The organism is Brucella lupini (assembly GCF_002252535.1).
In the GTDB taxonomy this organism is placed as follows: domain Bacteria; phylum Pseudomonadota; class Alphaproteobacteria; order Rhizobiales; family Rhizobiaceae; genus Brucella; species Brucella anthropi.
On record NZ_NNRN01000049.1, the window covers coordinates 112,756 to 168,345 of the forward strand.

Below are 55,590 nucleotides of genomic sequence, written 5' to 3' on the forward strand. Positions count from 1 at the left end.
CGATAACATTATTCACCTCACGCATGAATAATATCATCATACCCTGAAAAACCTAACAAAACGCAATTTTTCATGCGCAATCATGATCGTCTTCCCGTGATTGTGCCCGGATAGAGTCCGAGCTTGCTTGTACATCGCTTGTACATCACTTGCACAGGAGCCTGTGCTTGTGTAGGCAGAACGGGCTTAGAGCGCATTTCGATCTGATAGAGTCAGATCGGCGCTCTAACTGTCTGTTTTGACGCGCATCTTATCCGAAAACCGTTTCACACTTTTCGGGATGCGCTCCAACTTGGGACGCTCGAGAGGCGGAAAACCAGTGTCCGATATAGTCAAATTCGATGATGAGGCAGTCCAGCGCGCGGTAGAAGTGCTGCGGCGCGGCGGTCTCGTCGCCATTCCGACCGAAACCGTTTATGGCCTTGCCGCCGACGCTGCGAACGGCGAGGGTGTGGCGGGTATTTTCGCGGCCAAGGGGCGGCCTCAGTTCAATCCGCTGATCGCGCATGTGAGCGGCATTGCGATGGCCGAGCGCTATGTCACTTTCGACGCTCTTTCGCGCAAGCTTGCCGAGATGTTCTGGCCCGGCCCGCTGACCATCGTGCTGCCGCTGAAGGACAGGCAGGATACGGATCGCCCGATCCATCCGCTTGTAACCGCCGGGCTTTCGACCCTTGCCATCCGCATGCCGCTTGGCCGTGTGCGCGATATCATCGAGGAGCTTGATAGTCCGGTTGCAGCGCCAAGCGCCAACACGTCAGGCCGCATCAGCCCAACAAGCGCTCGTGCTGTTGCCGACGATCTCGGCAACAAGCTTGATCTGATCCTCGATGCCGGTCCCTGCGGCGTTGGGGTTGAATCCACTATCGTCAAGGTTGACGGTAATAAAGTGCATCTGCTCCGGCCGGGCGGACTGGCTGCGGAAGAAATCGAAGCCGTGATTGGTGAGAAGCTCGTGCGCGCCGACCACACATCGGCAATTCAGGCGCCGGGCATGATGGCCTCGCATTATGCGCCTGATGCTGCGATGCGGCTCGGTGTCGGCTCGGTGCAGCCGGGCGAAGCCCTGCTTGCCTTTGGCCCGCAGCGCGTAGCCGGGGCCGATACGGCAAAGGCAATCATGAACTTGAGCGCTGATGGCAATTTGCGCGAAGCCGCGGCCAATCTGTTCGATTTCATGCGCAGGCTGGATGCGACAGGTGCCACCACCATCGCCGTCGAGCCTATCCCCTTTGAAGGTCTCGGCGAGGCCATCAACGACCGTTTGAAACGCGCGGCGGCCCCGCGTTAACATCCTCCTATGTAAGAGACAGACTATGCTGGACACCGCTCTGATCGAACGTTTTTCCGCCATCGTGGGCGAAAAGAATGCGCTCACCGCGCCGGAAGATCTCGCCGCTTATCTCGTCGAGCAACGCGATCTCTATCACGGTCGCACGCCGCTGGTCCTGCGTCCGGGTTCGACGGAAGAAGTCGCGGCCATCATGAAGCTTGCCAGCGAGACGAAAACACCGGTGGTGCCGCAGGGTGGCAATACGGGCCTCGTCGGCGGCCAGCAGCCCGATGAAAGCGGCGCAGCCATCATTCTGTCGCTCGGCCGTATGAACCGTATCCGTAACCTCGATACGGTCGGCAATCTGGTAACGCTTGAAGCCGGTGTCATCCTGAAGAACCTTCAGGAAGCTGCTGAAAAAGCCGGTCGTCTGTTTCCGCTGTCGCTGGGTGCCGAAGGTTCATGCCAGATCGGTGGCAATCTTGGCTCCAACGCTGGCGGCACGGCAGTGCTTGCCTATGGCAACATGCGCGAGCTTTGCCTCGGCCTTGAGGTTGTGCTGCCGACCGGCGAGATTCTCAACGATCTTCGCTATGTGAAAAAGGACAATACCGGTTACGACCTGAAAGACCTTTTCATCGGTTCGGAAGGCACGCTTGGTGTCATCACGGCTGCGGTGCTGAAAATCTTCCCGCAGCCGAAGGGCAAGGGCGTGGCTTATGCAGGCCTGCGCAATCCGGAAGACGTGCTGCGCCTGTTCCAGCTTGCAACGGAACATGCAGGTCCGTCGCTGACCGGCTTCGAATTGATGCCGCGCGTGGGGGTTGAGTTTACGGTGCGCCATGTCGATGGCGTGCGCGATCCGCTCGAAAGCCCGCATGACTGGTATGTGCTGATCGATATTTCTTCTACTCGCTCAGAAGAAGATGCGCGCACGACGCTGGAAACGATCCTGACCGAAGCCTTCGAGAGCGACATTATTCAGGATGCGGCCATCGGCGAAAGCGTTGCGCAGGCGCAGTCCTTCTGGAAAATGCGCGAGGAAATGTCCTGGGCACAGAAGCCGGAAGGTGGCTCGATCAAGCACGATATATCCGTGCCCGTCGCATCCATCCCCGCCTTCATCCACGAAGCCAATGCTGCGACGCTGGAAATGATTCCCGGTGCGCGCATCGTTTGCTTCGGCCATATCGGCGACGGCAACCTGCATTACAACGTTTCGCAGCCGGTAGGCGCTGACAAGGAAGCCTTTCTTGCGCGTTGGCACGAGCTGAACCACCGTATTCACATGATCGTTGCGAGCTATACGGGTTCGATTTCGGCAGAACACGGCATTGGTCAGCTCAAGCGTGAAGAACTGGCTTTCTTCAAGCAGGATGTCGCGCTTGACCTGATGCGCCGCATCAAGTCGGCTTTCGATCCGGCGGGCATCATGAACCCCGGCAAGGTTCTATAAAGTATCACTATTTAATCGAGTAAGGCGGGCGGTATTAACCGCCCGTTTGTTTTAGTAAACACTTCTTCAGAAGAATTTCCGAATTCTTACACCTGGTTGCAATCTGCTAACCAAAGGAAAAGGCAGGAAAAAGTTAACTTAACTCATTAAGCCCGTCGGTAATAAACCGCGCCTATTCTCCATCTCAACGAAGAGCAAACAGCTCGACAAAGGGAAGTCGGAATAACCGGCTCTCAAAAATAAAAAGCAGAGAGACAGAGGCGTCGAAAATGATGAGCAAGGGACTGAAGCCCGACTGGGCAGGACGGGAATTGCGGCTTGATCCGTTTCACTTTCCGCAGGTTGTGAGCTATGCGACCCATGACGGGAGCAGCGACGTTACCTTCACCATCAACGAGCGCGGCGCAGTGATCCGGCAGGTTCTGCCTTCTAGCGGTCTGCCGATGTCGATCGCTCTCCCGGCCAACGCATTTGTCGGCGTTGCCGCCCGTGCGGTGGAAGACGAGTTCGGCGAAATCACGGTGACGCTGGAGCTGATGCATGAAGACCCGCAGCTCTCCGTTCCCTTGCTTGTCGCACATGATCTGACTGACGTTGCCGCCGACTGGCGCGCCTGGGCGGCAAGCTTCAATCTGCCGATGATGCTGGTCGAGGAGGACGGCGTTGCCCGCCCGCTTTACGAAAGCACCGGTGCGGTCCGCACCAGCCAGCCGCAGGCTCGCCGTCAGGGACAAGAGCCGCGCCGTCGCCGTCCGCGTTTTCTCGCTCGCCGCAAGACCGGTACGCTTGGCGTCCGTCTGGTGATCTCTGGCAAGGAAATCATTGCTCGAAATTGAATTGGAGCGCATCCCGAAAAGTGTGAAACGGTTTTCGGACGAGATGCGCTCTAGAAAGGGCAAAGGGTCGCCTGAGATAAGGCGACCCCTTCAAAAAATCTTGGCTGACCTCCAAAAAGCCCCCGAACGTTCACAACGTTCGGGTTTATTTTTTTCGGCTGAGAAATGCCATGACGGCCTCGCGGGCTTCATCCGAGGTAAGCCGTTCAGCAAAATGTTTGGCCTCACGTGCAATACGTTCGGAAACTTTTTCAGCTGGCATGCGCATCAGCGCACGGGCGATCTGCATGGCCTGCGGAGGCTTGACAGCGATTTCTTCTGCGGCCTTCATCACTTCCGTTTCCAGCGCATCTTCGGCAACGATCTGATAGACGATCCCGGCTTCCTGTGCGGCTTCCGCGGTAAATCCATGACCGAGCGCCAGCAGGGCAAATGCCTTTTGGTGTCCCATCAGCGGTGGTGCCAGCAGACTGGAAGCTGCTTCCGGCACAAGGCCAAGATCGACGAAAGGCGTGCGGAACAAGGCCCGCGACGTTGCAAATGTCAGGTCGCAATGCAGGTGGATGGTCGTGCCGATGCCGATGGCAAGGCCATCGACACCGGAAACGATCGGCTTTTTTGCGCTGGAAAGAGCACCCAGAAAATCCAGAATGTCGTTGCCGAGATCGCCGCCCATCGCAGCCGCCATGAAATCCTGCATGTCGTTGCCGGATGAGAATGCACCTGGAACCCCGAGAAACACATGCACACGCACCGCGTCATCGGCATCGCCGTCCTTGAGCGCCTTTGCCATGGTGGCATACATGGCGCGGGTAATGGCGTTTTTCTTGTCGGCCCGGTTAAGACGGATGATCTGGATCGCGCCTTTGCGCTCAATCAGGATGTGTTCGCTCATGCCTATGCCTCCAGCGCGGATTTGGCGGCGGCTAGGCTGGCAGCGCCGGTGATGACGGTGTCTTTCAGGGACGATACTTCGGCAAGCATATTTTCCGCAAAGAAGCGGCTCAGCACTGCGCGGCCGCTATCGTCATCCGCGAGCGCCGCACGCGCGAGATAGGCGCCGCCGGAAACGAGCGACAAAAGCCGCTGATAAGGCGAGGCTCCGGCAAGTGCTGCCTCAAGCTGCCCTTCGGCAACTGCCTTTTGCAGCCAGTCCGTGGCTTCGCGGGCCTCATTGATGGCCTTGGAAAGGCGAGCGCCGGTTTCGCCGAGTTCCGGACGATTGGATGCGGCGGCCTTGTCGGCGTCGTCCTGCAATTCTGCAAGGAAGCCCTTGATATGCTCGCCATGCCCAAGCGGCAGCTTGCGCGCCACGAGGTCGATGGCCTGAATGCCGTTGGTGCCTTCGTAGATCGGGGTAATCCGGGCATCACGCAGCAATTGCGCAGCACCTGTCTCTTCGATGAAGCCCATGCCGCCGTGAATCTGGATGCCCAGCGAAGCAACATCCACGCCTGCATCGGTCGCAAAGCTCTTGGCGAGCGGCGTCAGCAGACCGGCGCGATCCGACCAGAACTGCTGGTCTGCGCCCTCCGTTGCATGGCTCATGTCGATGGCATGTGCGCAGGAATAGGTGATCGAACGGGCAACCTGCGTTAGCGCCTTCATGGTCAGCAACATGCGCTGTACATCGGGATGCTCGATAATCGGGCTCATGCCTTGCTTAGGATCAGCACCGATGGCGCGGCCCTGCTTGCGCTCCTTGGCATAGGCAAGGGCCTGTTGATAAGCGGCCTCGGCAACGCCGACACCCTGAATGCCGACCAGAAGACGCGCATTGTTCATCATGGTGAACATGCAGGCCAGCCCACGATTTTCCTCGCCGATCAGGTAGCCAACCGCGCCCTGTTCTTCACCCTTCACGAAACCATCACCATAGATCATGGTGCAGGTTGGCGAGGCATGGATGCCCATCTTGTGCTCAAGGCCGGAGCAGAACAGATCGTTCCTGCGGCCAAGCGAGCCATCATCGTTGACGAGGAATTTGGGTACGAGGAAAAGCGAAATGCCCTTCGTCCCGGCCGGGGCATCGGGCAGGCGCGCCAGCACCAGATGCACGATATTGTCGGTCAGGTCATGCTCGCCATAGGTGATGAAAATCTTCTGGCCGAAGATGCGGTAGCTGCCGTCACCGGCACGTTCCGCACGGGTACGCATTACACCAAGATCGGAACCGGCGTGCGGTTCAGTCAGATTCATCGTGCCCATCCACTCGCCGCTGATGAGCTTTTCGAGATAGATGTCCTTCAACTCCTTGGAGGCGTGCTTTTCGACCGCTTCGACTGCGCCCATGGTCAGTGTCGGCGCGATGGCGAAGGCAAGCGTCCCGGAGTTCCACATTTCGCTCACTGCCACCGACATCATCGTGGGCAGGCCCTGACCGCCATATTCCGGCGTGCCGGTCAGCGAGTTCCAGCCGCCTTCGATCCAGTCGCGATATAGCTCTTTCCAGCCCGGCGCGGTGGTGACAACGCCGTCCTTGACGGTCGCGCCATGCTTGTCGCCGGTGATGCGCAGCGGCTCGACGCGCTCTGAGGCAAACTTGCCGGCTTCTTCCAGAATGGCAGCGGCAAGATCGGCGGAGAATTCGGGGAAGCGGTTGTCGTCGAGGGCTTTCTCCAGCCCTGCAACCTTCATCAGCGTATGGGAAATTTCAGAAACCGGCGCGCGATACATCTTTCCTCCGAGTATGTTTCGCGGACTTCTCCTCGGAAGCCCGCCCTGCGCCGGTGCTTCATGCAATCCGGCAGGAGCCATTTTGGCTGTTCAATACAAGAGCTATCGGCTTATTACGTAAACGTCAATATTGTGCTGCGGCTTCACAGCCATTTGTACGGAGGTGAACAATCTCGTGGATTTTTCGAATTTGACGTTTGAAACGGGATTAATATCGGACGGATATCAAACGTCAAATGCAATCCACTAGGCATTGTCCGCCTGTGAGGCCGAAACTCGGCGGTTACAGATAATGCTGTCGAGGCTATTTCTTGTCGGCTTGGGTTTCCCGCTCGACAGCGCGCCAGCCGATATCGGAGCGATAGAAGCCTTCCGGCCAGTCGATGAGCTTTACGGCTTCATAGGCGCGCGCCTGTGCTTCGGCGACCGTGTCGGCAATGGCAGTGATGTTGAGCACGCGGCCTCCGCTGGCAACGATGCTGCCGTCCTTCTCCGCCGTTCCCGCGTGGAAGAGTTTGACGCCATCAATGCCTTCGACCTTGTCGAGATCGCGGATGACGCTGCCCTTCTTCACATTGGACGGATAGCCCTCCGCAGCCATCACAACCGTCAGCGCAGGCTGGTTTTTCCAGTCGAGCGAGACTTCATCAAGTTTGCCGTCCACGGCAGCATTGATGAGCGCGAGCAGGTCGCTGTTGAGGCGCATCATAAGCACCTGGCATTCCGGGTCACCGAAACGGGTGTTGTATTCGATGAGCTTCGGGCCGTCCTTGCCGATCATCAGGCCGAGGAACAAAATGCCGGAGAAGGGCGCGCCGATTTCCGCCATGCCGCGCATGGTCGGTTCGATCAGTTCGCGCATGGTGCGTTCGACGATTTCCGGCGTCATGACCGGAGCTGGAGCATAGGCACCCATGCCGCCTGTATTCGGGCCGGTGTCGCCGTCGCCGACACGCTTGTGATCTTGCGCCGAGCCGAGCGGCAAGGCGGTCTTGCCATCGCATATGCAGAAGAAGCTTGCTTCTTCGCCGTCCAGAAATTCCTCAACCACCACTTCGGCACCGGCGGAACCGAATGCGCCCTCGAAACAGGCATCCACGGCGTCGAGCGCTTCATCGAGCGTCATCGCAACGATCACGCCCTTGCCTGCGGCGAGCCCGTCGGCCTTGACGACGATGGGCGCACCCTGCTGGCGGATATAGGCCTTGGCCTTGGGCGCATTGTTGAAGCGGCCATAAGCGCCTGTCGGAATATCGAAGCGCGCGCAGAGATCCTTGGTGAAACCCTTCGAGCCTTCAAGCTGTGCCGCAGCCTTGGACGGGCCGAACACACGGATACCCTCGGCACGCATTTCATCGGAAAGGCCAGCCACCAGTGGCGCTTCAGGCCCGACCACCACGAGATCGATCTTCTTGTCCTTGGCGAAGGCAATCAGAGCCTGATGGTCATCGACACCGATGTCGACGAGTTCTGCGATCGTCGCAATGCCGGGATTGCCGGGAGCGCAATAGAGTTTTGTCAGTGACGGAGAAGCGGACAGTTTCCAGGCCAGAGCATGTTCACGACCGCCAGAACCGATTAAAAGAACTCTCATTGCTTGCTCCGTCTTCGTCGGGGTTATAGTGATGGCTGCATATATCAAGGATTTCGCCATGTCACAGCCCGAACTACACGGATCGATTCAGTCACGCAATGCGCAAGGGCGTGTAAAGGATGCTCCATCGGGCCATTGGGTCTATAAGCTGCTGCCGCACTGGCTCTGGCCCTATGCGCAGCTCGCCCGCTGGGATCGTCCCATCGGATGGCAGCTCCTGCTCTGGCCATGCTGGTGGTCGGCAGCGTTGGTGGCAGGTGCGGGCGCCAAGCCGGGCGATGGCGCCTGGGCCGTCATGCCTTCGATCTGGCATCTCGTTCTGTTCCTGATCGGCGCCATTGCCATGCGTGGCTCCGGCTGCACCTATAACGATCTTGTCGATCAGGATATTGACGACAAGGTGGATCGCACGCGTTCAAGGCCACTGCCGTCGGGGCAGGTGACACGTGGTCAGGCCAAGATTTTTCTGGTTCTGCAGGCGCTGGTTGGTCTTGTGGTGGTGCTGCAGTTCAACTGGTTCTCTATCGGGCTTGGCATTTTCTCGCTTCTGATCGTCGCCGCTTATCCTTTCATGAAGCGCATTACCAACTGGCCGCAATTCGTGCTTGGTCTTGCGTTCTCATGGGGCGCACTCATGGGCTGGGCTGCGGTGGAGGGTTCACTCAGCCTTGCGCCGGTGCTTCTCTATATCGGCGCGATCCTGTGGACGATCGGCTATGACACGATCTACGCGCATCAGGACAAGGAAGACGACGCGCTGGTGGGCGTGCGCTCCACGGCGCGTCTGTTCGGCAAGCACACCAAGACGGCGCTGATGATCCTGTATGGTGGTGCTATCGGCTTCTTTGCCGCCGCTTTTGCCGTGGCACAGGTGCCGATGCCAGCACTGGCTGGGTTGCTCGCAGCGGGCGTACATCTTTATCGTCAGATCATCGTGCTCGATATCGACAATCCCGACCAGTGCCTGAAACTGTTCAAATCCAACAATATTGTTGGCTGGCTGATTTTCCTCGGGCTTGTTCTCGGAAGTCTCTGGGTGGCGGTCAAGCCGCTGGTATAAATAAGAAGGCCACCGTGTCCGGTGGCCTTCTTATTATGGGATCATGGATAAAGCCGTTCCTTGTTCCAGTCGCCCTCAGGTGCGGGACGTGTGAACAGAACGCGGTCATGCAGGCGGAAGGCCCTGTCATGCCAGAATTCAATCGAGACCGGACGAATACGGAAACCCGACCAGTAGGACGGGCGTGGAATGTCGCCGATGGCATATTTTGCGGTATATTCCGCAACGGCCTTTTCCAGCGCGAAACGGCTTTCCAGCGGGCGTGACTGCTTGGATGCCCAGGCGCCGATGCGGCTGCCGCGCGGGCGTGAAGCGTAATAGGCATCGGCCTCGGCATCGCTGACTTTCTCCACCGCGCCGCGCACGCGCACCTGACGGCGCAGCGTCTTCCAATGGAAGCACATCGCGGCCTTTTCCGCTGACAGGATTTCCTTGCCCTTGGTGCTTTCATAATTGGTGTAAAAGACGAACCCCTGTTCGTCGAAATCCTTCAACAGCACCATGCGCACATTGGGCAGGCCGTCGGGATCGACTGTTGCCAGCGCGACCGCATTCGGATCGTTCGGTTCGCTCGCTTTGGCGTCGGTCAGCCAGTCTGCAAAAAGTTTGAACGGCTGGGAGGATTCGGTGAAGTCGTCGCTTGCGTTTGTCATTTTGGATATTTCAAAAGCCTGTCGGAATTTGCGGATCATCCTGCAAGGGAATCCCCGCCAAAGAAACCCCAATGGGGCGGGTCGGGAGGGAGCTTCTTCCATAACCGGCATTTTGTCCATGGTCTTGCCGGGATGTGTCGTCGCAGGGTTCGACATGGCTTTACTTAGCGGGCAACTTCTTGTAGGGCGCCGGTCAAGGTGGGGGCTATGCCAAAACTCGACTTTTTGACGCTTTATATTGTAATTCTCTTAAATTCGCTGACGGTCTGCATCATCTGGACCGCTATCGCCTTCTCTTATCGCAAATTCCGGCCTGCCAGAATCTGGCTTCTTTCGACGACGCTTCTGTTGGTCGGAGGCTTCGTGCTTTCGCTGCAGGGTAATGAGGGCGCGTTCTGGCCTGCGGTCACCGGTAATACCATCATCATTTACGGTTTCTGCCTTGCCTGGGTTGGTGCGCGTTATTTCTATGGCCACAAAGGCGGCTGGCGGCTGGCAATGGGAATATCGCTCGCAAGTTTCGCCGTCATGGCGGCATTTCATTCGAGCTGGCAGGGGCGCAACATTGCTTATGCCGTGGGACAGTCAGTGCCCATGGGGATGACGGTTTTCTATCTGGCCCGGCAGAAGGGCATTGGTCTCGGCGGTCAGATTGCTATCATGGCCTTTTTGCTCGGTATCATTGGGCACGCCATTGAGACCTCGCTGAACATCGCCGCATGGGTGGGTGAGTTCGATCAGTCGCTCTATTTTACCATCGAAAGCTATGCGCTTGTCTGTGTGATCTATAGCGGCATGATCTGGAATTTCGGCTTTATCGTCATGGCGATGAACCGCTTGCATGGCGATATGGCCAAGGTAGCAGAAACGGACGAGCTGACCGGGCTTCCGAACCGCCGTCATTTCATGAAAAGACTCGCAAGGGCGGAGTTGGCGTTCAGCGAGGACGGTACAGCCTATAGCGTCATGCTGATCGACATCGATAATTTCAAACAATGGAACGACACCTATGGTCATGCGCTGGGCGATCAGGCGCTCGTGCATTTTGCCGATGTGGCGGTCGACGTCCTTAATCGGCGCGGTGTGCTGGCACGTCTCGGCGGTGATGAGTTTTCCATTCTGCTGACAAAGATGGACGAGCAGGAAGCGACGGAAATCGCACGCGACATCGTCAGGGCGATCAACGATGCCCCGCTTGCCTTCAATGGACAGAAACTCGCCATGACTGTCAGTATCGGCATTGCCAGTGAGGAACGCGACAACGAAACGAGTGACCTTGACGTTTTTGCCCGGGCCGATCTCGCGCTTTACAAGGTAAAGCAGGCTGGCCGGAACGGCTACGCAACACGCACGGCGACGGTGAACGCGCCGCACTCTTCATTTTCGGACTGGCAACGAGCTGCCGGTTGATTGGTCTTTCTCGAACCGGATGCAGAAAACCGGGCACATCGTTTGATGGCTGAATAAAGTGCGGAGTTGGGCGTTGTGCTCTGATTCCGATTTGTTTACCTTTCCGGCACACTGCTTGTTAACTCAAGTTCACTCATAATCCCTGCATCTTTAGCGTGTAAAAATAAGGGAATAGCGTTGGCTGTCGAGACGCTTCGCCACAAGGACAATCTCTGGAGCCTGAGCTGCCGCGCAAATGCGCTGCGCAAGGCCGTGATTGGCATATGCATCCTCTCGCTTGCCGGTTGCGCCATGGGTGGCGTGAGCATTGAAAAGGCCGTTCCCGATTCTTCCACGATCACCGGATCGGTGAAACAGCCGCAGCCGGTTGAGACCGATACTGGCAAGCTTTCCGACCAATCCGCGATCAGGAACGTTGTTTCAGCCCTCAATTTCACGGAATGGGGCAAGAAGCCCGTACCGTGGGCCAATCCCGATACAGGCAGCCAGGGCACGATCACCACCATTGCCGAGAACAGCAAGAACAACCAGCTTTGCCGCGAATTCGAAACCTCGCGTGAAGCTTTTGACGGTGTTTCCATCTATCGCGGCGAAACCTGCATGCAGCGTGGCGGTCAATGGACCGTGACTTCGTTCGCGCCCATTTAAAAAGAAAAGCCCGGCCTGACTGGAACTTTTCCGGCCATATGCGCATATTATGGGCAACGAGTCTTACTCATCTCATAGTTATTTTCCTGAAAGAGGAACTATATGCGCGATCCCTATAGCGTGCTGGGCGTCGCCAAAACGGCGAAGCCCGAGGAAATAAAATCGGCTTTTCGCAAACTGGCCAAAAAGCACCATCCGGATCAGAACAAGGATGATCCGAAAGCGCAGGAGCGTTTTGCAGAACTGAACCAGGCCTATGAAATTGTGGGCGACAAGGACAAGCGTGGTCAGTTTGACCGGGGCGAGATCGATGCCGAAGGCAAGCCTGCCTTTCAGGGTTTCACCGGCGGACAGGGCTTCGGCGGCGCTCATGGCGACCCGTTTGCCGGTTTCCGGCAAGGTGGCGACGGCAACAGTCACTTTGAATTCCGTTCTGGTCCCGGCGGCTTTCAGCAAGGCGGCGGTTTCGGCGGCGCGGATGATATTCTGAACGACCTTTTCGGCGGCGCTTTCGGTGGAGGCGCCCGTGCTGGTGGTGGTGCGCGTCAGCGCGGCCCGGCCAAGGGAGCTGACCTTTCCGCGTCTATTAATATTACGCTGGAGCAGGCGGCCGGTGCGGAGAAGGTCGAGGCGATCTTCCCGAATGGCAAGCACCTGAAGATCAAGTTGCCGAGATTCGTTGAAGACGGTCAGACCATTCGCCTGAAAGGGCAGGGCGAGCCGTTGATGGGCGGAACGGCAGGCGATGCGCTGGTCACGATACACTTCAAGGCACATCCGCGGTTTCGCCTCGAAGGACGTGATGTCCATGTAGATCTGCCGGTCGAGCTTGCCGATGCGGTTCTGGGCGGCAAGCAGGAAGTCGAAACGCTGGATGGGCGTATCGCAGTCAAAATTCCGGCCTGGTCGAGTTCCGATCGCGTGCTGCGCCTGAAAGAAAAAGGCCTCCCGTTGAAAGCTGATGGGCGCGGCGATCTCTACGTTCATGTGCGGATCATGCTGCCGGAAGGCGGCGACAAGGAACTGGAAGAATTCCTGCAAAAGCGCAGAGTCGCCTGATACCAGGGCGCTGAGATGCTAACGCATCACGCCCTGAAAATGCTCAATCGCGGCACAGGCTTAACCAAAACTCGACTTCAATCGTTTAAAGCCGGGTGTTGTCTCTTTGCGGCAGTAAAGTGACAATGCCCGGCTTTTTCACTGCAATTGCTTGAAGGAGAGCCGAGCCTGTGCGATAGGGCAACAAGTTAATTGTTTTCAATGAGGACCCCTAATGACCGCACAGTCAGGTTTGTTGCAGGGCAAGCGTGGATTGATTCTGGGCGTCGCCAACAACCGCTCCATCGCATGGGGTATTGCCAAGGCCGCTCGTGATGCAGGCGCAGAGCTCGCATTCACCTATCAGGGCGATGCATTGAAGAAGCGTGTCGAACCGCTGGCTGAAGAGCTTGGCGCATTCGTGGCAGGACATTGCGATGTGGCAGATGCTGCCAGCATGGACGCTGTTTTCGAGACGCTTGAAAAGAAGTGGGGCAAGCTCGATTTCGTGGTGCATGCCATCGGCTTTTCCGACAAGGATGAGCTGACGGGTCGTTATGTCGATACGTCGGAAGCCAACTTCACCAACACGATGCTGATCTCGGTCTATTCGCTGACGGCTATTTCGCGTCGCGCGGAAAAGCTGATGGCGGACGGCGGCTCCATCTTGACGCTGACCTATTACGGCGCCGAAAAGGTCATGCCGAACTACAATGTCATGGGTGTTGCCAAGGCTGCTCTCGAAGCAAGCGTGAAGTATCTCGCCGTCGATCTCGGCCCCCAGAACATCCGCGTCAATGCAATCTCGGCTGGCCCGATCAAGACGCTTGCCGCTTCGGGCATCGGTGACTTCCGCTATATCCTCAAGTGGAACGAATACAATGCGCCGCTGCGCCGTACCGTCACCATCGAGGAAGTGGGCGATGTCGGCCTCTATTTCCTTTCCGACCTGTCCCGTTCGGTGACTGGCGAAGTTCACCACGCGGATAGCGGCTATCATGTCATTGGCATGAAAGCGGTTGACGCTCCGGATATTTCGGTCGTGAAAGACTGAAGCAGCGAATACAAAATCCCGAAAGGCTGACCGGCTTTTCGGGATTTTTCTTTGTCTTTCCCGCTGCGGGGAAGTTATCCAGATTATTCATTGGCGGCAGATAGGGGTAGGGCTGTGGCTCGGGAGATCATCTACTTTTCGCGTCACGGCGAGACAGACTGGAATGTTTCGCAGCGTATTCAGGGGCAGCTTGATATCGATATCAACGATAATGGGCGCAGCCAGGCCGACCGCAACGGCGATATGCTGAAATCGCTGATTGGCGAGGGTGCAGGCTTCGACTTCGTTGCAAGCCCGCTGCGACGCACGCGCGAGACGATGGAACGTATCCGTTTGCGCATGGGTCTTGATCCGTATGAATACCGCACCGATCCACAACTGATGGAAGTCAATTTCGGCGACTGGCAGGGCTTCATGATGGAAGACATTGCCAGGGAGCGTGAAGACCTTCTGGAAGCGCGCGCCCGCGACAAGTGGAATTTCGTGCCGCCGGGCACAACCGCCGAGAGCTATATGGGCCTGTCGCGCCGCATAGGGCGCTGGGTGGAAGCCGTGGAATGGCCGACTATCTGCGTGACGCATGGTGGCTGCATCCGCACGCTGTTTTACCTCTACGGGAACATGGACGGCCATGCCGCTGCCAATCTTTCCATCCCACAAGATAAGATTCTGAAGTTTGCAAACGGCAAGCTGGAGTGGGTTTGATCCCGCAAATCAGTCTATAGTGACCGTAAACATAATTTTGCCAGCGGTGGAGGCGTTTTATGTCCTTCGAACGTTTCGCGGTCATATCGGATATTCACGGTAACAGTGACGCCTTGGCTGCAGTGCTGGCCGATATCGATGCTTTGCAAATCCAGACGATTATCAATCTCGGCGATCATCTAAGTGGTCCTTTGGCCGCGCGTGAGACAGCAGATATGCTGATGGCGCGAGAAATGATCTGCATTCGTGGCAATCATGATCGCTGGCTTGTCGAAAAGCCGCTCGCAGATATGGGGCCGTCGGATCGGGTCGCGCGCGAGCAGCTTGATGACCGACACATCGAATGGCTGCTTGCAATGCCGGCATCGCAGTCTCTGGCCGATGGACGGATATTCATCTGCCACGGGACACCGTCAAGCGATACCACTTACTGGATGGAGAAAGTCATCGCGAACGGCGAAGTCGTTCTGCGAACCCGAGATGAGATCGAGGCCGAAGCTGAAGATATAGCTGCATCGCTGATCTTTTGCGGGCATACGCACACGCCGAGGATCGTTCGCCTGGGAGATGGGCGAATGCTGGTCAATCCGGGAAGCGTGGGTTGCCCCGGTTACGACGACGATCATCCGGTTCCGCACGTCGTCCAGACCGGCAATCCCAATGCATCCTACGCTGTCATCGAACAGACCGGGTCTGGCTGGCAGATAACCCTGCGCAATATTCCCTACGATACGGCGCGGATGGTCCGGATGGCGGAGAACAACGGTCGCGCCGATTGGGCGCGTGTTGTCAGAAGTGGCTGGTTTCAGCCCACATGAAAAGAGCGGCTTATGAGCCGCTCATTCTCTTTCTGGGGGCGTGCTTACGGCGCTTCCTGAATGTCGGTGATGAAGCGCGTGCTGTCGACCATGTCATAAATGATAAGGACCTTCATGCCCTTGTTGATCGCGCTGTAATCGAACTCACCGGGCAGCTTGTATGTCTGGCCGTCATCGAGTGTTATGGTTTCGCTGTCCTTGTTGATACCGGTGATCTTGCCTTCGGCATCGTCTGCCATCGCTACCGTCGAGAAAAGCGACGCCACGATGAGAATTAATCCGACCAGATAATGCATGACTTTCCGTTCCTTTGGTTGTGCCTCGGGTTGGGTTGTCGCCTGACCGATTCGACACGATTGTCGTGATTGCGATTTTCAGCGCGTTGCGCCGGATATCCCACAGTGTAGCGTGCGGAATGTGTCAAAAAAAATGCCGGATATCGAACTTCAGAAGGAAATTTTACGTCCTCAAGGAGCTTGATTTGACCGGCGTCAAAAAGCTCAATAAAACCGGGCCGTAAAGTAGCTGCTCTCTCCTTGACCCGCTCCGGACAAGGACAATTTATTCAGGCGTCGCGCATGTCTCACAATAGTTTCGGTCATCTGTTCCGCGTAACCACCTGGGGCGAAAGCCACGGTCTGGCGCTCGGTTGCGTTGTTGACGGCTGCCCGCCCGGCATCACGTTCACAGAAGCCGAAATTCAGGCCTATCTCGACAAGCGCAAGCCCGGCCAGTCCAAATATACGACGCAGCGCCGCGAACCGGATCAGGTGCGCGTGCTTTCCGGTGTTCTTCTGGGCGACGACGGCGTGACCATGACGACGACTGGCACACCGATCTCGATGATGATCGAGAACACCGATCAGCGCTCGAAGGATTATGGCGAGATTGCCCGTCAATATCGTCCGGGCCACGCCGATTATACCTATGACGTCAAATACGGCATTCGCGACTATCGCGGCGGCGGACGTTCGTCGGCGCGCGAAACGGCAGCTCGTGTGGCAGCAGGCGCCATAGCGCGCAAGGTCGTGCCGGGGCTTGAGGTCAAGGGTGCGCTGGTGGCCATGGGTGTGCACGGTATCGACCGCCGTCGCTGGAACTGGTCGGAAGTGGACAACAACCCTTTCTTCTCGCCGGATGCCGGTTCGGTCGAGTTGTTTGCAGACTATCTTGATGGCATTCGCAAGAGCGGATCGTCGGTCGGCGCAGTCATCGAGATTATTGCTGAAGGTGTGCCTGCTGGTATCGGGGCGCCGATCTACGGCAAGCTCGATCAGGATATTGCCAGCCTGCTGATGTCGATCAATGCGGTCAAGGGAGTGGAGATCGGCAACGGTTTTGAAGCTGCCCGCCTGACCGGCGAAGAAAACGCCGATGAAATGCGGATGGGCAATGACGGCAAGCCGCTGTTCCTGTCCAACCATGCTGGCGGGATTCTCGGTGGCATTGCGACTGGTGCGCCGGTTGTGGCGCGTTTCGCCGTCAAACCGACCTCGTCGATCCTGACCCCGCGCCGCTCCATCGACAAGGACGGCAAGGAAGTGGATGTGATGACCAAGGGTCGTCACGATCCGTGTGTGGGTATTCGTGCCGTACCGATCGGCGAGGCGATGGTGGCCTGTGCGATTGCAGATCATTATCTGCGTCACCGCGGCCAGACTGGCCGCGTCTGACTAACTTGGGGCCAAACTGGCCGCGTCTAAACAATTTGGGGCCAGACTGGCCGCATCTGATTGAATTCGGCCATATTGGCCATATCTGACCGACGATAGGGCCCGTTGGTTGCCTGACACATAGAGGTCGAAATGAGCTATAACCAGAAACAGGTCGTGGATGCGCTTCGCGCTTTCGAACGCGGCGAAATCGTTGTGGTCATGGATGATGACGGGCGCGAGAACGAAGGCGACCTGATTGTTGCCGCCGTGCATTGCACGCCCGAAAAGATGGCCTTCATCGTCCGCCATACGTCCGGCATCGTCTGTACGCCGATGACTCGCGACGAAGCCAAGCGTCTCAACCTTGCGCCGATGGTTGCCGAAAACGAATCCGCTCACACAACAGCGTTCACTGTGACGGTTGACTACCGCCATGGCACGACGACCGGCATTTCGGCAGAAGACCGCACGCTGACCGTGCGCAATCTGGCGAACCCGAATGCCGGTGCTTCGGATTTTGTGCGTCCCGGCCATATTTTTCCGCTGGTTGCCCGCGAAGGCGGCGTCTTGATGCGCTCCGGCCATACGGAAGCCGCTGTCGACCTCTGCAAGCTCGCAAACCTGCCGCCCATCGGCGTTATCTGCGAACTGGTCAACGATGACGGTTCCGTCATGCGTGGTCCGGACGTGAAGGCCTTTGCTGAAAAGCACACGCTGCATCGGGTTACGGTCGCCGACCTCATCGCCTATCGCCAGCGCAAGGAAACGCTGGTCAAGCGCGTTGGTGATGCACCGGTCAAGACCTGTGCAGGTGCGGCCCATGCCTACACCTACGAACTGCCATGGGAACCCATGCAGCACGTAGCCGTCGTGTTCGGCGATATTCGTGACGGCGAGGAAGTGCCGGTCCGCCTGCATCGCGAAGATGTGCTGAACGATGTTTTTGGCAAAGGCGGCAGCAATCTCGATGCCATCATGGAAAAGATGGGCAAGGAAGGTCGCGGCGTACTGGTCTATCTGCGCGAAGGTTCTGTTGGCGTGCGTTCCGATCACCACGACACCCGCGCCCGTGACGCGATCCAGAGCGAGCATGAAAGCCATGCCGAAGCGGTTGCCCGCGAAGAGGAATGGCGTCAGATCGGCCTTGGTGCGCAGATATTGAAGGATCTCGGAATCACGTCGATTGTGCTTTTGGCATCGCGTGAGCGTCACTATGTCGGCCTTGAAGGTTTCGGCATCCACATCGCCCGTACGGAAATCATCTAATCTCCTTCAGACAAAGCTGGCGCATGACCGTCATGGTCATGCGCCAGTGAGATGCTATAGTGAATCGATGACGACACGGCTTTACTGGCATCCGATCTATCTCGAACATCTGACCCCACCCGGCCATCCCGAGCGCCCGGATCGTATCCGTGCCTTGATGAGCGAATTGGAGGGGCCGGATTTCTATCGGCTTGACCGGGTGGAAGCGCCGCGCGGCGACGAGGCGTCAGTGCTGCTTGCCCATCCGGAAAAGCATCTGGAAGCCATACGCGCCGGAATACCGGAGCCTGCTTCGGACGAGGAAGTGCCAGCGCCCGTGGTGAAGCTTGACGGCGACACCTATGTCAGCCCGAAAAGTCTGGATGCAGCGCTAACGGCGATTGGTGCGGCGACAGCGGCGGTCGATGATGTCTTTTCCGGTGCTGCAAACAACGTGTTCGTTGCAGCCCGCCCGCCGGGACATCATGCCGAGCTTTCCACTGCGATGGGCTTTTGCCTTTTCAACAATATTGCGATTGCGGCCCGTCATGCACAGCAGCGTCACGGCGCGGAACGTGTCGCCATCGTCGATTGGGATGTCCATCACGGCAACGGAACGCAGGATATTTTCAAGGACGATCCAAGCGTTCTGTTCTGTTCGACGCATCAGTTTCCTTTATATCCCGGAACGGGGTCGAAGGACGAAACCGGCGTCGGCAACATCTTCAATGCACCGCTTTCCCCCGATACGGGAAGCCGCGAATTCCGCGAGGCATTTAATAGTCGTGTATTGCCCGCTTTGGACAATTTCCGGCCAGATTTGATCCTTATTTCGGCGGGCTTCGATGCTCATTTTCGCGATCCGCTTGCCGAGCTCAATCTTGACGAAGCGGATTTTGACTGGGCGACGGGCAAACTCATGGAGCGGGCAGAAAGGTTCTGCGATCACCGGCTAGTGAGTGTGCTTGAAGGTGGATATGATCTAGAGGGCTTGTCGCAGTCCGCGTCTACGCATATTACGCGGCTGTTGAAAGGATGAATCATGGTAACCGAACCGTCCAACGCCGACATTGCAGTAATGAGCTTCGAGGATGCGTTGAAGCAGCTTGAGAAGATCGTCGACGATCTGGAGCGGGGCGACGTGCCGCTGGAAGAGTCCATTCGCATCTATGAGCGTGGCGAGGCTCTGAAAAAGCATTGCGACACGCTTCTGAAGTCTGCCGAGGACAAGGTGGAGAAGATTCGCATTGGCCGCGACGGTCAGCCGGTCGGAACCGAACCGCTCGATCCGGAATAGACTGGTCCAATAATTCTGCTCAGAACAGCGTTTTGAGCTGGGTGACATAAGGCGCGAGAATCCCGCTCAGCATGTAGGGACCTAGGCCCCAGACCAGTGTCCATCCTGCAGCTCCGACGATATTGGCCGCCAGAAAATGCAGCGGGTTCATTTTCATCGAACCCGCAACGATGCCGTTGAGCTGTCGCAGGAGCACGACGAAACGCGCCGTCGCGACCACGTAAATTCCCTTGCTGTCGAAAAGTTTCTCGAACTGTTCCAGCCGTTCAGGCGTCAGCTTGACGAGGTGCCCGTATCGCAGGATCAGGCGGCGGCCACCGAAACGGCCGATCAGGTATCCGGTGCAATCGCCAAGTACGGCGCCGATGAATACGGCAATCAGTACGGCTTCGATATTGAGCGTTCCATGCAAGGCAAGCAGCGAGCTTGCTATAAGGGCGCTTTCACCGGGCAAGGGTGCGCCGAAAGATTCAAAATATACGATTACGAAAAGCGCGAGCGCGCCATAGGCTGCAATATATGGTTCCAGAAAGCTCATGGATTGGCAGGTCTTTCGGCCGACAGAACTAAAAAGGCTCCGGACGAGCCGGAGCCTGAAATCTGTAACTATCACATCAGCCGATGGAACGCTTGCCGGTAATTGCGTGGTATACCCACAACACGATTATTGAGCCGATGATCGCGATAACAAGGCTGATCGGATCGAATGCGCCAGTGACGCCACGTCCAAAAAGCTGAGACGAGATCACACCGCCGACAATGGCGCCGACAATGCCGAGAGCAATATCCAGGAACAGGCCCTGGCCACTTTTATTAACGATCTTGCTGCCGATGAAGCCGGCAATCAAGCCTAGTATTATCCAGCTTATAACAGACATCTAATATCTCCCGATGCGTAAATACACTTTTGCATCACGCACTTAGGAAATTTTCACACTGCTATAAAATTTGCAAGGTATAATGCTTGTCAAATCGGGAAACCCATTTAACTTTAACTTACCGAATGCACAGTTGGCATCGGATAACAGGGAGTATCGTGTGATGGGAAGTTATGACGACAACTCAGGCAATTCGCCCATTCCCGGCGGAAGCCTCGCGAAACCGGTTCTGATTGCGCTCGGCGCCCTGCTGATCGGCAAGATGCTGAAGGGTAATAGCGAAGAGACGGAGGCCACTCAGGCGCAGCCCATACCAGTACCGGATCAGTCGCAAGCGGGCGGCGGCCTGCTCGGCGGTATCCTTGGCGGGCTTGGTGGCTTGCTTGGCGGTGCGGCTGCCGGAAATGCCTCAGCAGCTCCCTCGGCTCCGGGTTCACTGGGCGGCGGTCTTGGCGGCCTCCTTGATCAGTTGAAACAGGCTGGCCTCGGTGAAAAGGTGGATTCCTGGGTCGGCCAGGGAACCAATCATTCAATCGAGCCGGGCCAGCTTGGCGACGCAATCGGCCAGAAAACACTGAGCGAAATTGCTCAGCACGCCGGTATCGACCAGCAGGAACTTCTGGATCAGCTGTCGCAGGTTCTGCCGGGATTGGTGGACAAGCTGACGACCAACGGACAGGTACCTGACGCCAGCTCGCTTTCCAAGCTGTTGCAGGGACGCTGACGGTACTTAAATCGTGATCGAACCGCACCGCTTGTCGGTGCGGTTTTGTTTTGGGGCTACATTCGATAAAATGACGGCGCCGCTTATATAAGCGTTGTAGAGCAATAGCTGGAGTCGCGTTGCATGAGTTTCTTTCCGTGTCCTGATCCGGTTCTTGGCGACAAGACGTCGGTAGACAGCATTGAAACGCTGGTCATTCCACGCACAAGCGACATCGGTGGACTGGAAGTGCGGCGAGCCTTGCCGACGGTGCGCCGCCGTCTGGTCGGACCGTTCATTTTCTTTGATCGCATGGGACCCGCCGTTCTGAGGGATGGTGATGCGCTGGATGTGCGCCCGCACCCGCATATCGGACTTTCGACCGTGACCTATCTGTTTGACGGACATATCCGCCACAGAGACAGTCTCGGGACCGAAATGGTTATTCGTCCCGGTGACGTGAACCTCATGACCGCCGGTCGTGGCATCGTGCATTCCGAACGATCGCCAGAAGAGGAGCGCAACGGGCCACTGTCCATTTCCGGCATTCAGACCTGGCTCGCGCTGCCCGATGCGCTGGAAGAAATCAGCCCGGAATTTTTTCACACCAATGCGCCAGAACTGCCGGTGATGGAGGATCGCGATTTCTCCGGTCGGCTGATCATGGGTTCCATGCTGGGGCTGAAGTCTCCGGTGATCCAGCACGCCGATACGCTTTATGCGGATATTCGTATAGAACCGAACGGGCGCTTTCCGATCCCGCCCGTGGCCGAAGAACGCGCCATCTATACGCTGCAGGGCAATGTCGGCATTGGCGGTGAGGTCTTCCCGCCGGACCGTTTGCTGGCATTCCGCCCTGGCGACGATATTGTCGTGCAGGCCGGGCCGGAAGGTGCTCATATTATGCTTTTTGGCGGTGCAACTCTCGGCTCGAAGCGCTATGTATGGTGGAACTTCGTATCCTCATCGCGAGAGAGGATAGAGCAGGCCAAGGAAGAATGGCGCAGCGGGCGTTTCGACATCGTGCCCGGTGACGAGATGGATTTCATACCTCTGCCTGAATAATGTGGATTGCCTCCCGCTGTAGGACACGATGTCCCGCCCTGCTTGATCCTGTCGCGTTGCTGCTATACCGACAACAAAACCGAACCAGAAACAGGTTGTTTTAATGTCCCGACCCACGACCCCATTGCTTGACAAGGCACCGATCCCGGAAGCCCTGCGCGCATTGCCGGAATCTGATCTGCCGCAGCTCGCGCAGGAATTGCGTGCAGAGCTGATCGACGTGGTTTCAACCACCGGCGGGCATCTGGGAGCGGGACTGGGAGTGGTGGAGCTAACAGTGGCATTGCACCATGTCTTCGACACGCCGCACGACCGTATCATCTGGGACGTTGGTCATCAGGCTTATCCGCACAAGATTTTGACCGGGCGCCGCGACCGTATCCGCACATTGCGCCAGACCGGCGGTCTTTCGGGTTTCACCAAGCGTACTGAAAGTGAATATGATCCGTTCGGTGCTGCACATTCATCGACATCGATTTCCGCTGGCCTCGGCATGGCGGTCGCATCCGATCTTTCGGGCGAAAAGCGCAATGTTATTGCCGTCATTGGCGATGGCTCCATGTCGGCAGGCATGGCCTATGAGGCTATGAATAATGCTGGTGCGCTCGACGCGCGCCTCATTGTCATCCTCAACGATAATGATATGTCGATTGCGCCGCCGACCGGTGCGATGAGCGCCTATCTGGCGCGTCTTGTCTCCGGCAAGACCTATCGCAGCGTTCGCGAGGCCGCCAAGCAGGTCGCCAAGAAACTGCCGAAGTTTTTGCAGGACAAGGCTCGCAAATCGGAAGAATATGCGCGTGCCTTCTTTACAGGCGGCACCCTGTTCGAGGAACTTGGCTTCTACTATGTCGGTCCTATCGACGGCCATAATCTGGATCATCTGCTGCCGATCCTGAAAAACGTACGCGATACGCAGGAAGGCCCGGTGCTCATTCATGTGGTGACACAGAAGGGCAAGGGCTATGCGCCCGCAGAAGCTGCCGCCGACAAATATCACGGCGTCAACAAGTTCGACGTCATCACCGGCAAGCAGTCGAAGCCGCCTGCAAATGCACCGAGCTACACCAAGATTTTCGGCACGAGCCTGATCGAAGAAGCCCGTCACGACGACAGAATAGTGGCGATCACCGCTGCCATGCCATCGGGCACCGGGCTTGATCTCTTCGGCGAAGTGTTTCCGCAGCGCACATTCGATGTCGGTATTGCCGAGCAACATGCGGTAACCTTCGCCGCCGGTCTGGCCAGCGAGGGCTATAAGCCCTTCTGCGCGATCTATTCCACCTTCCTGCAGCGTGGTTACGACCAGGTCGTGCATGACGTGTCGATCCAGAATCTGCCGGTGCGCTTCCCCATTGATCGCGCCGGACTGGTTGGTGCCGATGGCCCGACCCATGCAGGCTCCTTCGATACGGGCTTTCTCGCAGCTCTTCCCGGTTTTGTAGTGATGGCTGCATCGGATGAAGCCGAACTGCGCCATATGGTGCGCACGGCTGCCGAATATGATGAAGGCCCGATCTCTTTCCGCTATCCGCGCGGCGATGGTGTCGGTGTTGACCTGCCAGAGCGTGGACAACTGCTCGAAATCGGCAAGGGCCGCATCGTGCGCGAAGGCACGAAGGTTGCTCTGCTGTCCTTCGGAACGCGCTTGCAGGAATGTCTTGCCGCCGCCGATGAGCTGGGTGCTGCCGGTCTTTCCACCACAGTTGCCGATGCGCGCTTTGCCAAGCCACTCGACCACGATCTGATCCGTCTTCTGGCACGCGAACATGAAGTGCTGGTTATGGTGGAAGAGGGCGCTGTCGGTGGCTTTGCTTCCCACGTGCTACAATTCCTTGCGACTGACGGCCTTCTGGATCGTGGCCTCAAGGTGCGGGCTTTGACCTTGCCGGATACTTATCAGGACCACGGCAAGCCGGATGCCATGTATGCCGAGGCCGGTCTTGACCGGACAGGCATCGTGCATGCGGTGTTTGCAGCTCTTGGCCGCGAGGCCGTTGCAGCGCCGTTTAGCGCCTGACCGATGAGCGGAGAAACGAGCGACAAGAACCTGCGGCTCGATCAGCTGCTGGTGGAGCTTGGACTGTTTGCAACGCGTTCGCGGGCGCGTGATGCAATCCAGCGCGGCACGGTCAAGGTGGACGGCAAGCCCGTCACCAAGTCGGGCCAGACGGTTTTGCGCACCGCAAAGATCGCCGTGGATGATCCGGCGAGTGCTTATGTTTCTCGCGCTGCCTTGAAGCTTATCGCGGTGCTTGACCATTTCGAGCTTGATGTGAAGGGGCGCACGGCACTCGACATCGGTGCCTCGACAGGCGGTTTCACGCAAGTTTTGCTGGAGCGCGGCGCAAGTCATGTTCTTGCCATCGATGTCGGCCACGACCAGTTGCACGAGACCCTGCGCGCCGATCCACGCGTCACCAACAAGGAAGGGCTCAACGCTCGTGCTCTGGAACTTTCCCATCTCGATGGACGCGAAATCGATTGCGTGGTTTCGGACGTGAGTTTCATTTCGCTGAAACTCGCCTTGCCTCCGGCATTGGCCTTTGCGCAAAAAGGTGCTATCTGCGCGCTTCTCGTAAAGCCGCAATTTGAAGCGGGCCGCGAGGCTATCGGCAAGGGCGGCATTTTGCGCGATCCGAAAGATGGCGAACGCATAGCAGAAGAACTGAAATCATGGCTTGAGACGCTGCCCGGCTGGCGCGCGCTCGGCCTCTGCCCGTCGCCCATCGAAGGCGGCGATGGCAATCGTGAATATCTCCTGGCAGGAAAGAAGGACCGATGACAACGCAGACAATGGGGCAAATAACAATCCGCTCGATTGGTGCGGGCGGCGATGGCGTCGCCAACCTTCCTGATGGCCAGATTTATGTGCCTTTCACACTGCCGGGTGAAGTGGCCAATGTTGCGCGCGACAAGAACCGCGCGACGGTTATGGCGCTTCTCGAAACATCGCCTGAACGGCAGGCGCCTGCCTGCCAGCATTTCGAGGATTGCGGCGGCTGCGCGCTGCAGCATTGGCAGGATGAACCCTATCGCCTGTGGAAGCGAGAACTGGTTGTCTCCGCGCTGAAGGGCAGGGGGATCGACGCGGAGGTTGCACCGCTGGTGGCTTGCCAGCCGCGGACACGCCGCCGTGCTGTTTTTGCGGCGCGCAAGAAGGAGAAGGGCGTGTTGCTCGGCTTCAACCGTCACCTCAGCCATGAAATCATCGATATTGTTGAATGTGCGGTCACGGTGCCGGAAATCATTGTGCGACTTGACGACCTGCGTGAAGTCGGGGCCTTGATTGCACCCGGTTCCAAGCCGTTCAAGCTGGCAGCGACGCAGACGGAATCCGGCCTTGATCTTGCGGCAAGCGGTTGCGGCAAGTTGAGCGATGAGCAACGGCGCGCGCTGACCGCGCTTGTCATGAAAAAGGGCTTTGCGCGCCTTTCGCATGAGGGCGAGATCATCGTGGAGCCGAAGAAGCCGCTCATCCATTTCGGCAAGGTGCCGGTTCCGGTTCCGCCCGGCTGTTTCTTGCAGGCAACGACCGATGCTGAAGAAGCGATGGTGCAGCTTGTTCTGGACCATGTCGGTAAGGCCAAGCGTGTGGCGGACTTGTTCTGCGGTGTCGGCACATTTGCGCTGCGGATTGCAGAAAAAAGTGCAGTTCATGCCGTTGAAAACGACGCGCTGGCTCTCGCAGCTCTCGACCGTGGCGTGCGCCATGTGCAGGGATTGAAGCCCGTTTCAGTTGAACGTCGCGACCTGTTCCGCCGTCCGCTGATGCCGAAGGAGTTGCTGCCTTATAACGCCGTGGTTTTCGATCCGCCGCGAGCAGGTGCGGAAGAACAGGCGCTTGAACTGGCAAAATCCAAGGTGGAGAAGGTTGTCGCGGTTTCGTGCAATCCGGTGACGCTCGCCCGCGACCTCGCCATTCTGGTGAAGGGCGGCTATCGCGTCACGCGTGTCACGCCGATTGACCAGTTCCTCTGGTCGCCACATGTTGAAGCTGTGGCGACGCTGGTGAAGAAGTGAGCGTTTAAATCAAAGCCCAATCCACTGCCGCTTCTGCATGCAGTTGCGTTGTGTCAAACACCGGCACGGGGCTATCCTGCTGACCGATGAGCAGCATGATTTCGGTGCAGCCGAGAATGATGGCTTCGGCCCCGCGCTCAACCAGACGATTGATGACGGCGCGGTATTTTTCTCGTGACGCATCGCGTACTTCGCCGACGACCAGCTCGTGATAGATGATGTCATGCACGGTTTTGCGGCCGGCATCGTCGGGCGTCAGAACCTCAAGCCCATGTTTGACTGCGAGGCGGCCTTTGTAGAAATCCTGCTCCATCGTGAAGGCGGTGCCTAGGAGCCCGACTTTGGACAAGCCTGCGGCCTTGATCTTCTCCGCCGTCGGGTCAGCAATATGCACAAGGGGGATCGATGTGGCGTTTTCAACGTCAGCGGCCATTTTATGCATGGTGTTGGTGCAGATCAGGATGAAATCCGCGCCACCCTTTTCAAGGTTCTGCGCGGCCTCGATCATGAGTCTGGTCAGCTCGTCCCATTTGCCTTGATGCTGAAGCTGCTCGATTTCACCAAAATCCATCGACCACATCAGGCTCTTGGCGGAGTGCGTGCCGCCGAGCCGTGTGCGGATTTCCTGATTGATGATGCGATAATATTCCTGCGAGCTTTCCCAGCTCATCCCGCCTATAAGCCCGATCGTCTTCATCAACCCCTCCCGGATAAAATTAAGGGCGGATCACTCCGCCCTTGTTACTCGGTTTTGTGTTTTGGGCGAAAGCCGCAATCACATCTTTTCGATGATCTTCTGGTCGCCTTCATGCGCCTTGCCGTTGGCAGCGATAATGGCGGGAACGATGTCCTCCGCCTTGTCGATGACCAACGGCTTCACCTGATGTGCGGTGTGCAGGAAGCCTTCGGTCGTCATGTGCTCAAGAAGCGAAAGCATAGGCTGCCAGAAGTTGTTGATGTTAGCGAACACCATCGGCTTGCGATGCTTGCCGAGCTGCGCCCAGGTCATCATTTCCACGATTTCCTCAACCGTGCCGATGCCACCGGGAAGGGTGACGAACGCATCCGACTTCTGGAACATGAGGTGTTTGCGCTCATGCATGTCACCCACGACGATAAGTTCGGTGAGCTGTTCGGCCTTTTCAAGGCTCGCTTCCTTGTCGAGCAGGAAGGTCGGAATGATGCCGGTGACTTCGCCGCCGGCCTCCATCACGCCTTGCGCAACCGCGCCCATGATGCCGCGCGTGCCACCGCCATAAACAAGGCGCAGACCATGTTCGGCGATGGACCGGCCGAGCGTGACGCCCGCTTCGCGATAGATGGGATTCAGGCCCGTAGACGAGCCGCAATAAACACAGATGGATCGAATCTCAGACATGATTTTCTTGTGCGCTTTTGACCTTTCAGCGTCAAGCGTCTGCGATTTCATTTTGCAGTGAAGATTGCCGTCAGTGAGACGTTTACGTCAGGTTCCGGGTGGACATTCACAGTGATTGTTATATCTCAATCCGTATGTACTCCAGATTGAGAAGTGGATTGGATATGAAGAACTGGGTTGTGTTTCTCGGGCTCACCTTTGCCGCATCATCCGCATCGGCTGGCGAGATCAACATCAAACTGCCGGACGATACCGAAGTAACGACCAACTCCGTTCTGTATAAATGTGGCGAGAAGAATGTCTCGGTAACCTACTACAATGCTGGTGATATTTCGCTTGCTGAACTGGAGCTTGAAAACGAGACTATTGTCGCTTCCAACGTCATTTCAGGGTCTGGAGCCAAATATGCCGGTGGCGTCTATATCTGGTGGACCAAGGGCGAAACGGCCGATCTCTATAACCTTATGGACGATCCGGACCAATCAAAGCCGACAAACTGTGTAGAACAGTAACCTAGCTAATAAAAAGCCTCGTACCTTTTGCTGTTTCGGTGCAGATTCCTTGTAGGGGGAAGCCAAAAGCTATAAACCCGCTATTATAGTCTCTGGCGTGGATTTCGAAACGAAATGCAAAAGAACAGTTTAGGATTGCTCGGTATCGGGCTCGTCGCAATCGTCGCCGGGCTCGGCCTCTATTGGAATGCAACACGATCCCGCGTTGAAGCCCCGCAACCTAATGCCACTGCACCAGCTTCGAGCAACGCGCCAGCGCAGCCAGAAGCAACGCCATCCGAGACGAAGACGCCAGACGCCGCCAAGCCTGCGGGCGATGTTGCGGCAAACGATGCGAAGCCGCAAGGCGTGCAATCCGAAGAGCCAGCCAAGCAAGCTGATGCCGCTCCCGCAGAGCAGGCCAGCAAAACGCCGGTTTTCGATCTCCTTCGTGTCGAGCCTGACGGTTCGGTCGTGATCGCAGGTAAGTCCCTTCCCAACGCTGATGTCGAGGTTGTCGCAGGTGCCACCGTTGTGGGCAAAGCCAAGGCCGGAGCCAATGGGGATTTTGCCATTGTTCTGGATAGTCCTTTGAAGGCAGGTGATCATCAGCTGGTCTTGCGTTCAACCGGTGCTGACAACAATGTCGCCACTTCCGCGCAGACCGCCATCGTGTCGGTGCCTGAAACCAAGTCGGGGCAGGTGCTGGCGCTGGTTGAGGAGCCGGGGCAGGCGAGCCGCCTGATTACCAAGCCGGAAACGGCAGAGAAGCCACAGGACAATGCGGAAGCTAATCCTGAAGCTGCGACCAAGACCGACAAGCCGGAAGCCAAACCTGCACAGGATTTGCCGATTGCAATCGAGGCTGTGGAGATTGAAGGTCAGGCTGTTTTCGTGGCGGGTAAAGCCAAGGGCGGCAATCGCGTGATCGTCCACGCCAATGATACATTGCTTGGCGCAAGCCTCATTTCGCCTGATGGCCGTTTCCTCGTGCAGAGCAAACAACCGCTCAGCGTTGGTGATTACATCATTCGCGCCGACCTGCTCGACAATGCCAATCGGGTTCTGGCCACAGCCCGCGTCCCGTTCCGTCGCGAAGCTGGCGAGAATGTCTCGGCCGTTGCTTCCGACACGGACGGTCAGACGGCGGCTGCATCGGAAGCGATTGGTGATGCGGCCGCTTCGTCGGCAACTCCACTGCAGAAAGTCGATGGCTCCGTCATCATTCGGCGTGGGGATAATCTCTGGACGATATCCAAGCGCGCCTATGGCAAGGGTACGCGATATACGACGATCTATCTCGCCAACCGCGACCAGATCCGCAACCCAGATCTCATCTGGCCGGGGCAGGTATTCAACATGCCGAAGGAACCTTTGGGCGATGGCGAGGCCAAGCGCCAGTTGGAAGATCGCGCTAACTGACGGAGAGTTCGTGGAACTGAAGCGCGGCTCCCAACGCAGGGAGGTGCGCTTCAGCAATAAGCGTCAGTCACGATAGTGTGTTTCTGTTTTGGCGGTCTTTTCTGGAATGAACGCCTCCAAATCTTGAACTTCAGAGCATAATCGTATATCGTCGATATACGATGAAGATAGTTCTGGACAAAAGCTCGACCGAAACTGTCGCCGATCTGGCGCAGCTCGGCATTGACGATGAAGCGGCAGCGCGCATTTGCGCCGCGCTGGGCCATCCTGTCCGCATTCGCATTATCCGCCAGTTGATGATGGAGGACGCCTGCTGCTGCAAGGATATTGTCGGCAAGCTCGACCTTGCGCAATCGACGGTTTCCCAACACCTCAAGGTCCTCGTGCAGGCCGGTCTTATCGATTATCGGCCTGAGCGCCAGTCCTCGCGTTACAGCGTCAACTGGCAGCAACTAAACGCTGTTCGCACGCATTTTGCTTCCTTCAAGAGCAGATGCTGCGGCTAGAGCATGTCTCTCGAAAGTGTGAACCGGTTTCGGGATAAAGACATGCGTGAAAACAAAGAGATAGAGCGCATCTCGAAAAGCTCGAAGTGGCTATCGGAAGCGATGCGTCAATACAAATAGATAGAGCGATGACGGAGTTTCATCTCGTACGAAATCGCTTGAGCCCACCGACTTGAAAGAACGCACCATGAGTTCTCCCAAAACGGTTTCCGCCGACTCCGGCGAAACGTTCAAGACACTGCGAAATCTCTGGCCCTATATGTGGCCGTCCGACAGGCCCGATCTGCGTATGCGCGTCGTCTGGGCCACGTTCTATCTGGTGATTTCCAAGATCGTGCTCATCCTCGTGCCCTATTTCTTCAAATGGGTGACGAATGCCTTGACCGGTCAATTGAACCCGCCGGATTATATCCCGCTGTTTCTGGTCGGCGCAGTGATGCTTGTGCTGGCTTATAACGGCGCCAAGATCGTACAGGCTGGCCTCAACCAGCTTCGCGATGCATTGTTTGCAAGCGTCGGGCAATATGCGGTACGCCAGCTGGCCTACCGAACCTTCGTGCACATGCACCAGCTGTCGCTTAGGTTCCATCTTGAACGGCGCACGGGCGGACTTTCGCGGGTCATTGAGCGCGGCACCAAGGGCATTGAAACGATTGTTCGTTTCACGATCCTCAATACCCTGCCCACCATTCTTGAGTTTGCGCTGACGGCGGTGATTTTCGCCTTCGCGTACGGCATTTCCTATCTGCTCGTGGTTGCGGCGACGGTTTGGCTCTATACGTGGTTTACGATCAAGGCGAGCGACTGGCGCATCAATATTCGCCGCGAAATGAACGACTCCGATACGGATGCCAATACCAAGGCAATCGACTCGCTGCTCAACTTTGAAACCGTCAAATATTTCGGCAACGAGAACATGGAAGCAAAGCGCTTCGATGCTTCGATGGCTCGCTATGAAAAGGCTGCAACCCAGACATGGACGTCGCTTGGCTGGCTGAACTTCGGTCAGGCCGTCATCTTTGGTGTCGGCATGGCGGTGGTCATGGTCATGTCAGCGTTGGAAGTCCGGGCCGGAACGCAATCCATCGGCGACTTCGTTTTCATTAATGCCATGCTGATGCAGCTATCCATCCCGCTCAATTTCATCGGTTTCATCTATCGCGAAATCCGTCAGGGTTTGACCGATATCGAGCAGATGTTCGATCTCCTCGATGTGAAGCAAGAAGTCGTCGACAAGCCCAATGCACCAGCATTGAAAATCGATCACGGTGCAATCCGTTTCGATGATGTGCATTTTGCCTATGATGCGAACCGCCCGATCCTCAAGGGCATCAGTTTTGAAGTTCCGGCAGGAAAGACGGTAGCGATAGTCGGACCGTCGGGTGCGGGTAAATCCACGATCTCGCGACTGCTGTTTCGCTTCTATGATGTCCAGTCGGGATCGGTTTCCATCGACGGGCAGGACGTTCGCGACGTCACGCAGGAAAGCCTGCGCAAGGTCATCGGCATGGTGCCGCAGGACACTGTGCTGTTCAACGATACGATCGCTTACAACATTCGTTATGGCCGTCCTGATGCCACGACCGAAGAAGTGGAAAAGGCGGCTGAGCTGGCGCAGATTTCCGGCTTCATCAAGCATCTGCCGGAAGGCTATCAGGCCATGGTTGGCGAACGCGGCCTCAAGCTTTCGGGCGGTGAGAAACAGCGTGTCGCGATTGCCCGTACGATCCTGAAAGCGCCTCCAATCCTGATACTCGATGAGGCGACTTCCGCGCTCGATACCGCGACCGAGCAGGAAATCCAGTCTGCACTCGACATCGTTAGTCGTGGGCGTACCACGCTAGTCATCGCGCACCGTCTGTCGACCGTCATAAGTGCGGATGAGATCATCGTTCTGAAGGACGGTCTGATTGCCGAGCGCGGCACTCACCACATGCTTCTCAAGCATAAGGGGCTTTACGCGTCCATGTGGGCTCGTCAGCGCGAGGCGGATGAGGCGGAAGAGCGTCTGCGTCAGGTTCGCGAAAGTGACGAATTGGGTATCGTCACACGTGGTGTTCCGGCGGCGGAATAGGCAGTTTATCGGCAGCTAGTTATATTAGGGCGCGATCACGTGCCCTAACAGCCGTGAATAATTTGCGAAATGGATTTCGATTCTGAACAGGATGAGGTAAATAACGGCCAAACTCAAAGGAAGAGCGATGAGCCTTACTGATACCATCCGCAATACTTTCGTGCCGATCCATCGGGAAGGCTATCCGTTTATCGCGGGCTTTTTCGTGGTTTCGCTAATTCTGGGCTGGCTTTGGGACCCGTTGTTCTGGATCGGCATGGTGCTGACCGTCTGGTGCATCTACTTCTATCGTGATCCGGAGCGCGTGACGCCGATGGACGATGATCTGGTCATCAGCCCCGCTGACGGCAAGGTTTCCTTCGTCGGTCCGGCTGTGCCACCAGCCGAGCTGGATCTCGGCGCTGAGCCACGTATGCGGGTGTCGGTTTTCATGAATGTGTTCTCGGTTCACATCAACCGGTCTCCGGTGCGTGGCAAGATCGAGAAGGTCGTGCATCGTCCGGGCAAGTTCCTCAACGCGGAACTGGACAAGGCCAGCACGGAAAATGAACGCAACAGCGTCCTTATCGAAAGCCCGCATGGCAAAATCGGTGTTGTCCAGATTGCCGGTCTGGTCGCGCGGCGCATCGTTTGCTGGTCGAACGAGGATGATGATTTGTCCGTGGGCGAGCGGTTCGGCCTGATCCGTTTCGGATCGCGCGTCGATGTTTATCTTCCGGCTGATGCGACCGTTCGTGTTGCAGTTGGCCAGACGGCAGTCGCCGGTGAAACCGTGCTGGCCGATTATGGCAGCGTGCGCGGCGAACCTGTGGTGCGGATCGGCTGAGCCGATGGAGACGCCTTTTCCGCCTTTTGAGCCCAATGGCCGCGTGGATTCATCGCGCGGCCCCAAGCTGTCGCAGATACCGCTACGTATCGTCATTCCCAATGTCATAACGGTTCTCGCCATCTGTGCTGGTCTTACCGGCATCCGTCTGGCTTTCGAGAACCGCTTCGAGCTTGCCGTCGTGATGGTCCTCGTCGCAGCCTTTCTCGATGGCATTGATGGGCGCGTTGCTCGCATGATGAAGGGTTCGTCGAAGTTCGGCGCGCAGATGGATTCGCTCGCCGATATCGTCAATTTCGGTGTCGCGCCCGCTCTGGTGCTCTATGCCTTCATGCTCGATCAGGCGCGCTCGTTCGGCTGGATTGCTGCACTGCTTTATGCCATCGCCTGCTGCCTGCGGCTTGCGCGGTTCAATGTCATGCTCGAAGACCCGAACCGTCCGGCATGGCAGAGCAACTATTTCATCGGTGTGCCTGCACCGGCAGGCGCCATGCTTGTCCTGTTGCCGGTCTACCTCGGCTTTCTTGGTCTGACACCAACGCGGGCGCTCGCTTTCGGTGTGGCGATCTATACCGTCGCAATCGCGTTTCTGCTCGTAAGCCGTCTGCCGGTCTATAATGGTAAGTCCGCCGGAAGCCTTGTCCGGCGCGATATCGTCATGCCGCTCATCCTGTTCGTGGTGGTTTACGTCGCGTTCCTGATGAGCTTTACCTGGCAGACATTGAGCCTCACGGCGCTCGCCTATCTCGTGTTTCTTCCGTTCAGTCTGGCTGCCTGGAACAAGCGCGAAGCCGCTGACCGAAAAGCGGAGGAAGAAGCCGGGACCGAAGAAGATACACCGTCAGAAGAAAACTGATGGCAATGCCTGCTTGATGAAACCAATGCGCTCCTCGACCGATGATTTTGGCAGGAGCGCGATTTCATATCCAAGCCGTCTGTAAGTTTTATCCATCGCCTCGAATGTGCGTGCGGCTTCCTCGAAATCCTGCTTCCGCTCAGCATCCTGACCAAAGATTTCTGCCCACGGCGGAGCGAGAAACACTGTTCTGTTGTACTGAAACTGCCGTGCGGCTTCTTCCATATGCTGCGGAACGGGCAGGTTACACAGCATCAGATAGCCGATTACGTCAGGAACACCGCGGTCGAAGAGGAGCGTCCCGGGCTGTTGTTTCGCCATCGCGTGCGAGCGCATTTCCCATGAAAGCATTAGCTCCGCAAAAAGCGCGCGATCACTCCAGGGCAGGGCATTGCCGCCGATGGCGACCTGATCCTGAATGATGGCACGTCCAGCCTCCACAGTGCGGGGAAAGCCCTGCCTTTCGAGTGCATCGATCAGTGTGCTTTTGCCTGATCCGGGCCCGCCGCTGATGATAATGAAACGCTGGTGATCATTGGTCATAAGTCCTCCAATAGCAAAGGGAACGCGCGCCAAATTTGGCAGCACGTGACAAAGGGGTCTGAGGGGGGAGAAATGCCCGCTGAAAAAAGAGCCAACAGATGGCCAGGCGGGAAACATTAATAAGTAAATACATAGAACCGGCCTTGCATATAGGCAAGGCCGGAGGACCGAAATCAGCTCGGCAGATGATAGTCGAGGAAGCGGTCCTGACGTACGTCGAAAAGCTTGCCCGTGACGTCAAGTGCCGGATCGGCGAGCTTGACGATCTTTTCTGCGACCGACTGTGGTGTTGGCAGCGTCTCTGGATCTTCGCCCGGCATCGCCTGCGCGCGCATTGCCGTGCGGGTGGCGCCCGGATTGACCGAGTTGATCTTGAGCTTCATCTGCTTCGTTTCTTCGGCCCAGCTGCGCGCCATGACTTCGACAGCAGCTTTCGAGGCAGCATACGGCCCCCAGAAGGCGCGGCAGGTATGTGCCACACCGGAGGAGAGCAGAATGGCACGTCCGGCGTCGGAAGCCCGCAGCAGCGGATCGGTGGACCGAATAAGACGCCATACGCTGGTGACATTGACATTCATGAGCTTCTCGAACGTCTTGGCCTCGACATGGCCGATCGGCGAGATCGTGCCGAGGACACCCGCATTGGCAACCATGATATCGAGTTTGCCCCAGCGCTCATGAATAGAGCCGCCGAGGCGATCGATCGCTTCCATATCGGTAATATCGAGAGGCACCAGCGTAGCATTGCCACCCAGTTTGCGGATATCGTCGTCCAGCTCTTCAAGCCCGCCGACGGTGCGAGCGACTGCGATTACATGTGCGCCGCGTTTTGCCAGTTCAAGTGAAAGAAAATAGCCAATACCGCGCGATGCGCCTGTTACCAGTGCGATGCGGCCCGTAAGGTCGATGCTCATCTAGTCCCCATATGATGCAAAAACATGAAACAGGCGGCCTTTTGGGCCGCCTGCGTGAAGAATCGGGCGATCAGCCGTTGCTTGCGAGCAGCGACAGCGTATGCACATTGCTCTCGCCTTCCTGATCGAGGAGGCGGGTCGGATATTCGCCCGTGAAGTAATGATCGGTGAAAGCCGGTGCTTTCGGATTACGTGGCTTCCCGCCAACGGCCTTGTAGAGCCCGTCGATGGAAAGAAATGCCAGAGAATCCGCGCCGATGTAGCGGCACATGGATTCCAGGTCTTTGTGCTGGTTGGCCAGCAGCTTATCGGCATGGGGGGTGTCGATACCGTAGAAATCCGGATGGTAAATCATTGGACTTGCCACGCGGATATGCACTTCCTTTGCGCCCGCATCGCGGATCATCTGAACGATCTTGACCGATGTGGTGCCGCGCACAATGGAATCATCCACCAGCACGACGCGCTTGCCTTCGATCATGGCGCGATTGGCTGAATGCTTCAGCTTGACGCCCAGTGCACGAATTTGCTGAGTCGGCTCGATAAAGGTACGGCCCACATAATGGTTGCGGATGATGCCATATTCGAACGGAATGCCGCTTGCCTGCGCGAAGCCGAGAGCGGCAGGCGTGCCGCCATCAGGCACCGGCACGACAACATCAGCTTCAATACCAGCTTCCTTGGCAAGCTCCATGCCCATATTCTTGCGCGCGACATAGACGCTGCGGCCGCCGACGACGGAGTCGGGACGGGCGAAATAGACATACTCGAACAGGCAGAGCCGTTCCGGCTGTGGATTTTCAGCCTTGATGGATTCGATGGTGATGGAGCCGTCCTTCTGAATCTCGCAGATGATCACTTCGCCGTTTTCGACGTCGCGAACATATTTCGCGCCGATAATGTCGAGGGCACAAGTCTCCGAGCAGAAGATAGGCTTGCCGTCGAGCTCGCCCATGACAAGCGGACGGATGCCGATTACGTCACGCGCGGCAATCAGCTTGGTGCGGGTCAGCGCCAGCATGGCGTAACCACCTTCGACCTGACGAATGGCATCGACGAAACGGTCAGACGAGGATGCATGGCGCGAACGGGCGATCATGTGCAGGACGACTTCGGTATCGGACGTCGCCTGGAAGATTGCGCCGGAAGCAATCAGTTGTTTGCGCAGCGTTATGCCGTTGGTGAAATTGCCGTTATGGGCAATGGCAATGCCGCCGACTTCCAGTTCCGCGAACAATGGCTGCACATTGCGCAGGATCGTCTCGCCGGTGGTGGAGTAGCGCACATGACCGATGGCACGGTCGCCGGGCAGGCGGTTCAGCGTTGCTGCATCGGTGAAATGATCGCCGACGAGGCCCATATGGCGTTCGGAATGAAAACGGCGATTGTGATAGGAAACGATACCGGCGGCTTCCTGCCCGCGATGCTGGAGGGCATGCAGGCCCAATGCGGTCAGCGCGGCTGCGTCTTCATGGCCAAGTATGCCAAATACGCCGCACTCTTCATGCAGGGTGTCATCGTCCAGCATAAAGGAGGCATTTTCAGAAGAATGGCTGGTCATTGCCGCAAGGCCTTTCGATTGCAGAGGCAACTAAAGCATGTCGCGGAAAAGTGGAGACCGGTTTTCCGATAACGACATGCGTAAAGACTTCAAGCGCCTCTCTATCACAAGATAGCTTTTTGTTAAAAGCGAAGAGTTCACCGCTGCGTCGATATAGTCTCATGAACATTAGTATCGCACGATGCCGGCGAATAATCTCGCAAATTCCCGCCTGAAATATGATCGCGGAACCGAAATGACAATGTGTAAGCGTCATTTTGGCTATTTCACATCTGTCGGCTTTTGCCTCCAGAATTGAAAAAGCCGCCAGCAGGGCTGGCGGCTTCTCGATATCTCGGAACAGCTTATTGCTGTGCAGGCGTATCGTCGGGAACAGGCGCTTCTTCCTGCTCGCCAGAGGCCGGAGCATTATGCTGTGGCTTGAACTTGTCGATCATCTGGTCGGGATTAGCCGGCAGAAGGTCGATCAGCTGCTGGCCGAACGAATCGAGCATTGGCTTCGATTTGGCGTTCGTCACCCAGGCTGGCTGGTTCGTCGGGACGAGCCAGTTGAAGAACAGCATGGCAACGACAACGAGAAGCACACCGCGCACGCCGCCGAACAGGAAGCCGAGCGTGCGGTCAAGCGCGCCGATACGGCTGTCGATGATGAAATCGGCGATCTTCATGGTGATCAGCGACACGACGATCAGCACGACGAGGAAGACGGCGCCAGCGGCGGCAATCTTCGCGATGGTTTCGTTGTTGATATAGGGCTGCACGAAAGGCAGAACCGGCTGGTAGAAGAGATAGGCCGCAGCGGCCGCTGCCGCCCACGATACCAGCGACAGCACCTCGCGGGAAAAACCGCGCACCATCGCCAAAACGGCTGAAACCAGCGTTATCCCGAGTAGAATTCCATCAAGCATGGTTATCGGCATTCTGCCTGTCCTCAGTTATTATGCGCAATCACTTTAATACGCAGGGCAGTCAAAGATGCTGGAGCTTATCACCGGAAGGTTGACAGATTCTTCCAGTCATAAAACTCCAGATTTATTGCTTCTTTCCGGAGCCTGAAGCCGCGATGCGCGCAACAAGGTCGGGCAGAGCCGAAGTTTCCATAAGCCGGAAGTTGCGATCTTTCCAAAGTTCGCCGCTGCCGCCGGGCACTTCTGCCTGCCGGAAACCGAGCTTCTCGGCTTCCTTGAGCCTCTGTACTGCATGCGTTACCGCGCGAACAGCACCGGAAAGGCTGATTTCGCCGAAATAAACACAATCTGGCGGAAGGGCAATACCGGCCATGGATGAAACCAGTGCAGCAGCCACAGCTATATCGGCGGCAGGCTCGCTGATACGATAACCGCCCGCGACATTCAGGTAGACATCGTGCTGGCCGAAACGAACGCCGCAATGCGATTCGAGCACGGCGAGGATCATGGCAAGTCGTCCGCCGTCCCAGCCGACGACCGCACGACGCGGGGTGCCGAGCGAGGAGGGGGCGACAAGCGCCTGTATCTCCACCAGCACCGGGCGCGTGCCTTCCATGCCGGCGAAGACAGCTGCACCTGGAGCCTTGGCGTTACGCTCTCCAAGGAAAAGCTCGGACGGGTTGGAAACCTCACGCAGCCCACCATCGGACATCTCGAAGACACCGATCTCGTCGGTGGGGCCGAAACGGTTCTTCACCGTGCGCAGGATGCGATAGTGATGTCCGCCTTCACCTTCGAAATAGAGGACACCATCGACCATATGTTCGACCACGCGAGGGCCTGCAATCTGGCCGTCTTTGGTAACATGTCCCACCAGCACGACTGCGGAACCAGTCTGCTTGGCATAGCGGATCATGGCTTGTGCCGACGAACGCACCTGCGTGACCGTGCCGGGAGCAGAATCTGCCATATCGGTCCAGAGCGTCTGGATCGAATCGATGATGACGAGATCGGGTCGCTTGGTATCAGAAATGGTAGCGATGATGTCTTCGACGTTGGTTTCGGCAGCAAGTTCCACCGCTGACGATGCCACACCGAGACGCTGCGCACGCAGACGTATCTGCGCGACGGCTTCTTCGCCTGAAACATAAACAATGCGATGGCCACGATTGGAAAGGGCTGCTGCAGCCTGCGTCAAAAGCGTGGATTTGCCGATCCCGGGATCGCCACCGATCAGAAGGGCTGAACCGCGCACGAAACCGCCGCCGGTAACCCGGTCAAGCTCGCTAATACCAGAAATGATGCGTGGCGCATCTTCGATGTCGCCAGACAGGGAGGTGAGGGCAACGGCGCGACCTTTGCGCTTGGACAATATGGCGCCGGGACCAGACCCGATGCCGCTATTGGTGCCTTCCTCGACAAGAGTGTTCCACTCACCGCAGGAATCGCACTTACCCGCCCAGCGCGAATGAACCGCGCCGCAATTCTGGCAGATGAATTGAACGCGCGCTTTCGCCATCAGACGCGCTCCATCTTGATCGTAATCTTACTATTCATACTGATCCGGCAGATAGGAACCCTCGGCCAGATCTGCAAATCGCGTAAACTCAGACTGGAAGGCGAGCTTGACGGTGCCGGTCGGTCCGTGACGCTGCTTGGCGATGATGACGTCAGCAGTGCCGCGCACTTTTTCAAAGTGTTGCTTCCATTCTTCATATTTCGGGTCGAATTCGTCACGCGGTTCGAGGTTCTTGACGTAATATTCCTCGCGGAACACGAAAAGCACCACGTCGGCGTCCTGCTCGATGGAGCCCGATTCACGAAGGTCGGACAGTTGCGGGCGCTTGTCGTCGCGGCTTTCAACCTGACGGGAGAGCTGTGAAAGCGCAATGATCGGAACGTTCAGTTCCTTGCCGAGCGCCTTGAGGCCGGTAGTGATTTCGGTGATTTCCTGCACGCGGTTCTGTGCCGAAGCTTTCGACGAACCGGTCATCAGCTGCACGTAGTCGATCACCAGAACGTCGAGACCGCGCTGGCGCTTCAGGCGGCGTGCACGTGCTGCAAGCTGCGCAATCGAGATACCACCGGTCTGGTCGATATAGAGCGGGATTTTCTGCATCACCTGCGAGCAGGCGACGAGCTTTTCGAAATCGGTTTCGGTGATGTCACCACGACGGATCTTCGAGGAAGACACTTCTGTCTGCTCGGAAATAATACGGGTTGCAAGCTGTTCCGCCGACATTTCGAGCGAGAAGAAGCCGACGACGCCACCATTTATGGCTTTTACGCTACCATCGGCCTGCTGTTCGCCTTCGTAGGCGTTGGCGATGTTGAATGCGATGTTGGTGGCAAGCGAGGTCTTGCCCATACCCGGACGGCCTGCAAGGATGATCAAGTCGGAAGGCTGTAGACCGCCCATCTTGCCATCGAGCGTATGGATTCCGGTGGAAACACCCGAAAGATGGCCATCACGCATAAAGGCGGCGTTGGCCATGTCAACTGCTGTGGTCACTGCATCCTTGAAGGGCAGGAAACCGCCATCATAACGCCCTGTTTCGGCAAGCTCGAACAAGCGGCGTTCGGCGTCTTCAATCTGCTCCTGCGGTGCCATGTCGACAGGCGCATCATAGGCAACGTTCACCATGTCCTCGCCAATGCCAATCAGCGCGCGACGCGTCGCCAGATCGTAAATCGCGCGGCCGTAATCTTCGGCATTGATAATGGTGACGGCTTCGGTTGCGAGGCGAGTCACATATTGGAAGATCGTGAGATCGCCCACCTTGCCTTCGGTAGGCAGGAAGGTCTTCATCGTTACGGGATTGGCCATCTTGCCGACGCGAATGAGATCCGTCGTGATTTCATAGATGCGACGGTGCAAGGGTTCGAAGAAATGGGTCGGCTTTAGGAAGTCAGATACCCGGTAAAAGGCATCGTTATTGATCAGGATCGCGCCCAGCAGCGCCTGTTCCGCTTCAATATTATGGGGTGCTTCCCGATAGAGCGCGTCTTTCTGATCCCGCGCATCGTCGAGTTTGCGTACCGCCGCTTCCGCCATGATTCTTAATCCTGTCCCTGATGCACCCAGCTAGCCCTCAAGCGACGCCAAACGCAACGCAGCTTCGGATGATTCCTGCTGGAAGAAAAAATCTATACCATGATTCACACTGATCCACAGTTCAGGCGTTGCCTTTATGCACTTCCTATTGACGGAGATTGCGGGGAGCAATCGGCGATACTAATCTTCTCCCACCCCCAAAGCTCCCTGATCTGTGCGGGCATTCAAAGCAGAGCCCGGCTTAAATTCACGAGGAATATTCATGCGACACCGCACTATTGCAGCCTGGCTTCTGACCGCATTGGCTCTCTTTTCTTCATCAACTGCTTCGTCGGCAGCCTCAGAACCTATTAAGGTCAAAGTATTTATCGCCGCCATGTTCGAGATCGGTCAGAACAGTGGCGACCGGGCCGGCGAGTTTCAAAGGTGGTATGAGCATTACTGGAAGGATGCGCAGCCCATTGAAGTCAAAGGGGCGCTGAAACCCGTTTATTGCAACGATGACGGTGTATGCGGCTCAGTTCTCGGCATGGGCAAGGTGAACTCCTCGGCCAGCATGCAGGCAATCATGCTCGACCCGGTCTTCGACTTCTCGAAAACCTACTACATCCTGTCTGGTGTGGCCGGCACACCACCTTCACGCGGAACGATAGGTGATGTCAGCTGGGCGACGTGGCTCGTTGATTATGACCTTGGTCATCGCTGGGCACCGGAAGAAGGCAAGTCGGGTGAACCGGTTTTCATGCCGCGTAAGGGCTATGAGGATTACCGTGTTTTCAAGCTTAATCCTGATTTGGTCGCGGCGGCTGTGCGCTTGGGTTCCAATGTCGAGCTTCGTGATTCACCCGAAGCTCAGGCTTATCGCATGCGTTATCCCGACAAGGCCGCACAGGCGAAACCGACCTTGAAGACGGGGACGCATATGACTGGAGATACATTCTTCCACGGTCCCGGATTGTCGAAAGAGGCTCAGTATATCGCAAAGCTCTATGGTGCCGACGACTATCTCGCCACCGAGATGGAGGCTGCAGCGCTTGCGCTCGTTATCAAGCGGCAGCACGGTACAGACCGCATCCTCAGCCTGCGCGGTTCGGTGAACTTCGATCAAGGGAATCCGAAAGAAACCACGCTACAGCATCTGGATCCCGCGCCGGGCGAAACGGCTGGTGGTTTTGCGGAGACGGTAGAGAACATCTACATCGTCGGCGCTCCAGTCGTGAGCGACATCGTCACCCATTGGGACCAATGGGAAGCAGGCGTGCCAAAGCCGGAATAAGATCTGAGAAAGCGGGCTGCTCCAGCGGATTAGCCCGCTCCCATGTCTAACAGAACTTAATCATCTCAGGCGTTCATGCTTTTCTTGACCGCCCGACCCTCACTGTTGGCACCTTTTGGCGCGCTGTCGAGGCGCTTAAGGCGCTTTTCCTCAGCCTCAATATAGTTGCGGGTCAGCGGAACGGATTCCTGTTTGTGGGCGATCTGAATGTGGAACACCATCATGTTCTGCCAGCGGAATGCGCTTTCAGACGCCGCCAGATAAAACTCCCACATGCGGCAGAAACGCTCGTCATAAAGCGCCTTGGCCTTGTCGCGATTGGCCATGAACGCCTCCCGCCAAGCCTTCAGCGTTTCCGCATAATGAAGCCGCAGGATTTCTACGTCGGTGACATAGAGCCCGGCCTTTTCGATATGCGGCAGAACCTCAGAAAGTGCCGGAATATACCCGCCCGGAAAGATGTACTTGCGGATGAACGGATTGGTCGCTCCCGGCCCATCGGCGCGTCCGATGGCATGCAGAAGGAAAACACCATCCTGCTTCATTAGGCGAGCGACGTGCTGGAAATACTCGGCGAAATGCCCGACACCAACATGCTCGAACATACCAACCGATACCAGTCGGTCAAACTTGTCGTCGATGTTGCGATAGTCGGTCAATTCGAACTTCGCACGGTCGGCCAGTCCTTCATCCTGCGCTCGCTGATTGGCAATGGCATGCTGCTCTTCTGATAAGGTTACGCCGGTGACATTGGCCTTGAGATAACGAGCCAAATAGAGCCCCATACCACCCCAGCCGCAGCCGATATCGAGCACCTTGTCGCCTTCCTTCACCAGCAATTTTGCCGCGATATGGCGCTTTTTGGCAAGCTGCGCCTCGGCAAGCGTAGCGTTTGGCGGATCGAAATAGGCGCAGGAATATTGCTTGTCTGGATCTAGAAACAGATCGTAGAGCTCACCGGAAAGGTCATAATGACTTTTGATATTGTTTGAAGACCGCGAAATCGTGTTCATCTGCTGGAAGCGACGGAAAAAAATGCGCAGCTTCGCCAGAGCTCTCATCCATGGTTCGGTCGCCGCAGTCGGCCCGGTATTCTCGAATACCATCTGAAGGAGCGTGTAGATGCCGCCCTTCAGAAAATCGATCTCGCCATCCATGAAACACTCGGCGAGTTTCAACTCCGGGTCGAGGGCCACGGCCCGCTCGGCGTGCTTTGTCTTGAAGTGTATATGAACTGGTTCGCCAGTCCTGTCGCCGTACCGGGTAAGCGCACCACTAGAATCGGTGACCGTCAGGTCGCCAGTTTTAATCATATGCGAAAGAACAGTACGCATCATTCCATACATCGGCCCCATCTCCTCTTGGGGATCGAAGCAGGCGCACGTCCATGCGTTTGCATGGCAGGCGGCAGTGCATAAGTATCAGAGCCGCTCTGTCATCAGTTTTTCAGGCAATATCCCCTCGGTCAATCGGCCTCGGGAGTAATGCCCAAGCAACGCGGACGTTTCCGTCAGCACCTCTCCAATCCAATACTAATATGTAGAATAAGGAGTTTTGCCGATCTGAAAAGAGAAAATGCCCGGCGGAGGCCGCCGGGCACGATCATATAAAGTTTACCACGATGGGAATGCGTGCTGTCTGGATTTGCATTCCCATAGATAATAGGTGGCTAAATTAAGCCTGATCTTCAGCTTCGTCCTCTTCGTCGAAAACTTCTTCCGACAGAGGCTGTTCTTCGATGCCGTAGATGGCTTCGATCGAGGTCAGGTCTTCACCCTTTGCCTGACGTTCGGCTTCTTCGGTCGAACGTGCGATGTTAACCGTAACCTGAACCTGAACTTCCGGATGCAGCGAAATCGAGACTTCGTGCAGGCCGATCGTCTTGATCGGATGGTTCAGTTCAACCTGGTTGCGGTGCAGGGTGAAGCCATTGGCCGAGATGATGTCGGCGATGTCACGGGTCGAAACGGAACCGTAGAGCTGACCGGTTTCACCAGCCGAACGTACAACGATGAAGCTTTCGCCATTGAGCTTTTCAGCAACGGCCTGAGCTTCGTTCTTGCGCTCCAGATTCTGGGCTTCGAGCTGAGCGCGCTGGCCTTCGAACTTCTTCTTGTTGGCTTCGTTGGCACGAAGAGCCTTGCCCTGCGGGAGCAGGAAGTTACGGGCATAGCCGTCCTTAACCTTGACGGTTTCGCCCATCTGGCCGAGGCGGCCAATGCGTTCCAGAAGAATGACTTCCATTGGAGTTTCCTTTCGAGTTTCTGATTCGGTTACTGACTGTCAGCGCCCGGCATTTTCGAGACCGGCGCGCCGCGCGAAGTGTCGAAAAGTCCGAGAACCATGAAGATGAAAAGCAGGAATGCGAAGAGTATGATCGCAAAGTAGGCGAGCCATAGCGCTATCGGGCGCCACACCTTGCCGCGTGTGCGGAAATGCATGATGGCAAGACCTGACATCATGAAACCAGCGCTAAGCGCGCCAACAACGACGGTTGCGATCAATCCGGCGCCGCCGGGAAGAAATGCAACCGCAAGAGCGACCGCGAAGACGAGCAGGGCCGGGCGCGGCATACGCAGCGTTGCGGGCCAGTCATCACGCGGACGGCGCAGGCGACCCGACATGGAGATCAGGCGCTGTGCCAGATAAAGATTGCCAACGAGAATCGCGAGGCAGGTTGCCGGCTGGATTGCAGGCAAGGCGACCATCAGCAGCGACGTTACATTGTTGCGAATATCATCGCTGGCCGTGAACTGCGGATCGGCTTCGGCAACCCGGTCGATAAGCGTATTTGCGAGTTCGCGCGCCATGTCCAGGCCAAAGCCCAGGATCGCACCGATGACGATGAAGCTGAGCGCCACCATCATGGCAAGCCGGAACACAATGTCTGAAAGCGGATACCAGACCAGAACATCCTTCGGTCCGCCGAGTTCTTCGGCTGGCCGCGCGAGGCCGGACAGATAGGCGCCGGTTGCTGCGGGAATGAAGCTCGTCAATGCCATCAGAAGTGCTGCAAGCGGGACGGCGACAACGCCGACGGCAACCGTAGCTGTGGCGGCGGCAACGATACCGGCGCTCGAACCCCAGCCAAGAGCAACAACGAAGATGGGAAGTGGTGTCAGGAAGTAGAGAACCATGGCCATAGCAGCCATCGCGCCACCCTGGGCGATGACGCCGGACGACATCAAGGCCGAGGCAAGCCCCGCCAATATGCCGATACCGATAATGGTTCCATTGAATTTCATCAGTTTCGCTGTCCTGCTCCGGTCTTGCCGGTTCGTGCAGTTAGAGGCCGCTGCCCCAACTTGGGTTTTTATTACGCTTCGTTGCGCCCATCGCAATGAAGGAAAGGGGAGTGGGAGGCAATCTCTGCGAGAACGCCTCCCAGAATCTTGTTCTTACTTCACAACGTAAGGCAGCAGGCCGAGGAAACGAGCGCGCTTGATCGCCTTGGCGAGTTCACGCTGCTTCTTCTGGCTGACAGCCGTAATACGGGAAGGAACGATCTTGCCGCGTTCGGAAATGTAACGCTGCAGAAGCTTGATGTCCTTGTAATCGATCTTCGGTGCGTTTGCGCCGGAGAACGGGCACGTCTTGCGACGGCGATGGAAAGGACGACGGGTCGGGATCTGATTGATATCAACCATGATTATGCTCCTTCACCAGCTTCGTTGTCGCGTGGGCGACGTGGGCCGCGATCACCACGGTCACCGCGATCACCACGGTCGAAACCGCCTTCACGACGACGCGGACGATCATCACCATCGCGTTCGCGACGGTCGTCACGGCGGGTGAGCATGGCCGACTGGCCTTCTTCGTGTTCTTCAACGCGAACGGTGAGGAAACGAAGAACGTCTTCGTTGATGCGCATCTGGCGTTCCATTTCGGCAACGGCTGCAGCCGGAGCGTCAATGTTTACGAGCGTGTAATACGCCTTGCGATTCTTCTTGATACGGTAGGTGAGGGGACGCAGACCCCAGCTTTCGACCTTACCGACCTTGCCGCCATTAGCTTCGAGGACACCCTTGTACTGTTCGACGAGAGCGTCGACCTGCTGCTGGGAAATGTCCTGGCGGGCAAGAAGCACATGTTCATAAAGAGCCATTGGCTTTGCCTTTCTTCTGTTACAACATGCCGACACCAACGGCTAAGCCTCTGCGACTTCTCTTTTGCCGGAAAACCGGTGAAGAAAGGACGCTCACTGAGACGATCGAGAGCGGAGACACGGGAGGCAGAAGCGCTTGTGACTTCTACGGATGTTCGTGAATTTAACTGCACAAACAACCGGCCCTCCGTTCAGCCCCCAGCTGGTGCCGAGCAATGAACGGGCGGCTATTACGTGTTTTTCCCCGGCTTTGCAAGGCGCAAACCGCACAAAAACCGGGAAATACTTGACTTTGCTGCCCTCACTGAGGCACATCCCGCCAAATTGTGCATTTAATTGCAGGGCATGTCGGCGAAACGGATATCGGTTTCGACATTATCATATGCTTAAAACCAGAACGAGGCATCAATGGCGGTAGCATTTACTTTCCCCGGACAAGGCAGTCAGGCTGTGGGTATGGGCAAGGCTCTGGCCGAACAGTTCGCTGAAGCGCGCGCCGTTTTCGATGAAGTTGACGCTGCACTGGGCGAAAAGCTTTCCGCTACCATGTTCGAAGGGCCGGAAGATGTCCTGACGCTGACCGCCAATGCCCAGCCTGCGCTGATGGCTGTTTCAATGGCCGTGCTGCGCGTCATGGAAGCGCGCGGCTTTTCGTTGAAAGACAAGGTTTCCTACGTTGCCGGACATTCGCTTGGTGAATATTCAGCACTTTGCGCAGCCGGAACCTTCTCGCTTGCCGATACGGCGCGCCTCCTGCGCATTCGCGGCAATGCGATGCAGAAGGCTGTTCCCGTTGGCGAAGGCGCGATGGCCGCCATCATCGGTCTGGAGCATGGCGACGTAGAAGCTGTCTGCGCTGAAGCCAAGGCATCCGGCTCGGTCCAGATCGCCAATGACAATGGCGGTGGACAGCTCGTTATTTCCGGTTCCAAGGCTGCGGTCGAACTGGCTGCAAAGCTTGCATCCGAAAAGGGCGCCAAGCGGGCCCTCATGCTGCCCGTATCCGCTCCCTTCCATTCAACTTTGATGAGCCCCGCTGCTGACGCAATGCGTGAAGCGCTTGCTTCGGTTGAAAAGCACAATCCGATCGTGCCGCTCATCGCCAATGTGCGCGCAGCGCCGGTTACCGACGCCAACGAGATTGCCGATCTGCTGGTTGAGCAGGTTACAGGTCAGGTGCGCTGGCGCGAAACGGTCGAATGGTTTGCCGCCAATGGCGTGACTTCGCTTTATGAAGTAGGTTCGGGCAAGGTTCTGACCGGTCTGGCGCGCCGCATCTCGAAGGATGTGACTGGCGCCGCCGTTGGTTCGGCTGAAGAAATCGAAGCAGCGCTTGCTGTTCTCGGCGCTTGATCCCGAAAAGTTGCAGACTTTTCGGATAAGATCATGCGATGGAAATTTAGAAGCTAAAAGGGATTTCGCATGTTTGATCTGACTGGCCGCAAGGCTCTGGTAACCGGCGCAACCGGCGGTCTTGGCGAAGCGATTGCCCGCGCTCTTCATGCGCAGGGCGCAATCGTCGGCCTGCACGGCACACGCGAAGAAAAGCTGAAAGAGCTTGCCGCTGAACTTGGTGACCGCACCTTCATCTTTCCGGCCAATCTTTCTGACCGTGAAGCCGTCAAGGCTCTCGGCCAAAAGGCGGAAGAGGAAATGGGCGGTGTCGACATTCTCGTCAACAATGCCGGCATTACCCGCGACGGCCTGTTCGTGCGCATGAGCGACGAAGACTGGGATGCGGTTCTCAACGTCAACCTGACGTCGGTATTCAATCTGACGCGTGAGCTGACCCATCCGATGATGCGTCGCCGCAATGGTCGTATCATTAACATCACGTCGATTGTTGGCGTGACCGGCAATCCGGGTCAGGCAAACTATTGCGCGTCGAAGGCAGGCCTCATTGGTTTCTCCAAGTCGTTGGCGCAGGAAATCGCCAGCCGCAATGTAACGGTTAACTGCATCGCTCCGGGCTTCATCGAATCGGCCATGACCGACAAGCTGAACGAAAAGCAGAAGGAAGCGATTATGAGCAATATCCCCATGAAGCGCATGGGCGTTGGTGGTGATATTGCAGCGGCAGTTGTCTATCTGGCAAGCGACGCGGCAGCCTATGTGACGGGCCAGACCCTGCACATCAATGGCGGCATGGCCATGATCTAACCCTCCTTCTTCTCCCTATTATGGTATAAAATGCCTTAATACGGGGGCTGAAGAAGGAAAAGGCGCTTTGCCTTGCTCAAGAAGCATGGTAATGCGCCCATCGAGAATTGCGGCATTCTGAGTAGAAGTGCCGCGATCCTGTTCCGAAAGGAATATCCACAGGATGACTGTCCGGGCGGCTTCGCTCGAAACTTGGCAGACATCTTATAACTTGATTACAATCCTGCATGCCGCTAACCAAGGCAGAGCAACAAACACACAGGTCGAGGTTCCGACATGAGCGATACCGCAGAGCGCGTCAAGAAAATCGTTGTTGAACATCTGGGCGTAGATGCCGACAAGGTCACGGAAGGCGCAAGCTTCATCGATGACCTCGGCGCAGACAGCCTCGACACGGTCGAGCTGGTCATGGCTTTCGAAGAAGAATTCGGCGTTGAAATTCCTGACGACGCTGCCGAAACGATCCTTACGGTCGGCGACGCTGTGAAGTTCATCGACAAGGCTTCCGCCTAATCTGAACTTGGGCATTGGGCTGGGGTTCTCGCGAATCCCAGCCCTGCTTATTTTAAGTCGTTTCTTTCGTCTTCACGATCGGGACGCACACGCAAAATGGCCGTTCAGCGGCCTGTTTGTGAATCTGCTGGAACGCTGATCGAAGATCGTGTTCGCAATGGCAGGCTCCGGTTTCAACAATTGGAGCACCATCCCTTCCAATCAGGCCCGGACATATGTTCTGCCGGTTAAAGCCTGCGGGGCGGTGTTCGTGACATAACAAAGTTTTAAGGGGTGGATATGAGGCGTGTCGTCATCACCGGTCTTGGTCTGGTGTCGCCGCTTGCCAGCGGTGTTGAAGAGACCTGGAAGCGTCTTATTGCCGGTGAAAGCGGTGCTCGCCGCATCACGGAATTTGAAGTTGACGATCTGGCCTGCCAGATAGCCTGCCGCATTCCGGTTGGCGATGGCACCAATGGCACCTTCAACGCCGACCTCCATATGGAGCCCAAGGAACAGCGTAAAGTTGATCCTTTCATCGTTTATGCTGTCGGCGCTGCCGATCAGGCGTTGGACGATGCCGACTGGCATCCTGAAAGCGACGAAGATCAGGTCCGTACCGGTGTTCTTATCGGTTCCGGCATTGGCGGCATCGAAGGTATTGTCGAGGCCGGCTACACGCTGCGCGACAAGGGCCCGCGCCGCATTTCTCCATTCTTTATTCCTGGCCGCCTGATCAATCTGGCTTCCGGCCATGTTTCCATCAAGCACGGGCTGCGCGGTCCAAACCATTCGGTTGTGACGGCTTGTGCAACCGGCACACATGCTATCGGCGACGCTGCCCGTCTGATCGCTTTCGGCGATGCAGATGTCATGGTTGCCGGTGGAACGGAATCGCCGGTAAGTCGCATTTCGCTGGCCGGTTTTGCCGCGTGCAAGGCGCTGTCCACCAAGCGTAACGACGATCCGACCGCAGCTTCCCGTCCCTATGACGAAGACCGTGACGGTTTCGTGATGGGCGAAGGTGCGGGCGTTGTGGTTCTCGAAGAGCTGGAACACGCACTGGCGCGCGGCGCGAAAATCTATGCGGAAGTTATCGGCTACGGTCTTTCGGGCGATGCTTACCACATCACTGCTCCGACCGAGAGCGGCGAGGGTGCCGAACGTTGCATGGTCGCTGCCCTGAAGCGTGCTGAAATCACGCCGGACCAGATCGACTACATCAACGCCCATGGCACGTCGACTATGGCTGACACCATCGAACTCGGCGCTGTCGAGCGGGTGGTCGGCGATGCTGCGTCGAAGATTTCGATGTCCTCGACCAAGTCGGCTATCGGCCATCTGCTTGGTGCTGCCGGTGCAGCCGAAGCGATTTTCTCGACGCTTGCCATCCGCGACAATATTGCGCCGGCGACGCTCAATCTCGATAATCCGGCTGTCTCGACGAAGATCGATCTGGTTCCGCACAAGGCGCGTGAACGCAAGATCGATGTGGCTCTGTCGAACTCCTTCGGATTTGGCGGAACCAACGCTTCGCTGGTCCTGCGCCGATACTCCTGATCGGTATCGCTGAAAACAGAATATCGAATTAAAAAAACGCGGGGATTTCTCCGCGTTTTTGCCAAAATAAAGCCGGATGCGATGTTTAAAATCGCGAACAGCGGTTAGTGTGGTCACGACTCCGAAGAGTTTTATTCACTCTGACGAAATAAGTGCAAAAAGCCGTTCTGGGCGGGCATTCGGCACAATGTGTCGGGAGGTTCGCCAAAATAGATAGACAGAGCCGTTCTCGTGGTTTGGTTTGAACCAACGAAATACTCTGGACCGAGGTGATTGAGTGAATTCAGAGGCGCCATCCGGAACACCCCCTGCAGACGAGCAGCCCAAGGGCGCGACGCAGGAAACGAACGCGACTTCAAAGCCGTTCGTGCCGAAATCCGCGTCTGAAGCACTGCGTCCCGAGCCGGGAACGCCGCCGCCGCGCAAGCGTTCGCGCCATGCGCGCAGCCAGATCGTGGTTTTCATGAATTTCATGCTGTCGCTGGTCGTGCTTGTTCTGCTCGGCGCGTCGGCCTTGTTCTATTTCGGCAAGATGCAGTTTGACGGACAAGGTCCGCTTACTGCCGAAACGACGTTTCTCGTCAAGCGCGGCGCTGGTATCGCCGAAGTTTCCAACAGCCTGGAAAATCGTGAAATCGTCAGTGACGCGCGTATTTTCCGCTATGGGATGCGGACGCTCGGTCATGAAAATGATCTGAAGGCGGGCGAATACGCCATCCCGGCGGGCGCTTCGATGCGCGATGTGATGAATATCCTCATCAGCGGCAAATCCATCATGTATCCGCTGACCATTCCGGAAGGTCTGACGGTCAAGCAGATTTTCGATCGTATCTCGGCTGATCCGACACTGGTTGGTGACATGCCGAAGGACATGCCGCCGGAAGGTTCGCTCTTCACCGATACGCTGAATTTCACGCGTGGCACGACGCGTTCGGAAATCATCGATCGTATGGTCGCCTCCCAGAAGAAGCTCGTGGACGACGCCTGGGCAAAGCGTGGTTCCGACCTGCCGATCAAGGACAAGAACGAATTTGTGACGCTGGCTTCCATCGTTGAAAAGGAAACCGGTATCGCGTCGGAACGCCCGCATGTGGCGTCGGTCTTCGTCAATCGCTTGAAGAAGGGCATGCGCATCCAGTCCGATCCGACCATTATTTATGGCCTGTTCGGCGGAGCTGGCAAACCTTCTGATAGGCCGATCTTCAAGTCGGACATCGAAAAGCCGACACCTTACAATACCTATGTGATCAACGGTCTTCCGCCGACGCCGATTGCCAATCCGGGCAAGGCTGCGCTGGAAGCTGTCGCCAATCCGCTGGATACGGAAGACCTCTATTTCGTTGCCGATGGCACGGGTGGCCATGTGTTCTCGAAGACGCTGCAGGAACACAACGCCAACGTCCGTAAATGGCGCTCCGTGGAGCAGCAAAAGAATATCGAGCAACAGAACAATAGCGGCAGCAATACAAACCAAAGCGCGGGGCAGTAGCTTTTCGCTACGGCTTTGGTGAGTTTGAGAATGTGTAACCGAAGCCGGTGTTCGCCACCGGCTTCGGATTGGTTTTTAGAGTAAGTCCGCACTGTCGCGGGCGTGAGTTGAGGGGATGGAACGCATGGCGCTCCAAAGCATGACCGGTTTTGCACGCCATGCCGTGCAACATGCCATGGAAGGCGGAGAAGCGCGCATCATCTGGGAAGTGCGTTCCGTCAATGGTAAGGGGCTCGACCTTCGGCTGCGTCTGCCGCAAGGCCTTGAAGCCGCCGAACATCCTGTACGCTCCATGCTGGCGCGTCATTTTTCGCGTGGCAATTTTCAGGCAAGCCTCAGTGTGGAGCGCAGCGAGGCACAGGCTGGTTTCAGCATCAATCAGGCCATGCTCGCCGAGATCCTGAAGCTCGGTGCGGATTTGCAGGCAACGCACGGACTGGCCCCCGCCAGCGTAGACGGCATTCTTTCGTTGCGCGGTATCATCGATCAGGCACAGATGGCTGATGACGAAGACGAGCGCGGCGGACTGGAAGCTGCCGTCGTCTCAGGTTTTGAGGAAACGCTGAAAGCAATCGCCGATGCCCGCAAGCAGGAGGGCAAGGCTCTTTTCACTATTCTGTCCGCGCATGTTGACAGTATCGAGCGCCTGACCGTGAATGCCCGCCGCGACCCGTCGCGGAGCACAGACGCGATCAAGGCCCGTCTCGCTGGACAGGTGGCGCTGCTGATGGATTCCGCACGCGAGCTTGATGAGACGCGGCTCTATCAGGAAGCGGCGTTTCTGGCGACCAAGGCCGATATTCAGGAAGAGCTTGACCGGTTGGAGACCCATGTGGCATCCGCCCGCAAGCTTCTGGCGGATGGTGGCCCCGTCGGGCGCAAGCTCGATTTTCTTTCACAGGAATTTAATCGTGAAGCTAATACACTGTGTTCCAAATCGAATGCAGCGTCGATCACAGCCATCGGTCTGGAACTGAAGGCAGTCGTGGACCAGTTTCGCGAACAAGTACAAAATCTGGAGTAACAGGTATCATGGCCATCTCTTCGGTTGAAAATGGCGTCGCACGTAGAGGCTTGATGGTGGTGATCTCGTCGCCATCCGGAGCCGGTAAGTCCACCATTGCCCGGCTGTTGCTGGAAGACAAGAAGATGAACCTCTCGCTGTCGATCAGTGTGACGACGCGCCAGCGCCGCCCGAGCGAGATCGAAGGGGTTCACTACCATTTCAAGACGATCCGCGAGTTTGAACGCCTTCGTGACAATGATGAGCTGATCGAATGGGCCGAGGTCCATGGCAATTTCTATGGCACGCTGCGCGAAACGGCTGAGATCGCGCTGGCTGACGGTCAGGATATGCTGTTTGACATTGACTGGCAGGGTGCAGACCAGTTGCAAGCAAAGATGCCAGCCGATGTGGTGTCGATCTTTATTCTTCCGCCCACCATGCGCGAATTGCAGCAGCGCCTGAACCGTCGCGCGGAAGATACGGCGGATGTCATCGAGACCCGTTTGCAGAATGCGCGTTTTGAAATCCAGAAATGGGTGAAGTACGATTATATCGTCATCAATGAAGATCTTGATCGCTCCTTTGCGGCCATCAAGTCGATCATTGAAGCTGAACGTCTTCGCCGTGACCGCCGCCCGGGTCTGTTCGATTTCGTGACCGGTTTGCTGGAAGAAAATCCGGGTACTTAATTATTTAATAGGGTAGTTCGTAATTGCGATTTTCCTGAAGCATAGTTACTACGCAGTCGGCAAGTAATGTCACGTGATAATGCGCGCGAATAAGCCCTTCGATGTTCACTGTCACTTCTGGAAAGACGTTGCCGTTTAGCGCCGCGGGATAACGGAAGTGTTCTCCTTTGGGATCGGCGCTGTGTATGTGAGTGAGAATTCGCCGACAATGATTGCTCCACCGCCCATCGTCGTTGACGCCGTTATCTTTGAGTATTTTTTGAAGGTCATCATATAGCTTTAGGAGATCATGCCCGTCTGTTCGCGCGTCATCAACTCCAATATGAGCAATTTCGCGCAATGCTTCTTTGAGCGCTAACTCCATACTATGTCTCGCTAAATAGAAAAGTGGGATAGTAAGGCTTTGATTATTAATGGGATATTCAAGTGTATGGCGAGCCATTATTTCAAATGCTCTATCATAAGAGTAAGCATAGTAACTCCATGATTGACTTCCGTAGTCTTGGTTATCTCTGCATTTGAGCAAGGGTTTTAAGCGCCAAGGGAATTGAAGATCTTCTTCTTTCAAGATTTCATCGTAAGTCATTGTCAAAACTCCAGTTTAATCTGGATTCTATCTGTTTCGCTCACGAGGCGTTTGAACGCTTCTAGAAACGGCTTGCCGCCGCGTGTTTTCAATTTGCCCAGAGCTTCAGAGTTCCTGAAAACGAGTTCGCATTCACCGGGCCAGCCTGGACCTTGCCATTGCACAGCGTCCCAGAATGAGTCGAGTGTGTAACCGAAGGATTCCGGGTCTTGGGCTGGAACAGCGGAAAGATACCGCCGCCAAAGATCGTCAGGCTTTTCTATCCTGGCACAATCGATTTCGTAAATCGGCAGCATATCAGTCCAGCAGGATCAGCAGGCCGTCCACCATGCCGAGGACAAGAATGAGTGCGCCCATCGTGATGGCTGTCACGACCAGCATACGCTTTTGCCGGTCACGTTTTTCCGTTCGCTTGCCCGTCCAGTCGTAAGGCGATTCAGGCATTCCTCTCTCCAGATCGGCCTGACATCGAATATCGCTATGCAGGCTGTTACCCTGATAGCCTGCACTTTACCGGTGATATCTGCAAGTTAGATGACACTAAAAAGCAGGCATCTGAGCGAAAGCGCGGAAGACGGCAGGGCTCTTATACAGCCGTGCCTCCCACTGTTACCTGATCCATGCGCAGATGCGGCTGGCCGACGCCGACAGGTACCCACTGACCACCCTTGCCGCAATTGCCGCTACCCGTATCAAGCTTCATATCGTTGCCGATCATCGAAATCCGCTGCATCGCATCCGGACCATTGCCAATCAGCATCGCTCCCTTGATCGGCGCGCCGACCTTGCCGTCCTCGATCATGTAGGCTTCCGTACAGCCGAACACGAACTTGCCGGAGGTGATATCGACCTGACCACCGCCAAAGGAAACGGCATAGATGCCCTTTTTCATGGAGGCGATGATCTCTTCCGGCGTCTTGTCGCCGGAAAGCATGTAGGTGTTCGTCATGCGCGGCATAGGTGCGTGAGCATAGGATTCGCGGCGTCCATTGCCGGTAGCTTCCATGCCCATCAGGCGGGCGTTCTGGCGATCCTGCATATAATTGACGAGTTTGCCGTCTTCGATCAGCACGGTGCGATTGGTCGGGGTGCCTTCGTCATCAATGGTCAGCGAACCCCGGCGCTCGGCAATCGTGCCGTCATCGACGACCGTGACACCCTTGGAGGCAACCTGCTGTCCAAGCAGACCGGCAAAGGCAGAGGTCTTTTTTCGATTGAAGTCGCCTTCCAACCCGTGTCCGACGGCTTCATGCAGCATCACACCCGGCCAGCCATTGGCCAGAACGATGTCGAATGTGCCTGCCGGGGCAGGGATAGCTTCCAGATTGACGAGGGCCTGACGCAATGCCTCATCGGCGGCATGCTGCCAGCTTTCAGCGGTGATGAACTCGCCAAAGCCCTTGCGTCCGCCAACCGTATGCGAACCTGATTCCTGACGGTCGCCATCGCCTGCCACTACCGCAACGCTCAGGCGCACCATGGGTCGTATATCGCGTACGAAATGACCGTCGGCGCGCAGAATTTCGACCTGCTGCCACGAGCCTGCGAGCGAAACGGAAACCTGACGTACTTTCGGGTCCTTGGCACGCAGATAGGCGTCTATTTG

58 protein-coding genes (2 of these 58 cut by a window edge) are annotated in these 55,590 nt (G+C 56.7%); 33 read left to right on the forward strand and 25 right to left on the reverse strand.

Annotated features, from left to right (window positions below):
* Positions 1-9: the 5' portion of a hypothetical protein gene (locus CES86_RS15460; protein ID WP_029925596.1), read on the reverse strand. Its footprint begins 399 nt before the window's first position; the window shows 9 of its 408 coding nt (coding positions 1-9); it begins with the start codon at positions 7-9; its stop codon lies beyond the left edge, outside the window.
* Positions 10-280: 271 nt separating this feature from the next.
* Between CES86_RS15460 and CES86_RS15465 the strand changes: the two genes are divergently transcribed.
* From CES86_RS15465 to CES86_RS15480, 3 genes are all read left to right on the forward strand, one after another.
* Positions 281-1,291: an L-threonylcarbamoyladenylate synthase gene (locus CES86_RS15465; RefSeq protein WP_210271801.1), complete on the forward strand. Its 1,011-nt coding sequence runs from the start codon at positions 281-283 to the stop codon at positions 1,289-1,291.
* Positions 1,292-1,316: 25 nt separating this feature from the next.
* Complete coding sequence (locus tag CES86_RS15470) at positions 1,317-2,729, forward strand: FAD-binding oxidoreductase (RefSeq protein ID WP_094514846.1); 1,413 nt, start codon at positions 1,317-1,319, stop codon at positions 2,727-2,729.
* Positions 2,730-2,998: 269 nt separating this feature from the next.
* Entirely contained in the window at positions 2,999-3,565 is a 567-nt protein-coding gene (locus tag CES86_RS15480) for a DUF6101 family protein (RefSeq protein ID WP_010658347.1), read from the forward strand.
* 145 nt (positions 3,566-3,710) lie between these two features.
* On the opposite strand, the gene CES86_RS15485 is transcribed toward CES86_RS15480, so the two are convergent.
* The 3 genes from CES86_RS15485 to purD form a co-directional block, all read right to left on the reverse strand.
* Positions 3,711-4,460 (reverse strand): crotonase/enoyl-CoA hydratase family protein, encoded by a 750-nt coding sequence (locus CES86_RS15485; RefSeq protein WP_012090803.1) that lies wholly within the window; start codon positions 4,458-4,460, stop codon positions 3,711-3,713.
* A gap of 2 nt (positions 4,461-4,462) precedes the next feature.
* A complete protein-coding gene (locus CES86_RS15490; protein WP_029925589.1) occupies positions 4,463-6,241 on the reverse strand; it encodes an acyl-CoA dehydrogenase in 1,779 nt (592 codons plus the stop codon).
* A 304-nt stretch (positions 6,242-6,545) separates the two neighbouring features.
* Positions 6,546-7,835, reverse strand: coding sequence for a phosphoribosylamine--glycine ligase (gene purD, locus CES86_RS15495; RefSeq protein ID WP_094514848.1), 1,290 nt, complete (start codon positions 7,833-7,835; stop codon positions 6,546-6,548).
* A 58-nt stretch (positions 7,836-7,893) separates the two neighbouring features.
* Here purD and ubiA point away from each other — a divergent pair, with 58 nt between their 5' ends.
* On the forward strand, positions 7,894-8,895 hold the full coding sequence (ubiA, locus tag CES86_RS15500) for a 4-hydroxybenzoate octaprenyltransferase (RefSeq protein ID WP_029925587.1): 1,002 nt from the start codon (positions 7,894-7,896) through the stop codon (positions 8,893-8,895).
* A 41-nt stretch (positions 8,896-8,936) separates the two neighbouring features.
* Here ubiA and pdxH read toward each other — a convergent pair whose 3' ends face one another.
* Positions 8,937-9,548, reverse strand: a complete 612-nt coding sequence (pdxH, locus tag CES86_RS15505) for a pyridoxamine 5'-phosphate oxidase (RefSeq protein WP_029375899.1) — start codon at positions 9,546-9,548, stop codon at positions 8,937-8,939.
* 207 nt (positions 9,549-9,755) lie between these two features.
* Between pdxH and CES86_RS15510 the strand changes: the two genes are divergently transcribed.
* The 6 genes from CES86_RS15510 (at position 9,756) to CES86_RS15535 (ending at position 15,221) form a co-directional block, all read left to right on the forward strand.
* Positions 9,756-10,958, forward strand: a complete 1,203-nt coding sequence (locus tag CES86_RS15510) for a GGDEF domain-containing protein (protein ID WP_029925584.1) — start codon at positions 9,756-9,758, stop codon at positions 10,956-10,958.
* Between the two features lie 219 nt (positions 10,959-11,177).
* Entirely contained in the window at positions 11,178-11,606 is a 429-nt protein-coding gene (locus CES86_RS15515) for an RT0821/Lpp0805 family surface protein (protein WP_236020272.1), read from the forward strand.
* Positions 11,607-11,708: 102 nt separating this feature from the next.
* The gene (locus CES86_RS15520) at positions 11,709-12,665 is read left to right on the forward strand and encodes a DnaJ C-terminal domain-containing protein (RefSeq protein ID WP_029925582.1); all 957 of its coding nucleotides are present in this window, start codon (positions 11,709-11,711) and stop codon (positions 12,663-12,665) included.
* Positions 12,666-12,879: 214 nt separating this feature from the next.
* Positions 12,880-13,698 (forward strand): enoyl-ACP reductase FabI, encoded by an 819-nt coding sequence (gene fabI, locus CES86_RS15525; protein ID WP_010658356.1) that lies wholly within the window; start codon positions 12,880-12,882, stop codon positions 13,696-13,698.
* Positions 13,699-13,812: 114 nt separating this feature from the next.
* Complete coding sequence (locus CES86_RS15530) at positions 13,813-14,403, forward strand: histidine phosphatase family protein (RefSeq protein ID WP_029925580.1); 591 nt, start codon at positions 13,813-13,815, stop codon at positions 14,401-14,403.
* Positions 14,404-14,462: 59 nt separating this feature from the next.
* Positions 14,463-15,221 (forward strand): metallophosphoesterase family protein, encoded by a 759-nt coding sequence (locus tag CES86_RS15535; RefSeq protein ID WP_029925578.1) that lies wholly within the window; start codon positions 14,463-14,465, stop codon positions 15,219-15,221.
* Positions 15,222-15,265: 44 nt separating this feature from the next.
* Here the strand turns inward: CES86_RS15535 and CES86_RS15540 are convergent, their stop codons facing one another.
* Positions 15,266-15,517 carry a DUF1344 domain-containing protein gene (locus CES86_RS15540; protein WP_010658359.1) on the reverse strand — a complete coding sequence of 84 codons (252 nt, stop codon included), beginning with the start codon at positions 15,515-15,517 and terminating at the stop codon, positions 15,266-15,268.
* A 282-nt stretch (positions 15,518-15,799) separates the two neighbouring features.
* On the opposite strand from CES86_RS15540, the gene aroC reads away from it, so the two are divergent.
* The 4 genes from aroC to CES86_RS15560 all read left to right on the forward strand — a co-directional run bounded on the left by aroC (position 15,800) and on the right by CES86_RS15560 (position 19,418).
* A complete protein-coding gene (aroC, locus tag CES86_RS15545; protein WP_010658360.1) occupies positions 15,800-16,894 on the forward strand; it encodes a chorismate synthase in 1,095 nt (364 codons plus the stop codon).
* 132 nt (positions 16,895-17,026) lie between these two features.
* Positions 17,027-18,142 carry a 3,4-dihydroxy-2-butanone-4-phosphate synthase gene (gene ribB / locus CES86_RS15550; RefSeq protein ID WP_012090813.1) on the forward strand — a complete coding sequence of 372 codons (1,116 nt, stop codon included), beginning with the start codon at positions 17,027-17,029 and terminating at the stop codon, positions 18,140-18,142.
* A gap of 67 nt (positions 18,143-18,209) precedes the next feature.
* On the forward strand, positions 18,210-19,160 hold the full coding sequence (locus CES86_RS15555; RefSeq protein WP_029925576.1) for a histone deacetylase family protein: 951 nt from the start codon (positions 18,210-18,212) through the stop codon (positions 19,158-19,160).
* Positions 19,161-19,163: 3 nt separating this feature from the next.
* Positions 19,164-19,418 carry an exodeoxyribonuclease VII small subunit gene (locus CES86_RS15560; protein WP_002963588.1) on the forward strand — a complete coding sequence of 85 codons (255 nt, stop codon included), beginning with the start codon at positions 19,164-19,166 and terminating at the stop codon, positions 19,416-19,418.
* 19 nt (positions 19,419-19,437) lie between these two features.
* Here the strand turns inward: CES86_RS15560 and CES86_RS15565 are convergent, their stop codons facing one another.
* Entirely contained in the window at positions 19,438-19,956 is a 519-nt protein-coding gene (locus CES86_RS15565; RefSeq protein WP_010658363.1) for a DedA family protein, read from the reverse strand.
* Between the two features lie 76 nt (positions 19,957-20,032).
* Positions 20,033-20,296: a GlsB/YeaQ/YmgE family stress response membrane protein gene (locus CES86_RS15570; protein ID WP_006466196.1), complete on the reverse strand. Its 264-nt coding sequence runs from the start codon at positions 20,294-20,296 to the stop codon at positions 20,033-20,035.
* Positions 20,297-20,459: 163 nt separating this feature from the next.
* Here CES86_RS15570 and CES86_RS15575 point away from each other — a divergent pair, with 163 nt between their 5' ends.
* The 5 genes from CES86_RS15575 (at position 20,460) to CES86_RS15595 (ending at position 26,087) form a co-directional block, all read left to right on the forward strand.
* On the forward strand, positions 20,460-21,020 hold the full coding sequence (locus tag CES86_RS15575; RefSeq protein WP_029925573.1) for a YidB family protein: 561 nt from the start codon (positions 20,460-20,462) through the stop codon (positions 21,018-21,020).
* Between the two features lie 123 nt (positions 21,021-21,143).
* Positions 21,144-22,064, forward strand: coding sequence for a pirin family protein (locus tag CES86_RS15580; protein ID WP_094514849.1), 921 nt, complete (start codon positions 21,144-21,146; stop codon positions 22,062-22,064).
* Positions 22,065-22,167: 103 nt separating this feature from the next.
* Positions 22,168-24,084 (forward strand): 1-deoxy-D-xylulose-5-phosphate synthase, encoded by a 1,917-nt coding sequence (dxs, locus tag CES86_RS15585; protein ID WP_036585960.1) that lies wholly within the window; start codon positions 22,168-22,170, stop codon positions 24,082-24,084.
* Between the two features lie 3 nt (positions 24,085-24,087).
* Positions 24,088-24,849, forward strand: coding sequence for a TlyA family RNA methyltransferase (locus CES86_RS15590; protein WP_094514851.1), 762 nt, complete (start codon positions 24,088-24,090; stop codon positions 24,847-24,849).
* Positions 24,846-26,087, forward strand: coding sequence for a class I SAM-dependent RNA methyltransferase (locus tag CES86_RS15595; protein WP_094514852.1), 1,242 nt, complete (start codon positions 24,846-24,848; stop codon positions 26,085-26,087). The genes CES86_RS15590 and CES86_RS15595 overlap by 4 nt, the downstream gene beginning before the upstream one ends.
* A 4-nt stretch (positions 26,088-26,091) precedes the next feature.
* On the opposite strand, the gene CES86_RS15600 is transcribed toward CES86_RS15595, so the two are convergent.
* Both CES86_RS15600 and CES86_RS15605 read right to left on the reverse strand, forming a co-directional pair.
* Entirely contained in the window at positions 26,092-26,784 is a 693-nt protein-coding gene (locus CES86_RS15600; protein ID WP_094514854.1) for an aspartate/glutamate racemase family protein, read from the reverse strand.
* A 78-nt stretch (positions 26,785-26,862) separates the two neighbouring features.
* A complete protein-coding gene (locus tag CES86_RS15605; protein ID WP_040130239.1) occupies positions 26,863-27,465 on the reverse strand; it encodes an LOG family protein in 603 nt (200 codons plus the stop codon).
* 164 nt (positions 27,466-27,629) lie between these two features.
* Between CES86_RS15605 and CES86_RS15610 the strand changes: the two genes are divergently transcribed.
* The 6 genes from CES86_RS15610 (at position 27,630) to pssA (ending at position 33,640) form a co-directional block, all read left to right on the forward strand.
* Positions 27,630-27,977 (forward strand): MliC family protein, encoded by a 348-nt coding sequence (locus CES86_RS15610; RefSeq protein WP_094514855.1) that lies wholly within the window; start codon positions 27,630-27,632, stop codon positions 27,975-27,977.
* A gap of 114 nt (positions 27,978-28,091) precedes the next feature.
* Complete coding sequence (locus tag CES86_RS15615) at positions 28,092-29,378, forward strand: Ig-like domain-containing protein (RefSeq protein ID WP_094514856.1); 1,287 nt, start codon at positions 28,092-28,094, stop codon at positions 29,376-29,378.
* A gap of 161 nt (positions 29,379-29,539) precedes the next feature.
* Positions 29,540-29,884 (forward strand): ArsR/SmtB family transcription factor, encoded by a 345-nt coding sequence (locus tag CES86_RS15620; RefSeq protein ID WP_010658373.1) that lies wholly within the window; start codon positions 29,540-29,542, stop codon positions 29,882-29,884.
* A gap of 187 nt (positions 29,885-30,071) precedes the next feature.
* Complete coding sequence (locus CES86_RS15625; RefSeq protein WP_094514858.1) at positions 30,072-31,958, forward strand: ABCB family ABC transporter ATP-binding protein/permease; 1,887 nt, start codon at positions 30,072-30,074, stop codon at positions 31,956-31,958.
* Positions 31,959-32,085: 127 nt separating this feature from the next.
* Positions 32,086-32,784 carry a phosphatidylserine decarboxylase gene (locus CES86_RS15630; protein WP_012090826.1) on the forward strand — a complete coding sequence of 233 codons (699 nt, stop codon included), beginning with the start codon at positions 32,086-32,088 and terminating at the stop codon, positions 32,782-32,784.
* A 4-nt stretch (positions 32,785-32,788) separates the two neighbouring features.
* Positions 32,789-33,640, forward strand: a complete 852-nt coding sequence (gene pssA, locus CES86_RS15635; RefSeq protein WP_029925549.1) for a CDP-diacylglycerol--serine O-phosphatidyltransferase — start codon at positions 32,789-32,791, stop codon at positions 33,638-33,640.
* On the opposite strand, the gene CES86_RS15640 is transcribed toward pssA, so the two are convergent.
* From CES86_RS15640 to CES86_RS15670, 6 genes are all read right to left on the reverse strand, one after another.
* A complete protein-coding gene (locus CES86_RS15640) occupies positions 33,626-34,183 on the reverse strand; it encodes an AAA family ATPase (RefSeq protein ID WP_094514859.1) in 558 nt (185 codons plus the stop codon). The two genes, pssA and CES86_RS15640, sit on opposite strands and share 15 nt — an antisense overlap.
* A 173-nt stretch (positions 34,184-34,356) precedes the next feature.
* Positions 34,357-35,097 (reverse strand): SDR family NAD(P)-dependent oxidoreductase, encoded by a 741-nt coding sequence (locus tag CES86_RS15645; RefSeq protein WP_029925545.1) that lies wholly within the window; start codon positions 35,095-35,097, stop codon positions 34,357-34,359.
* 70 nt (positions 35,098-35,167) lie between these two features.
* A complete protein-coding gene (gene purF / locus CES86_RS15650) occupies positions 35,168-36,658 on the reverse strand; it encodes an amidophosphoribosyltransferase (RefSeq protein ID WP_012090830.1) in 1,491 nt (496 codons plus the stop codon).
* Between the two features lie 344 nt (positions 36,659-37,002).
* Positions 37,003-37,578, reverse strand: a complete 576-nt coding sequence (locus tag CES86_RS15660) for a CvpA family protein (RefSeq protein ID WP_029925541.1) — start codon at positions 37,576-37,578, stop codon at positions 37,003-37,005.
* A gap of 112 nt (positions 37,579-37,690) precedes the next feature.
* Entirely contained in the window at positions 37,691-39,085 is a 1,395-nt protein-coding gene (radA, locus tag CES86_RS15665) for a DNA repair protein RadA (RefSeq protein ID WP_010658381.1), read from the reverse strand.
* Positions 39,086-39,115: 30 nt separating this feature from the next.
* On the reverse strand, positions 39,116-40,621 hold the full coding sequence (locus CES86_RS15670) for a replicative DNA helicase (RefSeq protein WP_094514861.1): 1,506 nt from the start codon (positions 40,619-40,621) through the stop codon (positions 39,116-39,118).
* A gap of 262 nt (positions 40,622-40,883) precedes the next feature.
* On the opposite strand from CES86_RS15670, the gene CES86_RS15675 reads away from it, so the two are divergent.
* Complete coding sequence (locus CES86_RS15675) at positions 40,884-41,897, forward strand: purine-nucleoside phosphorylase (protein ID WP_094514862.1); 1,014 nt, start codon at positions 40,884-40,886, stop codon at positions 41,895-41,897.
* 65 nt (positions 41,898-41,962) lie between these two features.
* Here CES86_RS15675 and CES86_RS15680 read toward each other — a convergent pair whose 3' ends face one another.
* From CES86_RS15680 to rpsF, 5 genes are all read right to left on the reverse strand, one after another.
* Positions 41,963-43,243, reverse strand: a complete 1,281-nt coding sequence (locus tag CES86_RS15680) for an SAM-dependent methyltransferase (RefSeq protein ID WP_094514864.1) — start codon at positions 43,241-43,243, stop codon at positions 41,963-41,965.
* Positions 43,244-43,571: 328 nt separating this feature from the next.
* Positions 43,572-44,141 (reverse strand): 50S ribosomal protein L9, encoded by a 570-nt coding sequence (gene rplI / locus CES86_RS15685; RefSeq protein WP_010658385.1) that lies wholly within the window; start codon positions 44,139-44,141, stop codon positions 43,572-43,574.
* A gap of 29 nt (positions 44,142-44,170) precedes the next feature.
* On the reverse strand, positions 44,171-45,142 hold the full coding sequence (locus tag CES86_RS15690) for a DUF2232 domain-containing protein (protein WP_094514865.1): 972 nt from the start codon (positions 45,140-45,142) through the stop codon (positions 44,171-44,173).
* A 153-nt stretch (positions 45,143-45,295) separates the two neighbouring features.
* Positions 45,296-45,544 carry a 30S ribosomal protein S18 gene (rpsR, locus tag CES86_RS15695; RefSeq protein WP_006466219.1) on the reverse strand — a complete coding sequence of 83 codons (249 nt, stop codon included), beginning with the start codon at positions 45,542-45,544 and terminating at the stop codon, positions 45,296-45,298.
* A 2-nt stretch (positions 45,545-45,546) separates the two neighbouring features.
* A complete protein-coding gene (rpsF, locus tag CES86_RS15700; protein ID WP_010658387.1) occupies positions 45,547-46,002 on the reverse strand; it encodes a 30S ribosomal protein S6 in 456 nt (151 codons plus the stop codon).
* Between the two features lie 408 nt (positions 46,003-46,410).
* Here rpsF and fabD point away from each other — a divergent pair, with 408 nt between their 5' ends.
* From fabD to gmk, 7 genes are all read left to right on the forward strand, one after another.
* Positions 46,411-47,355, forward strand: coding sequence for an ACP S-malonyltransferase (gene fabD, locus CES86_RS15710; RefSeq protein ID WP_094514867.1), 945 nt, complete (start codon positions 46,411-46,413; stop codon positions 47,353-47,355).
* A 69-nt stretch (positions 47,356-47,424) separates the two neighbouring features.
* Positions 47,425-48,162 (forward strand): 3-oxoacyl-[acyl-carrier-protein] reductase, encoded by a 738-nt coding sequence (fabG, locus tag CES86_RS15715; protein ID WP_010658389.1) that lies wholly within the window; start codon positions 47,425-47,427, stop codon positions 48,160-48,162.
* 276 nt (positions 48,163-48,438) lie between these two features.
* A complete protein-coding gene (locus CES86_RS15725) occupies positions 48,439-48,675 on the forward strand; it encodes an acyl carrier protein (protein ID WP_002963616.1) in 237 nt (78 codons plus the stop codon).
* Positions 48,676-48,954: 279 nt separating this feature from the next.
* Complete coding sequence (fabF, locus tag CES86_RS15730; protein WP_010658390.1) at positions 48,955-50,214, forward strand: beta-ketoacyl-ACP synthase II; 1,260 nt, start codon at positions 48,955-48,957, stop codon at positions 50,212-50,214.
* Positions 50,215-50,491: 277 nt separating this feature from the next.
* Positions 50,492-51,703, forward strand: a complete 1,212-nt coding sequence (mltG, locus tag CES86_RS15735) for an endolytic transglycosylase MltG (protein WP_010658391.1) — start codon at positions 50,492-50,494, stop codon at positions 51,701-51,703.
* Positions 51,704-51,827: 124 nt separating this feature from the next.
* Complete coding sequence (locus CES86_RS15740) at positions 51,828-52,727, forward strand: YicC/YloC family endoribonuclease (protein WP_012090841.1); 900 nt, start codon at positions 51,828-51,830, stop codon at positions 52,725-52,727.
* An 8-nt stretch (positions 52,728-52,735) separates the two neighbouring features.
* Positions 52,736-53,398: a guanylate kinase gene (gene gmk / locus CES86_RS15745; RefSeq protein WP_012090842.1), complete on the forward strand. Its 663-nt coding sequence runs from the start codon at positions 52,736-52,738 to the stop codon at positions 53,396-53,398.
* Between the two features lie 4 nt (positions 53,399-53,402).
* On the opposite strand, the gene CES86_RS15750 is transcribed toward gmk, so the two are convergent.
* From CES86_RS15750 to tldD, 4 genes are all read right to left on the reverse strand, one after another.
* Entirely contained in the window at positions 53,403-53,984 is a 582-nt protein-coding gene (locus CES86_RS15750) for a hypothetical protein (protein ID WP_094514868.1), read from the reverse strand.
* A gap of 2 nt (positions 53,985-53,986) precedes the next feature.
* Positions 53,987-54,280 carry a barstar family protein gene (locus CES86_RS15755; RefSeq protein WP_094514869.1) on the reverse strand — a complete coding sequence of 98 codons (294 nt, stop codon included), beginning with the start codon at positions 54,278-54,280 and terminating at the stop codon, positions 53,987-53,989.
* Between the two features lies 1 nt (position 54,281).
* A complete protein-coding gene (locus tag CES86_RS27525; protein WP_155243295.1) occupies positions 54,282-54,428 on the reverse strand; it encodes a hypothetical protein in 147 nt (48 codons plus the stop codon).
* 142 nt (positions 54,429-54,570) lie between these two features.
* Positions 54,571-55,590 carry the 3' portion of a metalloprotease TldD gene (tldD, locus tag CES86_RS15760; protein WP_012090845.1) on the reverse strand. The gene runs 393 nt beyond the window's last position, so the window shows 1,020 of its 1,413 coding nt (coding positions 394-1,413); its start codon lies beyond the right edge, outside the window; it ends in the stop codon at positions 54,571-54,573.

What these genes read in the sequence shown, in the direction of transcription:
- CES86_RS15465 (WP_210271801.1), top strand. Translation starts at nt 281, where the DNA reads ATGCGCTCCAACTTGGGACGCTCGAGAGGCGGAAAACCAGTGTCCGAT.
- CES86_RS15470 (WP_094514846.1), top strand. Translation starts at nt 1,317, where the DNA reads ATGCTGGACACCGCTCTGATCGAACGTTTTTCCGCCATCGTGGGCGAA.
- CES86_RS15480 (WP_010658347.1), top strand. Translation starts at nt 2,999, where the DNA reads ATGATGAGCAAGGGACTGAAGCCCGACTGGGCAGGACGGGAATTGCGG.
- CES86_RS15485 (WP_012090803.1), bottom strand. Translation starts at nt 4,460, where the DNA reads ATGAGCGAACACATCCTGATTGAGCGCAAAGGCGCGATCCAGATCATC.
- CES86_RS15490 (WP_029925589.1), bottom strand. Translation starts at nt 6,241, where the DNA reads ATGTATCGCGCGCCGGTTTCTGAAATTTCCCATACGCTGATGAAGGTT.
- purD (WP_094514848.1), bottom strand. Translation starts at nt 7,835, where the DNA reads ATGAGAGTTCTTTTAATCGGTTCTGGCGGTCGTGAACATGCTCTGGCC.
- ubiA (WP_029925587.1), top strand. Translation starts at nt 7,894, where the DNA reads ATGTCACAGCCCGAACTACACGGATCGATTCAGTCACGCAATGCGCAA.
- pdxH (WP_029375899.1), bottom strand. Translation starts at nt 9,548, where the DNA reads ATGACAAACGCAAGCGACGACTTCACCGAATCCTCCCAGCCGTTCAAA.
- CES86_RS15510 (WP_029925584.1), top strand. Translation starts at nt 9,756, where the DNA reads ATGCCAAAACTCGACTTTTTGACGCTTTATATTGTAATTCTCTTAAAT.
- CES86_RS15520 (WP_029925582.1), top strand. Translation starts at nt 11,709, where the DNA reads ATGCGCGATCCCTATAGCGTGCTGGGCGTCGCCAAAACGGCGAAGCCC.
- fabI (WP_010658356.1), top strand. Translation starts at nt 12,880, where the DNA reads ATGACCGCACAGTCAGGTTTGTTGCAGGGCAAGCGTGGATTGATTCTG.
- CES86_RS15535 (WP_029925578.1), top strand. Translation starts at nt 14,463, where the DNA reads ATGTCCTTCGAACGTTTCGCGGTCATATCGGATATTCACGGTAACAGT.
- CES86_RS15540 (WP_010658359.1), bottom strand. Translation starts at nt 15,517, where the DNA reads ATGCATTATCTGGTCGGATTAATTCTCATCGTGGCGTCGCTTTTCTCG.
- aroC (WP_010658360.1), top strand. Translation starts at nt 15,800, where the DNA reads ATGTCTCACAATAGTTTCGGTCATCTGTTCCGCGTAACCACCTGGGGC.
- ribB (WP_012090813.1), top strand. Translation starts at nt 17,027, where the DNA reads ATGAGCTATAACCAGAAACAGGTCGTGGATGCGCTTCGCGCTTTCGAA.
- CES86_RS15555 (WP_029925576.1), top strand. Translation starts at nt 18,210, where the DNA reads ATGACGACACGGCTTTACTGGCATCCGATCTATCTCGAACATCTGACC.
- CES86_RS15560 (WP_002963588.1), top strand. Translation starts at nt 19,164, where the DNA reads ATGGTAACCGAACCGTCCAACGCCGACATTGCAGTAATGAGCTTCGAG.
- CES86_RS15565 (WP_010658363.1), bottom strand. Translation starts at nt 19,956, where the DNA reads ATGAGCTTTCTGGAACCATATATTGCAGCCTATGGCGCGCTCGCGCTT.
- CES86_RS15570 (WP_006466196.1), bottom strand. Translation starts at nt 20,296, where the DNA reads ATGTCTGTTATAAGCTGGATAATACTAGGCTTGATTGCCGGCTTCATC.
- CES86_RS15575 (WP_029925573.1), top strand. Translation starts at nt 20,460, where the DNA reads ATGGGAAGTTATGACGACAACTCAGGCAATTCGCCCATTCCCGGCGGA.
- CES86_RS15580 (WP_094514849.1), top strand. Translation starts at nt 21,144, where the DNA reads ATGAGTTTCTTTCCGTGTCCTGATCCGGTTCTTGGCGACAAGACGTCG.
- dxs (WP_036585960.1), top strand. Translation starts at nt 22,168, where the DNA reads ATGTCCCGACCCACGACCCCATTGCTTGACAAGGCACCGATCCCGGAA.
- CES86_RS15590 (WP_094514851.1), top strand. Translation starts at nt 24,088, where the DNA reads ATGAGCGGAGAAACGAGCGACAAGAACCTGCGGCTCGATCAGCTGCTG.
- CES86_RS15595 (WP_094514852.1), top strand. Translation starts at nt 24,846, where the DNA reads ATGACAACGCAGACAATGGGGCAAATAACAATCCGCTCGATTGGTGCG.
- CES86_RS15600 (WP_094514854.1), bottom strand. Translation starts at nt 26,784, where the DNA reads ATGAAGACGATCGGGCTTATAGGCGGGATGAGCTGGGAAAGCTCGCAG.
- CES86_RS15605 (WP_040130239.1), bottom strand. Translation starts at nt 27,465, where the DNA reads ATGTCTGAGATTCGATCCATCTGTGTTTATTGCGGCTCGTCTACGGGC.
- CES86_RS15610 (WP_094514855.1), top strand. Translation starts at nt 27,630, where the DNA reads ATGAAGAACTGGGTTGTGTTTCTCGGGCTCACCTTTGCCGCATCATCC.
- CES86_RS15615 (WP_094514856.1), top strand. Translation starts at nt 28,092, where the DNA reads ATGCAAAAGAACAGTTTAGGATTGCTCGGTATCGGGCTCGTCGCAATC.
- CES86_RS15620 (WP_010658373.1), top strand. Translation starts at nt 29,540, where the DNA reads ATGAAGATAGTTCTGGACAAAAGCTCGACCGAAACTGTCGCCGATCTG.
- CES86_RS15625 (WP_094514858.1), top strand. Translation starts at nt 30,072, where the DNA reads ATGAGTTCTCCCAAAACGGTTTCCGCCGACTCCGGCGAAACGTTCAAG.
- CES86_RS15630 (WP_012090826.1), top strand. Translation starts at nt 32,086, where the DNA reads ATGAGCCTTACTGATACCATCCGCAATACTTTCGTGCCGATCCATCGG.
- pssA (WP_029925549.1), top strand. Translation starts at nt 32,789, where the DNA reads ATGGAGACGCCTTTTCCGCCTTTTGAGCCCAATGGCCGCGTGGATTCA.
- CES86_RS15640 (WP_094514859.1), bottom strand. Translation starts at nt 34,183, where the DNA reads ATGACCAATGATCACCAGCGTTTCATTATCATCAGCGGCGGGCCCGGA.
- CES86_RS15645 (WP_029925545.1), bottom strand. Translation starts at nt 35,097, where the DNA reads ATGAGCATCGACCTTACGGGCCGCATCGCACTGGTAACAGGCGCATCG.
- purF (WP_012090830.1), bottom strand. Translation starts at nt 36,658, where the DNA reads ATGACCAGCCATTCTTCTGAAAATGCCTCCTTTATGCTGGACGATGAC.
- CES86_RS15660 (WP_029925541.1), bottom strand. Translation starts at nt 37,578, where the DNA reads ATGCCGATAACCATGCTTGATGGAATTCTACTCGGGATAACGCTGGTT.
- radA (WP_010658381.1), bottom strand. Translation starts at nt 39,085, where the DNA reads ATGGCGAAAGCGCGCGTTCAATTCATCTGCCAGAATTGCGGCGCGGTT.
- CES86_RS15670 (WP_094514861.1), bottom strand. Translation starts at nt 40,621, where the DNA reads ATGGCGGAAGCGGCGGTACGCAAACTCGACGATGCGCGGGATCAGAAA.
- CES86_RS15675 (WP_094514862.1), top strand. Translation starts at nt 40,884, where the DNA reads ATGCGACACCGCACTATTGCAGCCTGGCTTCTGACCGCATTGGCTCTC.
- CES86_RS15680 (WP_094514864.1), bottom strand. Translation starts at nt 43,243, where the DNA reads ATGTATGGAATGATGCGTACTGTTCTTTCGCATATGATTAAAACTGGC.
- rplI (WP_010658385.1), bottom strand. Translation starts at nt 44,141, where the DNA reads ATGGAAGTCATTCTTCTGGAACGCATTGGCCGCCTCGGCCAGATGGGC.
- CES86_RS15690 (WP_094514865.1), bottom strand. Translation starts at nt 45,142, where the DNA reads ATGAAATTCAATGGAACCATTATCGGTATCGGCATATTGGCGGGGCTT.
- rpsR (WP_006466219.1), bottom strand. Translation starts at nt 45,544, where the DNA reads ATGGTTGATATCAATCAGATCCCGACCCGTCGTCCTTTCCATCGCCGT.
- rpsF (WP_010658387.1), bottom strand. Translation starts at nt 46,002, where the DNA reads ATGGCTCTTTATGAACATGTGCTTCTTGCCCGCCAGGACATTTCCCAG.
- fabD (WP_094514867.1), top strand. Translation starts at nt 46,411, where the DNA reads ATGGCGGTAGCATTTACTTTCCCCGGACAAGGCAGTCAGGCTGTGGGT.
- fabG (WP_010658389.1), top strand. Translation starts at nt 47,425, where the DNA reads ATGTTTGATCTGACTGGCCGCAAGGCTCTGGTAACCGGCGCAACCGGC.
- CES86_RS15725 (WP_002963616.1), top strand. Translation starts at nt 48,439, where the DNA reads ATGAGCGATACCGCAGAGCGCGTCAAGAAAATCGTTGTTGAACATCTG.
- fabF (WP_010658390.1), top strand. Translation starts at nt 48,955, where the DNA reads ATGAGGCGTGTCGTCATCACCGGTCTTGGTCTGGTGTCGCCGCTTGCC.
- CES86_RS15740 (WP_012090841.1), top strand. Translation starts at nt 51,828, where the DNA reads ATGGCGCTCCAAAGCATGACCGGTTTTGCACGCCATGCCGTGCAACAT.
- gmk (WP_012090842.1), top strand. Translation starts at nt 52,736, where the DNA reads ATGGCCATCTCTTCGGTTGAAAATGGCGTCGCACGTAGAGGCTTGATG.
- CES86_RS15750 (WP_094514868.1), bottom strand. Translation starts at nt 53,984, where the DNA reads ATGACTTACGATGAAATCTTGAAAGAAGAAGATCTTCAATTCCCTTGG.
- CES86_RS15755 (WP_094514869.1), bottom strand. Translation starts at nt 54,280, where the DNA reads ATGCTGCCGATTTACGAAATCGATTGTGCCAGGATAGAAAAGCCTGAC.
- CES86_RS27525 (WP_155243295.1), bottom strand. Translation starts at nt 54,428, where the DNA reads ATGCCTGAATCGCCTTACGACTGGACGGGCAAGCGAACGGAAAAACGT.